Origin of the sequence: Frankia sp. AgPm24, assembly GCF_023243055.1 — a bacterium.
Taxonomy (GTDB): Bacteria; Actinomycetota; Actinomycetes; order Frankiales; family Frankiaceae; genus Frankia; species Frankia umida.
Window position 1 is genome coordinate 1 of the sequence record NZ_JALKFW010000160.1, and the last position, 52,644, is coordinate 52,644.

The window sequence follows — 52,644 nt, forward strand, 5'->3', positions numbered from 1 at the left end:
CCGGGGGGGTCCCCCCGCGGCGGGGGGGGGCCGCCACCGTGGGGTGGCGCGGGGGGGGGGGGGCCCCCCGGCCCCCCGCGCCCGGCGGGCACGGGCCGTCGGGCGGTCAGCAGGATCTGGCGGGCGCGCAACGCCCGGCCCCGGTCAAGGTCGCCCAGAAACGCCGCCTGCTCGGCGGCCACGTCCGCCAGCGCGGCGGGGGTGAGCCGGCGGGCATGCTCGGTCATCACCTCGACGTAGTCGGTCAGGTCGAGGGGCACCGCGCGCACGGTGATCTGCAGCGGGCCGTGCAACGCGTTGAGCATCCGGGCGAACGCGGTCACCTTCGCCGCGCGTTCCTGCCCGGTCGCGATCGTGATGTTCGTGGCGTCGACTTCGGCGATCACCGCGACAGCGCCGCCGAGGTCCACCACCCCGGCGCCGCCGGCCGCGGTCTCGACGGCGGTGGCCAGCGGGCGGGCGGGCACCGGCGTCGGATGGGCGCCGGGGATGGTGGGGACCCAGCCTGGCAGGGCCGGTGGCCGGTCGGCGGGCAGCGCGGTCTGCACCGCTGGGGTACGCCGGTGGGCGAGCGCCGCGGCGGCGTAGCGGTCCAACGGCAGGCCGCCGCGCTGACCGAGCGCACCCGCGACACCGACGGCGACCAGCGGCGCGCACAGCAGGATCAGCAGCGGCATCGGCAGGTAGGGCCGGGCCACCCACAACACCGAAGCGGCGAGCAGCAGCGGCGGGACGCAGACGGAGAGCTGACGGGCGGTCAACCCGGCCAGGATCTGATCCGGGCGGTCCACATCCGCTGGTATCCGCGTCCGATCACCCGCAGAAGACAACGACATACAACAACTCCCACAAGAAAGAACAGGAAAAGGGGTAAGGTGCGGCCGGGAAAGGCCCCCGGCCGGGCGGAAGAACAGGGCCGGCGGCGGTGACACGCCGGCTGGGGTATTAGAGGCCGGCGGCTTTCATGCCGGCGCGCAACGCCTTGTATCGCACGATCGTCACCACGGTGGAAGGGCCGCCGGTGCTGGCAAGCACCATCCGCGTGATCCAGGCCTCCAGGCGCAAAGCGAGCACGAACATGCCGCACGCCAACAGGATGTTGAGCAGACTGCCGCTGTTGGGCGCGAGCGCGTGGCCGGGGTCCGCGAGCAGGACCCGCAGCCCGACCAGGAGCAGCAGGGCATGGCTGACCTGCACGGCCAGGCAGCCGGCCAGCGCCCGCCACCACAACCGGGCCAACCCCGCGGTCTGCGGCAGCCCGTGCCAGATCAGCATCAGGGGCGCGGCGACCGCGAGCATCATCAGCACCAGCAGCCGTACCGCCCAGCCGACGACAAGCGCGATCGCCAGCGCCGCGACACACAGCAGAATCAGGACGATAAACGGTGCCGCTTTGTTCACCCTCAGCGTTGTCGTCAATGCCGCGCCGATACCGTCCGCGGTGATTTTCTGTCCGGCGATCGCCTGCGAGATACCGTTGGACAGGCCGATCGCGAGGCTCATCAGGGGCAGGCTCACATGCGCGACGACGAACCCGACGACCAGCCGGGGGCCGAGTTCTTTGGCGGTCGTGCGGGTCTGCAGGGTGTCGTGGGACATAGCGAGCAGGGCACCCACGGTCAGCACGAGCAGCATCAGGGCGTCGGCGATCGCGATGTTGTCCCACCACATCTGGCGGATCGCGGGGCGTGTCGTGACGTCCTCCGTGGACAGCACCGTGGCACCGAGCAGGTGCATGACCGGCGCCAACGCGCTCGTGGCCAGGCTCGCCAGCCAGCCGTTGATCGCGTCGGCGACCTTCCCGGGGATATCGGTCAGTCCCCGCAACCATCCGGGAACCAGACTGAACCCCCCGCCGCCGCCGGCCTCGGGATCCGGAGAGGGACCCGGGGAGGGCTGCGGGGTGAACGTCGGGCTTGGGGTGGCCGGCGCCGTGTAGGGGGTGGCCGCGGGGGCCTGCGGCTGCGGGCTGGCAGCCGGCGGCGCCGGCTGCGCCCCGGCCGCGGCCGGCGTCGGGCCGGTACCGGCCGTCGGGGCCTGGGGGGCGGGAGCCGCGGCCGGGGGCGCCGCGGGCGTGGCGGTGGGAGGGGCGGCGAGCGCCGGGAAGGCCACGCCGGTCAGCCCGCCGAACAGCCCGGCCATCGCACTCACCGTCACGACCCGCCGCCATAGCATTCGCCCGCGGCGGGTCCCCGGCGCTCGCGCCCGCATCAGCCGCCGACCACGGATTGCAACGCGGCCAGCAGGACCGGTGCCAGGATCGCCAGGCCATAGCCGATACCGGCAGCTTTGAACGACCCTTTCGCCCGTTCGACTTCCGCCGGATCACCGTTGGCGCCCATGTACCGCAGCCCGCCCATGGACGCGAACAGGGTCGCGGCCCCGGCCAACAACCCCATCAGCCAGTTCCGCATATTGGTGATCACCTGTTTGAGGTCGGTCACCGCCGGCACCGGCGCCGGTGGGGGTGCCGCCGGGGCCGCGTGCGCCACACCGGCGGCGAGCAGTACCGCCCCGGCTACCGCGAGCACCGTGACCACAGCAAGGGCCAGGCGCAGCCCCCGGGGCGCCGGCCCGCCGCGCTGGTCGAGCCGGCCATCGCCGCGGTCCTCACCGGTGAGGGTGACGGCCGCGAGAGCGAGGGCGCCGCCGGCCGCGAGCTGCACCAGCCCCGCCGTCCCCCACACCCGCACCGGCACGACGTGGATCACGCCGAGACGGCGGCCCCACGCCGACAGGCCGACCAGCCCACCGACCACCACCGCGGCCAGCAGCAACCCGCCGGCCCCGTGCAGCAGACGTCGCAGCCACCCCGGTGCGGCGTCGTAGCGGCCCCGCACCGCCCCGGCGACCCGCACCGCGCCCCGGCGGAGCGGCTCGAGGCCGCGGGTGACGGCCAGCATCAGGGGGGAGACCGGGCGGGTCATCGGCCCGGTCCCGGTCGGCGCGGACCCAGCTCGTCGGCGAGGACCGCGTGCAGCAGCTGGTCGTGAGCGACCGCCAGGCGCAGCGCCCACTCCTCGCCCGGCGTCACCGTCGCCGCGGACAGCACCGCCGGGGTCACACCCCGGCGGGCGGACAGCATCAGCCGTGCCTGCGGCTCGCTGAGAACCCCGATGCTGACCGCCCGGGTGAGCAGCCGGCGCAGCCCCGCGCTCCACGGTGGTGCCGGCCAGGCGGCTGCCACCGGGACACAGGTGCCTGCCGGCAGGCGGGGGACCTGCAGGAACGCGAAGGCCACGCCCGCGCGGTAGGCACCCCACACCAGCCGGTGCTCCACCCCGACACCTGAGCCGCTGGCCCGCAACGCCTCCAGGAACCCGGTGAGCACCTCACTGTCGAGATCCGCCCGCAGGTCGGGGTGGCCGTCTGCCAGCGCGGCGGAGATGTGGCGCAGCATCGGCAGCGCCATCCCGACCGCGGCGACCAGCCAGCCGTCCTCGCCCTGGCGCCGCGCGAGGGTCCGCCACACCGCCGCCCGCGCCCGCACCGAGAGCCCGCTGGCACCGAGCAGCCCCTGCAACTCGACGATTCCCACCGGCCGTTGCGGCAGCTCCTCATGGACCTCCCGGCCCTCGAGCACACACAGGCCGCGTGCGGCTACTTCCGTGAAAGCGGCGCCGGCGAGATCCAACGCCGTCGACTCTCCGCGTGCCGGATATCCGTTCACTGGTCTCCCTCGCTATACGTCCACGAACGTGCGAGACCAGAAAGTCAAAAGCGGTTGGCGAAACCACTGACAGCATTGACGAAAGCCCTGACAGTGGCCGTCGCCCTACCCGCGAAAGAAGCCGTCCAGGACTGGTGAAAAGGCGTGCGGGCCAGCGCTTTTCCCACCCGGCCGCCCGAGAACGGCCCGCGAAGAGCCGGGGGCTCTTCCTCGCCGGCGCCGTCGGTATGTCAGGCGATCCACCGGTGAACTGTCAGGCGTGGCATGCATCCCGCCGCATGCGAAGCAATCGGGGTGTCAGCGCATCCGCCAGGACTGTCAGGGAAATCATCAAAACCTCGGTGTTCCCTCGGAACTGCCTCTCACTGGAGCGCCGGTCTGAGGATGATTCCGCTGCTTTCCCGAAGGAGACATGGCTGTGCCGTCGACACCGGACACCACCGGCCCCGACCGCGAACCGGTCCCGCTCACCGTGTGGACCACCCACCACAGCAACCCCGCACCCTTTCCTGGCGACGTTCTCCGGCGTCTCCTCGACACCTTCAGCCGGCCCGGCGAGCTGGTCGCCACCACCAGCCGGATTCCCACCGGTATCGCCGAGGAGTGCATCACCGCCGGCCGCCGCCACCGCACCCTCACCGACCCGGCCCACACCCCCGCAGCCGCACTGAACCCTTCTCAGCCGGGGGCGGTACTCATCTTCGATCTCCACCATGGCGGCAGTAGAATCAACAGCGCCGCCATCTATACCCATCTCGCCGGATTCCTGCGCCCCGGCGGGATTCTCCTCACCGCCCTGCCCCCTGTTTCCCCCGAGGGCTGCGATCCGCTCGCCGACACGGTCGCCGCCGCCCACAGCAGTGGACTCGACTACCTCCAGCACCTGATTGTCGTGCGTCTTCCCCTGCCCGACGGGCTGCTCACACCCCCCACCGACTGGGATCCGGCCGACGACCCGACCGTGCCGCAGCCGATTCCGCCCCTGCGCATCCACAGCGACATCGCCGTGCTCCTGCGCCCGCAGTCCCGGAGCAGCCGTTGACCCCCCACGCCCGGCCCGCACCGTCCTACAGCATTCTTCCCGCCGGCCAGCAGCACCCCCGCCTCCAACGCGCCGGCCGGTACACCCCCGCCTCGATGCAACACCCCGCCCGGATGCTGCCCGCTCTCGCCCGCCAGCTCATCACCACCTACAGCCAGCCCGGCGACCTGATTCTCGACCCGATGTGCGGCATCGGCACCAGCCTCGTCGAAGCCACGCATCTCGGCCGGGGAAGCCTCGGCGTTGATCTGGAAGCACGCTGGGTCTCCCTCGCCCGCGCCAATTTGCATCTCGCTCGCGTCCAGGGCGCACCCCGCACCGGGCAGGTGTTCCGCGGGGACGCCCGCCGGCTCGGCGCGGTCATTCCCGCCCGGTATCACGGGCGGATTTCCCTGCTGCTCACCTCGCCGCCCTACGGGCAGGCCACCCATGGCATTATCACCGCCGCCCCTGGGCGCGGTGTCCACAAAACCGATTACCGCTACTCCGCCAGCCCCGAAAACCTGGCGAACACCGATCTCGACGGCCTCCTCGACGGCATGTCGGCGCTGTTCACCGCCGCCCACACCCTGCTGCGACCCGGCGGGCTGCTCGCCCTCGCGGTGCGCCCCTACCGGCACGCCGGCATTCTGGTCGATCTTCCTGGCGCCCTCATCGACCTCGCGGCGGACACCGGCCTGCACCTACACGCCCGCGCCGCCGCCCTGCTCGCGGCCCTGCACCCCGACGGCGCGCTCACCCCCCGGGCGACGTTCTTCGCCCTGCACAACATCCGCACCGCCCGCGCCGCCGGCCACCCCCTCCATCTCATCGCCCACGAGGACATCCTCCTTCTGCGCACCCCACAGCACCCCCCTGACAGGACCCCTAACCTGCCACAACATCCCAGCTGACAGCGGCGACCCGCGGGCCGGTCAGGACTGACAGTTCGATGGCGAAACGCCTGACAGTCCCATGGTGAAAGCCCTGACACCCCTGCCGTCGGGCCGGAGCCCGGTCCGGTGGCAGGGGCCTCCCACACGGGCCGGCGCCCTCTGGCAGCCCACTCGCTCGCCTGCGAGCCGCAGGCGTCACGAGAGCCGCCCTGGCCCCGCCCGTGCGGTGCGCCTTCTCCTCTCACCTCTTTCCCTCCTGTGCGAGGTCTCTGTTGAAGAAGTGGACCGAGGCGGACATCCTCCGGCTGCCTGCCGTCATCGATATCGTCACCGCCGGAGAAATCCTCGGGATTGGCCGGACCCAAAGCTATCGCCTCGCGAAGACCGGTGACTTTCCCGTGAAGACCATCCGGGTCGGCAATCGCTACAAGGTTCCCACCGCTCTTATCCGTCGGCATTTGCACCTCGACGAGTTTTCCATCGAAGGCGCTTGACGTGCAATTCGCGCGGAGCGTGAATTGTTATGGGTATTCGTGGCGCTCGATAATAACTTTTCAAGCCACCGGTGAATTCCGCGTTCTTCTGTCTGGTCTCGCGGGATCCTGCTCGAGGGCGATGGGGGACGGCATTCGATCCTTGGCCGGTGCTTGGAATATCTGGCTACGAGCCCTTTCTGGTGGTGCGAGAAGCGACCCACCGTCGAAAGAAAGGCTTTCCAGGCGTGCAGATCCAAACGGCAAAGCGGTGTGGCTGCCGCGGCCCGGACGGCAAACAGCTCGGTAAACGTTGCCCAAAACTCAAGGAAAGAAATCACGGTAAGTGGTCGTACCGGATAGAAGTGCCCACGGACCTGCGCGATCTGGTCGGACGAGGAGAGATCCGGGAGTCCGGATATCACAGCGAAAAAGAAGCCAGGGAAAATGCGGAGAAGGACGTCGTCGGGATTCGGGCCGGCAGGAAACATGTTGGTCAGCTGACGGTCGGAGAATACCTGGACACCTGGCTTACGGGAAAAAGACGACTGCGCCCGACAACCCGCAACGGCTACGAGTCCAACATCCTCCTGTACCTAATCCCCATGCTCGGGAACCTTCCCCTCAGGGGCCTTGGAAAAAGCCACATCGACACCATGATTAACCGCCTCGAGGCTGAAGGATCCGCCCTGGTCACCGCAGGCAAAGGTTCGACCCGGAAACCCCGGCCGCTTGCTCCGAAAACGATTCACGAGATCTTCGCGACGCTGCGAGTCGCGCTCAACGACGCCGTGACCCAGCGGAAGATCGACTGGAATCCGGCCCTCGGCGTGGAGCTACCCGAACAGGACGCCGTGGAAGTGGAACCATGGGAAGCAGAGGAAGTCGGCCGCTTCCTGGACGAAGCATCCGGGGACCGGCTCTCCGCCATGTACGAGCTGATCGCCCTACATGGCCTGCGCCGCGGCGAGGCCTGCGGAGCGACCCGGCAAGGCCTTGACGGGCAACGGTCCGTGCTGACCATCACCCAACAGATCACCGAATCGCACGGCCAGATGGGTGTGTGGTCACCCAAAACGAAATCCGGCCGCCGCAAGGTCGACCTCGACCAGATGACCCTGGGTTCGCTTCTGGCACATGTACTCGAGCAGGACGCCGAGAAGGAAGCGGTCGGCCCGGCCTGGGACAACGGTACCCTGCCGAACCAGCGCGGCGAACCCGTCCACCTCACCGAGTTGATCTTCACTCAGCTTGACGGCAGGCATCTGTCCCCGGCCTACGTCTCGGCGCACATGCAGGTCATCGCCAAACGCGTAGGGCTGTGCAGCCACCTCGTCCGGCCCGCCTCCCGCGGAACAACAGCCCTCATAGTCGGCAAGCGATACCGTGCACCGGAAGGAACCTGGACGCTCTACCGTGAGCGCAAGCCGATCGGCGCGGTGACCGTGATCGGCTGCACCCGGCGCCGCGGCGCCGGTGCGGTCCTGCACCTCGCCGAGCCATTGCCGTTCGACCTCGAGTCTGGTGACGAACTCGGCGAGAACCTACTGTCCCGGCAGCGGCTGCATGGCCTGCGGCACAGCAACGCGAGCATCCAGCTCGCCGAGGGCATCGACATCACCCTCGTCTCCAAGCGCCTGGGCCACTCCTCGCCCGCGATCACCGGCCGGCTGTACGCGCACCTGCTGCGGTCCACGGGGCAGCTCGCAGCGGAGAAGGTCGCGAACGCGGTGCCGCGGCGCGTCGTACGGCGACACCCCTACGGCCACATCACGGCCACAACGATCAACAGCCCCGAACCGGGTAGGTAGGACATGCCAACCGTGCAGGTCATGGGCCTGTGCAGCGGTGGGCCGTCAGGGACTCGAACCCTGAACCCGCCGGTTAAAAGCCGGCTGCTCTGCCAGTTGAGCTAACGGCCCCGCACGGCGATGGTACCTGGGGGAAATGGTCTTGGACGACGGCCCGGACCGCGAGGCCGCCAGGTCGCTCGCACCGTACCGGCCGTGATGCGCGGGTGCGGCCGGTGGCGGCGTGCGCATCCGGGTATGGCGGCAGACTCGCCGTCACTGTGCGTAGTTGTATCCGGGTGGCTCGGCGGATCTACTTCGGCTAAGTGGCGGTCATGTGGGGTGACGTGGATCGCGGCGCCGCTGGTCAGACGTTCCCCTGGAAGGAGACATACGTGCGTAGAAGGTTTTCCGCGGTGAGTTCGGCCGCCGTGACGGCGGCGCTGGCGGCCGGGCTGGTCGCCGCGGTACCCGGGCTCGTGGGGGCGGCGAGCGCGGCCCCGCTGGTCGGCGACGGGGCTACGCCGGTGATCCAACCGGCTCTGTTCGACGACTACACGGCCTACGGTCTGACGACGACGGGCCGGCTGGTGCGTTTCGACGTGGACTCGCCGGCGAGCCTCATCCCGATCGGCCGGATCACCGGGCTCGTCGGCGGTGACACGCACCTGGTCGGGATCGACTTCCGGGTGCAGAACAACCGGCTGTACGGCGTCGGTGACCTCGGCGGAATCTATGTGATCAACACGGCGAACGCGGTCGCCACGCTCGTCTCGCACCTGACGATCCCGCTGGTCGGCACCGCCTTCGGGGTCGACTTCAACCCGGCGGCGAACCGGCTGCGAGTGATCAGCAACGCGGGTGAGAACCTGCGGCACAACCTTGACGACCCGACGGGCACCCCGCCGCCCGGCACCACCGTGGCCGACACGCCGCTGACCTACCCGCCGCTGCTGGGTATCGCGACCGGCCTGACCGGCGCGGCCTACACGAACAACGACCTTGACCCCGCGACCGGCACGACCCTGTTCGACATCAACACCGGCCTCGCGCAGGTGGCCGTCCAGTCGCCGGCGAACGCCGGGACGCTGGTCAACACCGGCACGCTGCCCGTACCCGTCGGACCGCTGGCCGGCTACGACATCTTCACCGAGCGGTCGGGCGGTCGGGCGGTGGCCAACACCGGCTTCGCCGCGCTGCTCGTCGGCTCGAGGTTCCGGCTCTACGAGGTCAGCCCGTTGACCGCGCAGGCCACGTTGCGCGGCTTCTTCCCGGCGAACTACCCGGTCTTCGACGTCGCGCTGCCGATCAACCAGTAACGATCAACCAGTAACACGGACGGCCCGGGCGGGCAGCCGCTGGCGGCCGTCAGGGGACGACGCGTGGACGGGCCGGGCCAGCCAGTGAAGGCCAGCCCGGCCGGTCCGCGCCATCGCCTGGCCGCGGGTGTCTACCTAGCCGCGGCGGCGACCGCTGCTGGCACCTGAACCGCGACCGGAGCCGGCGTCATGGCCGTCGAGGGTCACCTGGTCACCGGTGACCAGTCCGGCCCGGCGCAGCGCGTCGGCGATCGCCCCGTCGGGCGCACCCCGACGGCCCCCACCGGAGCCACCGCGGTTGCCACCGCCACCGCCACCGCCACCACGGTAACCACCTGCGCCGCCGGAACCGCCGGAACCGGTCCGACCGCCACCACGGCTGCCGTCCTGCCCGCCGGGACCACGGCCGCGACCACCAGGACCGCCACCCTGGCCAGCGCGACGATCACCGCCGCCACCGGCCCCGCGGCCGGCGCCACCGGAACCGGAACCCGCCCCGGAGCCACCAGCGCCACCAGCGCTACCGGAGCCACTGGAGCTGGAACCTGCCCCGGCGCCACGCCGTCCGCCCTCGCCGCCATCCCGGGCGGCACCGTCGCGTACGGCGGCCTCACGGCCAGCACCGCGCCGGCCGCCACCGCCGCCGCCTGAGGTGGCGGCACCGGGCTCGTCGTCCAGACGCAGGGTCAGCGAGATGCGCTTGCGGGGAATGTCGACGTCCAGGACCTTCACCGTGACGATGTCGCCGGACTTGACGACCTCCCGCGGATCGCTGACGAAGTTCTTCGACATGGCCGAGACGTGCACCAGGCCGTCCTGGTGCACACCGATGTCCACGAACGCGCCGAACGCGGCCACGTTCGTCACCGAGCCCTCGAGGGTCATGCCGGGGGTGAGGTCGGCCAGGGTCTCGACACCCTCGGAGAACGCCGCCGTGCGGAAGGCGGGCCGCGGGTCGCGACCGGGCTTGTCCAGCTCGGCGAGGATGTCGGTGACGGTGGGCAGGCCGACGGTGTCATCGACGAAGTCGGACGGCTTCAGCGACCGCAGCACCTTGCCGTTGCCGATGAGCGAGGTGAGCTCCTGGCCGGTGGTGGCGAGGATGCGCCGGACCACAGGGTAGGACTCGGGGTGCACGCTGGAGCCGTCCAGCGGGTCGTCGCCGCCGAGGACGCGCAGGAAGCCGGCGCACTGCTCGAACGCCTTCGGTCCCAGCCGGGGTACCGCCCGCAGTGCCTCCCGGCTCCGGAACGGGCCGTTCTCGTCGCGGTGGCGCACCAGGTTCTCGGCGAGCCCCGCGCCGATCCCCGAGACGCGGGTGAGCAGCGGCGCGGAGGCGGTGTTGACGTCCACGCCGACGGCGTTCACACAGTCCTCGACCACCGCGTCCAGGGAGGTCGCCAGGCGCGTCTCGGACAGGTCGTGCTGGTACTGGCCGACACCGATCGACCGTGGCTCGATCTTGACGAGTTCGGCGAGCGGGTCCTGCAGCCGGCGCGCGATCGACACCGCGCCGCGCAGCGTCACGTCCAGCTCGGGCAGTTCGCCGGCGGCGTAGGCCGACGCCGAGTACACCGACGCCCCGGCCTCCGACACGGTCACCCGGGTCAGGGACAGCTCCGGGTGCTTGCGGATCAGGTCCTCGGCGAGCTTGTCGGTCTCCCGGGACGCCGTCCCGTTGCCGATCGAGACGAGATCGACGGAGTGCGCGGCGGCGAGCCGGGCCAGGGTGGCGATCGACTCGTCCCACCGGCGGGCCGGCACATGCGGGTAGATGGTGTCGGTGGCGACGACCTTGCCGGTCGTGTCGACGACGGCGACCTTCACCCCGGTGCGGTAGCCCGGGTCCAGGCCCATCGTCGACCGACTGCCGGCGGGGGCGGCGAGCAGCAGGTCACGCAGGTTCGCGGCGAACACCTTCACCGCGGTCTCCTCGGCCGCCGTCCACAGTCGCATCCGCAGGTCCACCCCGAGGTGGACGAGGACGCGGGTGCGCCACGCCCAGCGGACGGTGTCGGCGAGCCAGCGGTCGGCGGGGCGGCCGGCGTCGCTGATGTCGAACGCCTCGGCGATGCGCCGCTCGTAGTCGCTCGGCCCGGGCACCGGCGGGGTGTCCGGCGCGGGCGGCTCGGCGGGTTCGAGGGTGAGGTCGAGAACCTCCTCCTTCTCACCACGGAACACCGCGAGGATGCGGTGTGAGGGCAGCGAGGTGAACGGCTCGGCGAAGTCGAAGTAGTCGGCGAACTTCGCGCCGGCCTCCTGCCTGCCCTCGCGCACCTTCGACACCAACGTGCCGCGCGACCACATCTGCTCGCGCAGCGCGCCGATCAGGTCGGCGTTCTCGGCGAAGCGCTCCACCAGGATCGCCCGGGCGCCCTCCAGCGCCGCGCCGGCGTCGGCCACACCGCGGTCGGCGTCGACGTAGCCGCTGGCGGTGCCGTGCGGGTCCAGCGACGGGTCGCCGAGCAGCGCGTCGGCGAGCGGCTCGAGGCCGGCCTCGCGGGCGATCTGCGCCTTCGTCCGCCGCTTGGGCTTGTAGGGCAGGTAGATGTCCTCGAGCCGGGCCTTCGAGTCGGCGGCGAGGATCTGCGCCTCGAGGGCGTCATCCAGCTTGCCCTGGGACCGGATGGACTCGAGCACCGCCGAGCGCCGCTCCTCCAGCTCCCGCAGGTAGCGCAGCCGCTCCTCCAGGGTGCGCAGCTGGGTGTCATCGAGGGTGCCCGTCACCTCCTTGCGGTAGCGGGCGATGAAGGGCACGGTGGCGCCCCCATCGAGCAGGTCGACCGCCGCCGCCACCTGCCCCTGGCGCACGCCGAGTTCCTCGGCGATCCGTTGATGGATGGACTGCTGGGGGACAGCTGTCGTCGTCACAAGCTCTGATCCGCCTTCTCGTCGGAGTCGATGTCGGTGTCGCGATCGGACCGCGCCGTCTGCGAGACTACGGGTGATCACCGACAGTGGGCCGGCCGGGCGGCCCCGCGTGGCGGTGAGACCCCCGACGTGTTACGTGGCAGTCCGCCGTGCCACGCACCGTGCCAGCGGGCGTGGGCCCGGATCCATCGGTGTGATCCGGTGTGATCCGTACCGTTCGATTGCGTTACTGGGCATATCTCATTGGTGCGACATGACCTATGATGTGCCCGTGCGCATGAGGTGCCAGGCCACGGGGGCGGTGCGGCCTTGTTCCCGTCATTGTGCCGAGGGTGCGGCCGGGCACGGTCGGTTCGCGTCGGCCCGCCGCTGTCCCTGTTTGCGCTCCCGGGTGGCCGGGTGAAGCCGGTGGGTGCGTTCGGCCCCGCCATCGCCGCCCGGGGAGTCGAATCCGGCGTCGGCGCCACCGGTATTCGACACGAGGCTTTTCTCTATCTCGGTGACATCGGTTTCCTCAGCGCCACCAGGGATTTCATTCTGGCCGGTCTTGCCGCCGACGAGGATGTACTGGTCATTCTGGGCGAGCCGCGCCTGACGCTGTTGCGCGGCGCTCTCGGTCGTGCCGGGAAACGCGTCGATCTCGTCGATCTGGCCGACCTGGGCCGCAATCCCGCCCGTCTCATCCCGGCCTGGCAGGAACATCTCGAGCAGGGCGACGAACGCGGCCGGACGGTCCGCGGCATCGTCGAGCCGGTGCGGTCCGACTGTTCAGGGCCGGAACTCGCCGAGTGCATGCTGCACGAGGAACTGACCAACGAGGCCTTCTCCGGGCCGCGGAGTTGGCGGCTGCGTTGCCTCTACGAGGCGGCCGCGCTCGACCCGGCGACCACCGACCTGGTGTGGCAGACCCACCCGATGGTGGTCAAGGGTGGCCTGGCCCGCCCCAGCACCCGGTTCCACCCCGCCGGAGCCCAGCCCGCTCGTGGGGCCGCCGGTGGCGCGGTGGCCGCCGGTGCGGTCGGGTCCGGGGGTGATCTGTTCGCCGAGCGGCTGCCGGATCTCGGGCCGCCCTGGTCCGAGATCTCCTTCGGCCCGACGAACCTCGGGCTCGTCCGGGCCGCGTCGGCCGCGGCCGCCCGGGCGGTGCGCCTCGGCAGCGAGCGGGTGGATGATCTGGAACTCGCCGTCCACGAGGTGGCCACCAACAGTGTGCGCCACGGTGGCGGGCGCGGCACGGTGCGGTTCTGGCCCGATCAGGGCGGTCTGGTCTGCGAGGTGACCGACGCGGGGCTGGTCGCAGACCGGCTCGTCGGGCGGCGCCGGCCCGCGCTCGACCTCGGCGGTGGGCGCGGCCTGTGGCTGGTCAACCAGCTGTGCGACCTCGTCCAGCTTCGTTCCGGTCCCACCGGCACCACCGTCCGCATGTACGTGCACTGAGACGGGGGATGTGGTGACCTCGACCGAGCGTGTTCGGGTCGGACGCGGATCGTGGCCGGCGGATGGCCGCGGCGGCACGGTGGCACCGACCGCGGCGGGGACGGACCCCGCCGGGCCGGGCCGGTGCTACGGCATCGGCGCCGGGTTGACCCCGCCGGAGGGCAGCAGCGACGGGGACGTCCTCGCCGTGCGCTCGGCGATCGTCGCGATCAGCCGTGCGCTCAACTGGCATGCCGGCCCCGGCACCCCCGTCCCGACCGACGGTCGTTTCACCGCGGCCACCGCGGCCGCCGTCACCGCGTTCCAGGAAGAACTTCAGCCAACCATCAACCGGGACATGTATCTGCCGGCCATCGAACACAGCCCGCCCGGATATGTCAGCAAGGAGACGTCCTACGCGCTGTTCATGCCGATCGCGGACAGATATGCGCTGAAGTACACGGTGCCCCGCGGCCTGCTACGCGGAATCACCACGATCGAAAGCAACTGGGACCCGGGCGCCGTCGGATACCGGACGAACTCCGACTTCGGGCTCTGCCAGTGGAACACCACACTTCCCGACGTGACCACCGCCCGCGCCCTCGACCCGTTCTGGGCCCTTGACTCGACCGCCCGGATGATGCGGGAGCGCTACGACTCGGACCGGTGGGGACACAACTGGCTCTACGTCATTGCCGCGCACAACGTCCCGACCTGGGCCGCGCAGTGGGCGCAGGGCCAACTGTCGGCGGCCAGGCCCGAGGACGTCCCCAAGCTGGACCGGATGAACGGTTACGTCAGCAACGTGCTGGCCCGCGTCTGGTAGCTGGCCGGCACGTCGCCGGTGGGCGGCCTGGTCAGGAGGCCGGCGTGGCGATCCGTTCGAGCACGGCGGTGTGCAGCCGGCGGACACCGATCGGCGCGAAGGTGCGTTCGAAGAAGCCGCCGATACCCCCGGCGCCGTCCCAGGTGGTGATCGCGGTCACGGTGCTCGCCCCGGCGCCCGGGCCGCCCGGCGCGGGCGCGACCTGGTAGGTCGTGCGCAGCGACGAGTTCTGGTCGGCTTCCAGCAGGGTGTCCGGCCGCGGGGCGGAGACGATCGCGTCCACGTCCCGCGAACGCCTGCGGGTCGCCTGTAGCCGGTAGGCGATCCGGCTGCCCGCCCCCGCGCCGCCCGCGAGCACCCGGTAGTCGTGGATGTTGTCCGGCCAGGACCGGGCCCGTATTCCCTGGTAGTCACCGAGCGCCGCGAGAACCCGCTCCGGCACGCCCGCCACCGTCTGGCGTACCTCGACCCGGATCTGTGCCACCGTCCACACCCTTTCGCCTGCGCCTGGCCGAGCCCTGGACGGCGTCCGGTCATCTGTCCGGCTGCCGGCCGCGTCCCCGCCACTGTGCGCCGGCTCACGGCCACCGCCGGCCGGTGGTGAGGTCAGGCTCGCACGTCGACGTCCGGGCGCGCACCGGACCCGGTGCGGATGCGCATCGTGATTACTCTGAGTTACCTTTCTGGGGCGCTCGAGGGGCGTCCTGCGGACCGTCGCGGGCCACCGTCCGGACCGGGGGTAGGCCGATTTCTCGCGCTCGACCTGTGTCGTCACGATCCGCGGGCGACCTGCTGATGGTCTGTGCCGGCACCCGGCCGGAGACGGCTGGTCCGTCGGACCGGCAACGTTTCGTCACAGCCGGTGCGCTCATGCTGCTGACGGCCGGGCTCGCCACCTACGCGGGCGCGACCGTCGCCGCGATGGGTCTGCACCGTTCGGCGTGGCGCACGCTGCCCTTCGGACTGTTCTACGCGGCTGTGATCTTCTTCCTCGATCGATCGGTGCTGCTGTCCCCCCGCCCCTACCGGCTGGGACGCGACGCCACCGTGCGGCTCGGCCGGGCCGGCGCCGCCACCGCCATCCGGGTGTTCGTGGCGATCTGCGCGGCCCTGCTGGTCGGTGAGGCGCTGCTGCTGACCGTGTTCGCGTCCTCGATCGCGCCACGGGTCACCGAGATCCACCAGGAGGAGATCGGTCGCGCCCTGCGCGCCTTCGACGTCAACCAGCAGGGTGAGCAGCGGGCGCTCGCCGCCGGCCTGGCCGCCCGACAACAGGATCTCACCGCCGCCCAGGGACGCGTCACCGGCGCCACCGCGGCGGCGAACTGCCAGCTCACCGGCGGTGGCAGCTGCCTGGCCGGAGCCGGACCGATCTACCGGATCACCCTGGCCGACCTGGCCGCCGCGGTCCTGGCCACCCAACGGGCCACCCAGGCGCGGGACGCGGCCGAGGCTCGACTGGCGGCCTTCGACCACGACCGGGACACCCGCCGGGCCAGCTTCCTGGCCGCCCAGACGGCCACCGCGAACGCCGCCGACGACCTGTTGACCAGAGAGAAGGCGTTCTGGCGGCTGACGACGTCCGACCCGTCGGTGTTGCTGTGGCGGATCGTGCTCACACTGCTGCTGCTCGGTGTCGATCTCGGCCCGCTCATCTTCGCCCGCACCCTCGAACAGACCGAGCCGCGCCGACGCGAACGCCTCGAACGGTGGCGCACCTGCAACGCCCAGGAACTCGAAGCCCAGCAGATCGGCTCCACCACCCGGCACCGGGCCCGGCTCGCCCGGGAACTCGCCGACGCCGGCACCGACCGGTACGGCCAGCATGTCCGCCGCCGGGACGAGATCGAGACCTCGGTGCGCCTGGCCGGTGACCTCGCCGCCGCCGAGGTCGCCCGCGCGGAGATCCGGGCCGACCGGGACAGCCGCATCCGCGAACTGCGCGCCCGTCACCGCGTGCCCGACCCGACCCCGGCCGCCGACCCGACCCTCTCCGTCGACCGGACATGACGCCGACCGGACATGACGTCGCCCGGACGCGCGGGGTCAGTCCCACGTGCGTCCGGGCGTTGTGATGTCAACTGGCTCCGGCGTCAGCACATGCCGGGGTCAGCTGGCGTTCGCGGTGGACGACGCCGCCCCGCGTCCACGCCGCCGACGACGCACCACGGCGACCACGACGGCGAACGCCGCCGTCCCGGCCGCGGCGAGTCCGGTGGCCTTCGGGTTCTCGCTGGCCTTGCGTCGGCCGGTGTTGACCGCCTCACCGGCGCTGCCGCGAGCCTGGGTGACCTTCGCGGCGACCTGCGGGTGGGCGTCGAGCTGACGCTGAACGCTGTGGGTCGCGGTGCCCGCGGCGCTGCCAGCGGTGCTCACCGCACGCTGGGCGGACGCGGCGACCTGCGGGTGGGCGTCGAGCTGCCGGCGCACGGTGGCCTTGGCCTGGTCGGCGGTGTGCCGGGCCTTCTCGGCCGCGGTCCCGGTGGTCGCGGCCACCTTCGGGCGCACCGCGTTCGTCGCCGCGCCGACCCGCTCGCGCAGGTCGTGGGCGGTCCGACCGGCCACCTGTCCGGGGCTGACCCGGGCGGACAGTTCGTCGAGGTCGCTGCCGAGCCGGGCCCGGGTCGCCTCGATGTCCGAGCGGATCTCATCCGGGCTGGTGCTGGTCGTGCTGGTCTCGTCAATGCTGGTCACTGCCTACCTGACCTTTCCTGGCGGTGAGCGGGGGACGGGGTGGACACGGATGTGGGGATCGGCGAAGCCGCGGGCGCGATGGTGGGTGGCGCCGGGGGCGGTGCCGGGCGGCTCAGTGGCGGCGGCTCTGCGCCCACTGGACGTCCTCACGCAGCGTCTCCACGGTCTGCGTCGGCGCCGGGTGGACGGTGCGCACGGTGGAACGCCCCTTCAGCGCCAGGACGGCGGTCACGGCGCCGAGGACGGCGGCGACGATGAGCGCCGCCCAACCGAGCGCCATCACCTCACCCAGCCCGAACATGACCGCGAGCAGCGCGAACAGCAGGGCGTACAGGCCGGCCCCGCCGGCGCCCGCGAACATGCCGGCGCCCTTGCCGGCCTTCTTCGCCTCCTCGCGGACCTCGGCCTTCGCCAGGGCCACCTCCTGGCGGAACAGCGTCGAGATGTCGGTGACGACGTCCGAGACCAGATGGCCGGTCGAGGTCCGCTGCCCGTCAGGTGCCCCATCGCCGGTGAGCGGCGCCGCGCCGGGACGCTGGGCGCCCGACCCGCGGGTGTCGCCCGGATACGGCATGGCGGGCGAGCCAGGGGTGGCGGGCCCGGCCGGGGTGACGGGTGTGACGGAGGCCGGGCCGGCGGTGGTCGCCGGAGTCGGGAGGCCGGTCGCATCGGTGGTCTGCCGGGTCGTGGTCGTCATGGGGTCTCCTCGCGGCTTGTCCGATGGGACGGCTGTGGTCGGGGAGCGAACCGTCCCGCCTGGGTGGGCTCCGCGTGGTGGCACCAGCGGAACAACATGTGATCTGCGGATTCCCGGCATCCAGCCGATTAATCGCGTCCGTCGGGTCGCCGATGAGGTGATGTTGTGGGGGAGGACGGCGCGGGCACCCCGCGCTCGGCCCGGGTGATGTGCGCACTGCCCGTCTGCCGCGGGTGGTCGTGGGGCTGCGGGGCCGTCGCCTTCCCGGCGTCGCGCTCACGTCCGATCTCGGCGTTGACCAGCGCGCCGACCAGGACGACCGTCACCGCGTAGTACAGCCAGAGCATCAGGATGACCACGCCACCGAGCGCACCGTAGGTCTTGTTGTACTGGCCGAAGGCGCGGACGTAGAACGAGAACGCCACCGAGGCCACGATGAGGGCGACGGTCGCACCGACCGCGCCGATCGACGCCCAACGCCAGCCCTTCGGCGGCTGGGCGGGGCCGAGCCGGTAGAGCGCGGCGACCGCCCCGAGCAGCACGAACCCCATGATGATCCACTGCGCGATGGTCAGTACCAGCCGCAGCGCGCCGTTGGACACATGGTGCGACAGCAGCGAACCGCCGGCGGTGATCCCACCGATGACCAGCACGGCCACGACCACGGCGCCCAGGCTCATCCCCACCGCGAGCAGCCGCAGCCGGACGGGGCCGCGGGTCTCCTCCTGCTCGAACGCGACCGAGACCGCCTTGATCAGGTTCTGGGTCCCGGATGACACCGCCCACATCAGGCCCACGAGGCTCAGCAGCAGGCCGACACCGAGACCGGAATGATCCGTGGTCGTGATGCCGGTCAGCCAGTCCTGCAGGACGGTGCTGGTCGACGGTGAGAGGGTGCCGGACAGATGGGCGATCTCGTCCCGCACCGTCTGCGGGCTCGCCACCAGGCCGTACACGGTGATCACAGCGATCACCGCCGGGAAGATCGACAGGATCGCCCAGAACGCCACCCCGCTGGCGAGCAGCGGCACCGACAGCACGGCGAGCTGCGACTTCACTCGCTTACCCACGGCCAGCCAGGTCCGTTCACCCGCCGACGCCGACGCCGACGCCGACCGCGCCGCCCGCTCCTCGAGCGAGGGCCGGCCCGTGCTCTTACCCGGGCCCGCGGCGGCGGACGCCCGGACCACGGTCACGCCGCCCTCCCCGCCGGCGGCGACGGCCCTGTCGGCGGTGTCACTCGTGCCGTCCGTGCTGTTCGTGCTGTTCTGGTCGTTCGTGCTGTTCTGGTCGACGGGCGGGTTGTCGCGTGGGCGGGTGCCGCGGCGGTGTCCCAGGATGGCGGACGTGTTCATGGCGAGCTCCCCTGCCGTTGGCGCATGGCGGCAGGTGTACCCGCCCGGACCTGGACAACCCCTCGTTTCGGGGTCGCTGATCCGGCGCCGGTCCGCGGCGGGCGGCCCCGCGGACTCAGTCGCTGCGCTCCTGCGGGGACGAGTGCTCCCAGTCAGCCAGGATGGTGCGGATGCCGGTGACGAGCAACAGCGGACGGTCGAGCATCACGTGATGGCCGGCCAGCGGAATCTCGATCACCGGCGCGACCCGGCCGAGCAGGTTGTACATCTGGACGCCGATGTCCGGCGTGAGCAGACCGTGTTCCGCGCGGAACAGCGCCACCCGGCAGTGCACCTTGCGCAGCATCTCCGGGGACGGGTTGCGGTTGTTGAACACGCTCGGGTCGAACTTCCAGGTCCAGCCGCCCTGCACCGATCCGATCGAGGACCGGGCGATGTGGTCGATGATGTACGGCAGGGAAGTCGGCTGGTCCGGCACCGTGCGGAAACGGGCCAGCGCGTCGGTCGCCGTCGGATAGACCCGCAGCGGGCCGAAGGCGGTGCGTTCCCGGGCCGCACGCTCCTCGGGAGTGAACTCCCCGACGGGGGAGTCCACCACCACGATGCCGGCGACCCGGTCGGGGTACTCGGCCGCCGTCATGATCGTGACCCAGCCCCCCATGCTGTGCCCGATGATGATCGGCGGTGTGGTGATGCCGGCGTGGTCGATCACCCCGATGATCTCCGCGGCCCAGCTGCCCAGGGTGTACTCGTCGCGGCGGGCGCTGTCGCCATGTCCGGACAGATCAAGGGCGACGACCCGGTACTCGCTGGGAATCAGCGGCGCGATGTGATCCCACCAGCCGGCATGCGCCGCACCCCCGTGAACCAGGACGATCGCGGCCGCTCCCCGCGGCCCCCAGCAGCGGTAGCTGATGGTGGCGCCGTCGACCTCGGCCTCGTGGCGCTCCGGACGGGTGTCAATGGCGGCCTCGAACCAGGCCGGTGCTTCGTCTTCCATCCCAGGTCTCTGCCGTTCGCGTCGTTGTCGTGGGGCGGGCCGTTGTGGTCGCGGGCCGGATGGGCCGTGGCGTCCTTCCCGATACAACACCGGCGGACCGGGTTTCCGGGCGGTCCGCAGCGAGTTGTCGGACTGGTGATGGCGCCGCCGGGCCAACCGGTGCCCCTGGTGACCGGATCGTCACCTCAGGTCGGCGCGATGGCCCCGTCCACCTGCGGTGTCGTCGTTGCGTGATCCCGGGCGCGCCGATCGGCGGGCCGGCTCGGACGCCGTCGGATCATGGCGTCAGATCATGAAGGTGGAGTTGATGACGGCGCCCCGGCGGCTGTAGTGGATGACGCAGTCCTGCAGATCGGACGGATGGGCGGGAATCGCCCCGGCGATGATGTCCGCCTCGCGCAGCCCGTGCAAAGAAAGACCGTAGCGGCAGACGTACACCGTACCTCCTTCGCGGATGAGGGTCTCGATCTGGTTGTTGATGTTGTGCTGGCCGGGAAAAGCCGAATCTCCGGTATGCGGAAATCCGCGGGTGGCCATCGCGTTCATCGCCCCCGGTCCATGGAGATAGACCACCGTCTCGAATCCCTTGCGCAGGGCCCGGGTCGCCTGCAGGAGCGCGACGAAACTCACCGACGACTCGTGCGCGACGCCGTGGATGAGGGTCAGGTACACCTCGCCGTCCTCGGCCTGGAAATCTGGAAAGATCTTGGTTGAGCCATAGAGGTTGGTGCCCGGCGAGAGCGCCGGATGGGGGATCTCGGCGAGGCTGCGTCGCCCCTGCTCGACCAGCCGCCGAGCCGACCGCGCCGCCTCCTGCGCGGTCCCTTCCGGTGTCGTCGCCCGCGAGGCCCCCGGCCGCTGTGGCTGCTGTGGCTGCTGTGGCGACGCTGGCTGTGGCTGTGGCTGTGGCTGTGGCGGCGCTGGCGCCGGGCTGGCCTCGGTCACGCCGCGGCCGGCGGCACGGCGCTGGGCTGGCGGGCGCGCGCGAACCGAGGCAAAGGCGACCTGGTCGGTCGACGGGGTTTCCAGATTGGCACGACATCGGAGTCAAGCATCCCGCCGACAGTCATGGGTGCCAAACGGGCCGTTCCGAGTGTGTCCGCCGACTCCTTTTGGACATCCGGGCGTCCCATCGTGACCGGATCGGTCTGATCTGGATTGTTCGGTTATCAGCTCACATTTGCCATCTTCGAGCCCACGTGTGGCGGCCGACGGTCATCGGCGCCGGACGGCGGGGATGCTGGCCTTATGCGTTATGCGTTGTTCGCGGATCTGCACGGTCGACCGAAGGCGCTGGAGCGGATCATGGTCGCGGCCGAGCGGGCCGGTGCCGACGAGCTGGTCTGCCTGGGCGACTACCTCGAGGCACGCGTGCCTCGCCGGCTGCACGATCCCGGTCGGGACTGGTCGTTGCCGGCCGTGGTCGACCGGGACCCACCGCTGTGGCGACTGCTGGCCACGGTGCGCCGGATTCGCGGAAACCAGGAGGAGCGCATCCGTGAGCTGCTGCGCCCGGAGCGGACGCCGCCGGAGCTCGCGGCCCTGCTGGACGCGCCGGCCTGGGCGCGGCTGCACGGCCTGCTGGCGCTGCACGGGCATCAGATCCGCTGGGATCTGGTCACCGGGACCCCACCGGCGCGGCTGTCCGCCGAGCCGCGACCGCCCGCGGCTCCGAGCCTGACCCCGCGGGTCGATCCGACACCGGAGGTCGACCTCCTGGTGCCGAGGGCGGTCGACGTGCCGCGCTGGCCGGTGGTCGTCGTCGGGCACACCCACCAGAACGCGGTGTTCGAGATCGACTGGCCGGTTGAGTCGGCGCGCCCCGCCGAACCACCCGTGCGGATGATCTCCGTCGGGCCCGGCGAGGCGCTGCGGGTCCCACCCGCTCCGGTGTCCCCCGAATCGGTGTCATCCGTGGGCGGGTCCGCCGTACCGGTGTCCCCCGCGACCGGCCTGCCGACCGGGGGGCTTTCGGGCGCTGGTGGCAGAACGCTGGTGGTGAACGTGGGTCCGGCGCGCGGGCGAACGCAGAACTGGCTGCTCTATGACACGGATCGTGGTGAGATTTGCTTTCGCACCATCGCGCGGCCGCGTAAGGAATCCGAGCGCGCACGTTCCGAGTAGATGTGGCCAGGGTCCAAGGTCATGGACCTAGGTCCTGTCGCTCTGGACGGATGGGGGACGTAAACTGACCACAGTCTCGATGGAGCCAGCGCCTGCGTTCCCCCCGTACGTCAGGCATCTCGGCTTCATCGGGACTTTTTCTTTGCCCGGGCCTCCCCGAGCGGGAAAGCCCGCGGGGATCCGGGCGGGCGCGGGTACGACGGTTCCGGGAGTGGCCAGGTCGCTGCCCGCCGCCGCCGAGCGACGTGGCCCCGGGTCGACGGGCACCGCGGTCACTCCCGCGGGGTGAAACGCGCCCGCCGCGGGGGGCGTTCGAGCCCGCCAGCCGACCCCGCCAGGCGTACGACCGGCCTGGTCGGCAGGTCGCCCGTCGCCGTGGCACGGTGGCGCGATCACGCCTGTGGCGGCGGGGCGGGCGCCGGACCTGGCGGCCCGGGCCTCGACGGCGCCAGGGGCGTCCGCGCGGGCTGGCCCGAGGCCGCCGACGGGTCACCCCTGGATTCGTAGATCGACGGTGCGGGGGTGACCCTCTTACCAGGGCCCGGCAAAGACGCGACGATGCAGACCCCCGGCCCTGACCGTGACCGGGACATCACCATCACTGTCCGTCCTGGCGCGGACGTCATCGGGGTGACGGAAGAATCGTTCCTCGGGTCGACGTCGCTTTCCCGACAAGGTCCGCTACTTTCGGATAGATGTGAGATGTTTCGTAGGTAACCGTAGTGGGCCCTCGTCGCACCTCCGATCGGGATCGCTAGCCTGTTTTGGGCATGTGCTGACAAAACCGGTCGTCACATCCGGAGGGGTTGTAGGGCTGGCACCTCGTGGCGCCGAGGGCGCCCGGGGCGTTGCCGGTCCAGAGCGGTGCCCACTCGTGCGGATGACTCGGAAGGCAGGGGTGAACAGGTGCATGTCCCCGCGGCACGGATCGTCTTCTCAGCCGACGATCGTGCGGAGATCGCGTCGGCCACGACTGAGATCCTTTCCACCGGCGCGCTGACACTGGGCGCACACACGAGGGATTTCGAGGCCGCATTCGCGGCGGCGCACGAAGCGCCGTTCGCCGTGGCGGTGAGCAGTGGTACCGCCGCACTGGAGATCATTCTTCGCAGTCTGGACGTTCGGGACACGGACGTCATCGTTCCGACCAACACATTCGCGGCGACCGCCTTTGCTGTTCTGCGGGCCGGCGCCAATCCGGTCTTCGCCGATGTGAGTCCCGACACCTTCGCGTTGTCGGCCGACACCGTCGCCGCGGCCCTTACCCCGAACACCCGCGCGGTCGTCCTCGTGCACATCGGTGGTCTGGTGTCACCGGATGTGGAGGACCTCGCCCGCCTGTGCGCCGAGCGCGACATCCTCCTCGTCGAGGACGCGGCGCACGCCCATGGCTGCCAGCACAACGGCACCTTCGCCGGGTCGTTCGGCGTGGCCGGGTCGTTCTCGTTCTACCCCACCAAACTGATCACCAGCGGTGAGGGCGGCATGATCGTCACCGCCGACCCGGCGATCCACGAGGCGGCGCTGATCTACCGCGACCAGGGCAAGGCCGGTTTCCTCGGGAACACCCACATCCGCGAGGGCTACGCCTGGCGGCTCAGCGAGCTGCACGCGGTCACCGGCAAGGTGCACCTGCGCCACCTCGACGAGTTCCTCGCCACCCGCACCCGGATCGCCGCCCGCTACGACGCGGCGATCGACGGCCTGGCCCGACCGGGAGCCCCGGCGCCCGCCAGCCGGCTGCGGCTGCCCCCGGGCGACGTCAACAACTACTACAAGTACATCGTCATGCCCCGCCCCGGTGTCGACCGGGCCCGGTTGAAGAAGGAACTGAAGGAGCGGCACGGCGTCTCCCTGTCCGGTGAGGTCTACGAGGTGCCCCTGCACCAGCAGCCCGTCTTCACCGACTACGCCGGCGGCGCGCTGCCGGTCGCCGAGGACCTCTGCTCCCGGCACGTCTGCCTACCACTGCATTCCGACATGACCGACGCGGAGGCCGAGCACGTGCTGACCTCCTTCGCCGCCGCGCTGGCGAGCCTGGACCTGGACGGGGCAGCATGAGAATCGCGGTTACCGGAGGCTCCGGTTTCATCGGCAGTCACGTCGTCGACCGGCTGCTCGACGCCGGGCACGACGTCCTCTCCCTGGACGTCGACGCCCGCCCGAGCGACCCGCGGGCGACCAGCCTGCAGGTCGACGTCCTTGACCTGCCCGGACTCACCGAGGCACTGCGCGGCGCCGACGCGGTGTTCCACATCGCCGGCATGTCCAACGTCGACTTCGCCTACGCCGATCCTGCCCGCACCGTGCGCCTCAACGTCGAGGGCACCGGCAACGTCTGCGAGGCGGCCCGTCAGGCCAAGGTCGGCCGGGTGCTGTTCGCCAGCACCGTCTGGGTGTACGGCGCGGTCGGGGAGCGGGCCGACTCGTCCCCGCTGACCGAGGACGCCGAGATCACCCTCGGTCGCGCCGGGCATGTGTACACCTCGACGAAGCTCGCCGCCGAACTCCTGCTGCACAGCTACCAGCAGACCTACGGACTGCCGTTCACGATCCTGCGTTACGGCATCCCGTACGGCCCCGGCATGCGCGACGAGCTGGTGCTCGCCCGGTTCGTCCACAAGGCCCTCGGCGGCGAGTCACTCACCGTCGCCGGGGACGGCCAGCAGTTCCGCAACTACGTGTTCGTCCGCGACCTCGCCGACGCGCACGTGCTGGCGCTGCGGCCCGAGGCGGAGAACGCCACGCTCGCGCTCGAGGGCGACGAGTCGGTCAGCGTGCTCGAGATGGCGCAGGCCGTCTGCCGGCACTTCCCCGGCACGACCATCGAGCACGTCCCGGCCCGGCCCGGCGACTTCCGCGGCCGGGAGGTGTCCGCCCGCCGAGCCCTCGACCTGCTCGGCTGGCGGCCCACCACGCCCTTCTCCGACGGCGTCCGGCAGTACGTCGAGTGGTATCTGGCGAATCGGCGCCCACCGGTCCAGGCCGTCTCGCATGTCGACGACCTCGATGTGACCGCCGCCTCGTCGGAATGATCGGCACGATGACCAGCCCATGACGCAGACCGCATGACGCAGATCGGTGGTGTGACGGTGACCGGACCCTCACAGGACGGCGACCTGACGGCTCGGACGCCGGCGCGGCGCGGGTCCGCGCTGCTGTTGTCCGGGTCGCTCGGGATGGGGCACGACGTGATGGCCGAGGCCTGCGGCGCCTCGCTGACCCGGCGCGGGTGGACCGCCCGTACCGGCGACAGCCTGCGCATGCTCGGCGGTCGCAACGGGGCCCGCGGAGAGAAGGTCTTCCGCGGGATGCTCGCCGTGCCCGGCCTGTACGACGCGGTGCACTTCTCGCAGATGCGCACCGGCGGAAAACTCGCCGGGCTCATCGAGCGGACGTCGAGCCGCTACGTCGTCCCCGCCCTGCGCGAGGAACTGAGCACCACACCCACCGATCTCGTCGTCTCCATCTTCGCCACCGGAGCCGCGGCGACCAGCCGGGTCAAGGACGAGTTTCCCGGCCTGGTCACCGCGGTCTTCTCCACCGACTGCTGCGTGCACCGACTGTGGGTGCACGACAACACCGATCTCTATCTGGTGACCTCCCAGACCGCCGCCCGCTATGTGCGGCGGTTCGCGCCGAACGCGCTGGTCTCGGTCGTGCCGACCCCGGTGCGTACCCCCTTCTACGACCCGCCGTCCCAGGAGGAGGCCCGCGCGGAACTCGGCATTCCCGGGGACGCCCCGTGCGTGCTGCTCATGTCCGGCTCGTGGGGCCTTGGCCCGCTGGTGGAAAGCGCCGCGGCGCTCTCCGGCGCCGGGATCTACGTGCTGGCCGTCGCCGGGCGCAACGAGCGGCTCGCCGCGAGACTCACGGCGCTGGCCGAACGCCAGCACAAGGTCATCCCGTTCGGTTTCACCGACCGTATTCCCGCGCTGATGGCCGCCAGCGACCTGGTCGTGACCTCCTCCGGTGACACCTGCAGCGAGGCCCGGGTGATCGGACGGGATCTGCTGCTGCTCGACGTCGTGCCCGGCCACGGCCGGGACAACCTGCAGAAGGAGCTCGAGCGTGGCCATGCCGAGGTCACCAACACCGACCCGGTCTCGCTGACCCGCTCGGCCCTGGCCTGCCTCGACCGGGTCAAGCCCCCCTCGCATCGGGTGGCCATCGGTCCGCAGGCCTGGGAGCAGGCCTTCGACGCCGCACTGGCCCAGATCGGTTTCGGCGCCCACTGGTGAGCCACACCCTTGTTCGGTGTCGCCCCGCCTGGCCCGGAATGCCGCGGCTCGCCGTCGGTGTTGACTGGGACGGGTGGTGGGTGTGAAGCAGACGGGGGTAGGCCGCGTACCGATGGTGTCTTCGAGCGGGCCGGTCCCGCGTGCGGCCGCGGCGGCCGGCAGATGAGCACGGCGCTGCTGGTCGGGCTGCCGACGGCGGCCGTCTCGGCGGGCCTGTACGGCATCGCTCCGCTGGTGCAGGCGCGCGCGGCCCGCGAGGAGGAGACGAGCTCCGGCGGGTTGGGCCTGGGCCTGCTCGCCCATCTGGTGCTGCGTCCGCTGTGGCTGCTGGGGCTCGCGGTCGAGGCCGGGTCGTTCCTGCTCGAGGTCGCCGCGCTGTCGGTGGCCCCGGTCGCGCTCGTCGCCCCGGTGATGGCCCTCGACATGATCGTGTTCACGCTGCTGGCGCAGCGGGTGCTCGGTGAGCGGATCAGCCGTAACGGCTGGCTCGGGGTCGCCTCGATGGTGGCCGGCATCGGCCTGCTCGCCTACGCGTTCGCCCGCCGGGCCGAGGTCGGCAGCTCGGCCAGCACCGATGTCCTGCTCGCGTTCCTCGTGCTCGGCCTCATGTTCGCGCTGTTCTGCGCGTTCCTGGCCAACGTGGCCGCCCGCCGGGGCGGTATCGCCGCCACCGCGCTCGGCTTCGGCGCCGCCGCCGGGGTCTGCTACGCGATCGCGACGCTGGCCACCCGCCAGATCGGGCTGGCGGTGCACGAGCGCCGCGAGGGGCAGTCCACCCTCGTCGACCTGCTCACCACCCCGACCCCGTACCTGCTGGTGCTGTTCTCCGTGCTGGCGCTTGGCCTGCAGCAACGTGGTCTGCAGGGGCGCGCCGCGGTCATCGCCTTCCCGGTCACCAGCGGGGTGTCCGCGTTCCTGCCGGTCACCCTCGGCGTCACCCTCTTCGACGAGCCGGCGCCGGACGGCCCCCAGCGTGTCGCCTTCATCATCGCCCTGACCATGGTCGCCGCCGGCATCGTCGCCCTCGGCCGCGACCGGATGGCCGCCAACCGCTCCGTCGACGAGGCCGAGGACGTCACCACCGAGGGTGCCGTGTCCGAGGGCGCCGTGTCCGAGGAGGGCACCGCGGTGGACCCGGGCACCTCCGCGACCGCGGCCCTGCCTGCCTCGGCGGCTCCTCCGCGCGGCCCCGCGGCGTTCCCCAGACCCAACGATCTGCACGCGACCAACCGCGGAAAGTAGCGAAGGCTGCCCCCGAAGGGCGCGCCACCCTGGCGAAGTGTGATTATCTCGGACTCCTCGGGCCTTGCTGGCGCGGTCTTCGGGTGGGCGCAATTACGGCGGACGTGGCGAGGGTGGACAGCTGGTGACTCTCACGCCACACTAGTCCACGAACAGTGAGCCTGCGTGCGCTTTCGGTGAGAAGGTTGCCGTGGCCGGCCGCCCGGGTTCACCCCCCGATCGCCCGGGCGCCCGGCCGTCTCCGCCTCGAAGCCTCGCCACCGCGAGCCATCCGGGCTATCTGGAACCGTTCTGGCGCGCGGCGCCGTCGCCTGGTGACCGTTCCCGGGCGGGCCGCAGCATCGCGGGGTGCAGCAGACCTGCCTCCCCACGGCGGTAGAGCTCCGCGGGGCGGCCACCGTCGCGGGTGGTGAGGCGTCCGGTCGGGACGAGGAATCCCGCGGTGCCGGTCACCTTGCGATGGAAGTTGCGGGGGTCCAGGCGGCATCCCCAGACCAGCTCGTAGATCCGCCGCAGGGCCGCGACCGTGAACTCCGGCTCGCAGAACGCCGTCGCGACGGCACTGTACTCGATCTTGGAGCGGGCCCGTTCCAGCCCGTCGGCCACGATCGTGGCGTGGTCGAAGGCGAGGTCGGCCGTCGAGGTGTCGCCGAGCGCGGCCCAGCGGCTGTCGGCGGCGTCCGTGCCGGCGACGGGAGCCCGTGACTGCGGGGCCAGGGCCAGGAACGCGACGGTGACCACGTGGCCGCGCGGATCACGGCCGGGGGTGCCGTAGGTCGCGAGCTGCTCGAGATGCGCCGGCGGATGCCGCAGGCCGGTCTCCTCGGCGAGTTCGCGTACGGCGGCGTCGGCGAGGTCCTCCCCGGGGCGGACGAACCCGCCGGGCAGCGCCCACCTGCCGCGATACGGGTCGATCCCGCGGCGCACCAGCAGCACGGCCAACTGGTCGTCGCGGACGGTCAGCAGGACGAGATCGACGCTCAGGGGCACCGGGACGACGCCATCGGGAAGCGAGGGTGGCATGGACCGCACCATATATCGTCACCTTGACGAAAAAGGCCGTCGACGGTTATCGTCACTTCGACGATAAAAGTGACGGTCGGTGCGGGCGCCGACCATTGGGAGGCAGTCATGGCGGACATCAGCCGCGTACCGTTCCTGTGTCACCTGCGGGGGCGTCCGACCTCGTACATCCGGCACCTGCGCGGCACCGAGGTCGCCCACGAGGGCGTCGGCCAGGTCTTCTGGTACCGCCCGCGGACGGCGGTGATCAGCGAGGTGCCGGTGGACGACCGGGAGCTCGCGGTGCTGTTCCACGCCCGCACCTCCGACTTCCAGGACGTCGCGGTGCAGGCCACCGTCACCTACCGGATCGCGGACCCGGCGCTGGCCGCCGCCCGGATCGACTTCGGTATCGACCCGGAGCTCGGCGGCTGGCGGGAGAAGCCGCTCGACCAGCTGGCCGGCCTGATCACCGAGACGGCCCAGCAGTACGCCTCGGACCTGCTCGCCCGCGCACCGCTGACGGCCGCGCTCGCCGAGGGCGTCCCGGAGATCCGGGCCCGGGTGACCGACGGGCTGCGCACGGACACCCGGCTGGTCCAGACCGGTATCGCCGTCGCCGGGGTGCGGGTGGTCGCGGTGCGCCCGGCGCCGGAGGTGGAGAAGGCACTGACCACCCCGACCCGGGAGCAGATCCAGTCCGAGGCCGACCGGGCCACCTACGGGCGGCGGGCACTGGCCGTCGAGCAGGAACGGCGGATCGCCGAGAACGAACTGCAGAGCAAGATCGAACTCGCGGTGCGGGCCGAGCGGCTGGTCACCCAGGAAGGCGCCAACGAACAGCGCCGGATGACCGAACAGGCCGCCGCCGCGGGCATCGCCGCCGAGGCCGAGGCGCGGCGCGCCCGGACCGCCGCCAGCGCGCAGGCCGAACGGGTCCGCATCGAGGCCGCCGCCCGCGCCGAGGCGGTACGCCTGGTCGGGCAGGCCGAGGCGGACGCGGAGGCGGCCCGGGTCGCCTCCGTCACCGGGCTCGACACCTCGGCGATGGTCGCCCTGGCCGTGCGCGACCTCGCCGACCACCTGCCCTCGATCGGCGCGCTCACGATCACCCCGGACATGCTCACCGAACTGCTCAGCCGCCTCGCCCACACCGGGCAGCAGCAGCCATGAGTCTCGCCCCGCGGGCGGTCCTGGTGCACCGGCGCACCGAGTACACCGAGCTGATCGCCCGGCACGGCACCCGTGGCCAGGCCGAGTTCTTCCTGCGGACCCGCGGCCGGGAGCTCGCGCCGGTGCAGGCCGCCGACGAGGCCACGCGGGCGGCCCGCCAGGCGGTGACCGCGGCGATCCCCGCGCACTGGCGGCGCGGCGAGGTGGAGCGGGCCGATCTGGACCGGTTCCTGTTCGCTCCCGACGACGTGGTGATCTGCGTCGGCCAGGACGGTCTGGTCGCGAACGTGGCGAAGTACCTCGACGGCCAGCCCGTCCTGGGCATCAACGCCGACGTCGGACGCAACCCCGGAGTGCTCGTCCGGCACCCGCCCGCCGCGGCGGCCGGCATGCTGCGGGCCCTGACGGGTGAGGACGCGGCCCGGCCAGGCGGGTCGGCCCGCGACCTCACGATGGTGGAGGCCCACTCCGATGACGGGCAGCGGATCCTCGCGCTCAACGAGGTCTACGTCGGCGACCCCGGACATCAGACCGCCCGGTACGTCCTGCGGGTCCCGGCAGCCGCGGTCACCGAAGCCGCGGTCACCGAAGCCGCTGCCGGGCTGGTGGCGGAGCGTCAGGCGTCGTCCGGTCTGCTGGTGGGCACCGGGACGGGAGCGACGGGCTGGTGCCGTTCGGTCTGGGCGCAGCGTGGCGGCGAGATCGACCTGCCGGCGCCGACGGCGGGCGCGCTGGCCTGGTTCGTCCGGGAGGCGTGGCCCTCGCCCGAGACGGGCACCGCCCGCACACAGGGCGGGCTGACCGGGGCGGCCCGCCTGGAGGTCCTGGTCGAATCGGATCGGATGGTCGTGTTCGGCGACGGCATCGAATCGGACGCGATCGAGCTCTCCTGGGGGCAGCGGCTCACCGTCGGTGTGGCGCAGCGCCGCCTGCACCTGCTGTGACCAGATCAGCCGCGGCGGCGTACCCGGCGGGTCGGACGGGTGCCTACCTGGCGACCGGGGCGTCGGATGGCGCCTGCCGCGGACGGGCCGGCGGGGGGCCGGCGCCGTCCGCGGGGCATCGAGTGACTGGTCACACGAGGAAGCGTTCGATGGCCTTGCGAACCCGCAGGTTCGCCTGTGCGAAACTGATCTTTCCGTCCACGTAGGCCGACAGCGCCGCGCGGCGGACCCGATCCACTCGTTGGTCTTCGTTCGGGGTGTTGAGCAGGTTGGTCGTGGCAGTGGCCACGGCGATCACCTCCCGGTGGCAGGGGAACTCCGACGGTGCTGTTCGTACGGGGTCGCCGACCAGGACCCGCGTCCGCCGTGGGAGAGCGGACCCCGGTCGTGGCCCTGGGTGCCAAAGTGTGACAAGAGGGCGCTGACGCTGGCGGCGGGATCCGTCGGGCCGGCAGCCACCGAGACCCAGGCCCTCCGTGTGGGACGGGTGAGTTCTGGGCCGGTGGCCGGTGGGCCGTGCCGGCGAGGAAGGTCAACTCCACCAGCACGGACCGTGGCGTGAGGGCGGGTCGGCGCCTGCGGCTAGGAGGGCGTCAGCAGGGCCGCGCCGGTTACCCGACCAGCCCGATGCTCGCCGGCCGGCACCCGGCGCCAGGCGGGTACGTCACGCTGGCCGGGGCAACAGAGCGAGTGTGGTGCGCGGGGACGACAGCGACCGCCGGACCGCGCCGACGCGGCCACCTGGGCCGGGGCAGCGGATATCGGCGTATGGGTAGCCGAACCGTCAACACTGGTCACGACGACTGCCCTCCTCCGCGTAGGAGCGGGCCACCGGGCCCGCATTGCCCGTCCAGAGGACGAGGGATGACAAAGGCACCGTGTCGTGCGCCCGCCCTGCCCGGACCGACTGTTGCGCCGCGCATCCCGCACGATGCGCGGCGTGAGCGTCGTACCCGGACCTGCCGCGACCACAACGACACGATCACGATAACAACGACACGATCACAACAACAAAGCTCTACTGAACATCTACAAGAGTGCGCGTCCGGGAGCCGTTGCGCAAGAGCCAACCGGCACGTAACGCGACCGAGGGTGTGAGGGCCGACGTCGGGACGTTCGTCCCGCCCGGTCCGGCCCCGTTGGGACAGGCTGCCGGACCGGATCGGACGGACGTCACCGCACCGGGGCGGGGGTCACCCCACGTGTACCCGCGCGCGATCGAACTCCCCGTCACGGGCGCCGGCGAGGAAGGCGTCCCACTCGCCGGCGGTGAAGGCGAGGACCGGGCCGAACGGGTCCTTCGAGTCGCGGACGGCGACCCCCTCGCCCAGCGGCGCGATCTCCACACACATTCCGCCCGCACCGTTGCTGTAGCTGCTCCGGCGCCAGGTCAGCTCGGTGTGGTCCTGCGGATCGGGCTTCGCAAACATGGTCATGTGAGTTCCTTTGCCACCGAAAGTATCATCTGGACGGATTCCTCGGGCCGCAGCGCGGCGGCCAGGAGATGATCCATCTTCAATTTATATCGGCGGACTTCCGCAACGCGCTCGATATAGAGGCTACCGGCCGCCTCTTCTATATAGACTACTTCGTGGTCTTCTGAGTCCGGGAAGCCGAGTATCGAGAAGGCGCTGCCCAGACCGGCATGTGCGCCCACGTCGAAGGGAATCACCTGAATGGTCACGTTCGGGAGTTCGGACCTTTTGGCAATGAACTCGAGCTGTTCGCGCATAACCGCCCGACCACCGATCTCGCGGCGCAGGACGGCCTCGTCAAGGATTACCCACAGTCGCGGGTGGTTCGGCGCGGTGAGGCGGTGCTGCCGGTCCATCCGGAGTGCGATCTTGCGATCGATCTCCTCCGCAGCGACCTCCGGGTCGTCGGCGCGGATGACCTGACGGGCGTAGTCACCGGTCTGCAACAGGCCGTGTACCAGCTGTGACTCGTAGACCTGGATGGACGTCGCGTCCCCTTCCAGGCCGATGTAGATCTCGAACCAGGTGGGGACGACGTCGTGGTACGAGTGCCACCAGCCGTGTCGGCGCGACTCCCGGGCCAGCGCCATCAGCGCGTCGTGCTGCTCGCCCTTGGCGACGCCATAGAGGCCGAGCAGGTCGGAGACGTCGCGGGTGCGCACCGGCACTCGGCCGTTCTCCATGCGGCTGACCTTGGAGATGGAGCAGCGCAGGAGCTGGCAGACCTCGTCCACGGAGACTCCGGCGCTCTCTCGCAGCCGCCGCAGTTCGGCTCCCAGCCGCCTGCGTCGCACGGTCGGACCGCCACTCGTGGCCATCGTTCGTCCTTCGGTCGGTTCGGAGTGATGGATGCATCCTGCCACCGGATCGCCACTCCTTATCCACAGTGTGCGCCTCTGAGTAGCGAAACTCTTACAGGAGCTGTTGCAGAAGCCGTGCGCGGGGGTGTCGGGCGACATGATGAGCTACCTTGAGTGGCGGAGTAATTCCTCTAAGTGAGATGGTGGAAGTGGCTCCTGATATACAGGGAGTAACCGGCCGGCCCGCACCCAGGTCCAGGGGGGTGCCCAAGCGCCGGCTCCGGGCGGCTGGACGCCGAGCCCCGCCCGGAGCCGGCCGCCACGCACCGTCACGCTCTCTGCCGCACCGCCACGCACCGCCACGCACCGCCACGCACCGCCACGCGTCGTCGCATCACCACGCGCCGCCGAACCCTGGTTTCCCGCCGACGCGCCTCGGCGCCGCTCGCCGTCACCGTTGCCCACGAACCAGCGCCGCCCGGCGATCCCGAATCGCCCGGACGATACTCGAAAGGCGCGAACGATGCAGACTCGCCGCTTTCAGGTGTACGACGGAGACGGTGAACTCGTCGCCACATTCCCGGAATGGGAAACGGCGCACACCTGGGCACACCACCGGGCCGCGGAACCCGCGGCCCGCCCACCCGTACAGATAGAGGACCGTGTGGACCGGCGTACCTGGACGGTCGATGGTGGGCGTTGTCGGTTGACGGTGTGGCGACGCCGGGTGGAATACGGCTACTGCGAAGGCGCGGAAACACCACGGTCGGTGCGTGCGCCGTCGGCCGAGCCCGTGTGCGCGCCGGCGTCCGTCCCGCGCCGGCGCGGGTCGACGGCCGACCCGTTGACCGTCGAGGGGGTGGTGCTGGCCGGCGGCGGACCGCCACAGCCGCGGACCTGACCATCACTGGTACCGTCTGTGGCTTGGAACTGTCGCGACCCGCTGGTCCCGCGCACCCCGCTGACCCCCGGCTGCCCGCCGTCGTGCGTCAACTGCGCGCCGCGGGCTGCGTCTTCGCCGAGGACGAGGCGCTTCTGCTCGTCGATGCCGTCGATGCCGTCGAGGGCGGGGCAGGTGGGGTCGAGCCCATCCCTGGTGATCTTGATGCTCTGGTGGCGCGTCGGGTGGCCGGTGAGCCTCTGGAGTACATCCTCGGCTGGGTTGAGTTCCACGGTCGACGGGTTCTGGTGGAGCCGGGTGTGTTCGTGCCGCGCCGGCGGACCGAACTGCTCGTCGATCTGGCGCTGCGGCGCATCCGCGACCCGTCGCGGGTGATCGTCGTGGATCTGTGCTGCGGGTCTGGTGCGGTGGCCTCGGCGATCCTGGCGCGGCTGCCGACCGCGCGGGTGCACGCCGCCGACCTCCAACCCGAGGCGGTGCGGTGCGCGCGGCGCAACCTGACCGGGCTGGGCGGCCGGGTGCACGCCGGAGACCTCTACACCGCGTTGCCCACGGACCTGCGCGGCCGGGTCGACGTCCTGATCGCGAACGCGCCGTACGTGCCAAGCGACGCCCTCGGCCTGATGCCGCCCGAGGCACGGGAACACGAACCACGCATCGCCCTGGACGGCGGGACGGACGGCCTCGACGTGCTGCGCCGGGTGATCGCCGACGCGCCGGACTGGCTCGCCCCCCAGGCCATCCTGATCATGGAGGCTGCTGACCGGCAGACAGCGGCGCTGCTCGAGGCGGCCGCCAGGGTCGGTCTGACCGCCCGGGTCGCGCGATCCGAACCGCTCGACGCCGTCGCGGTCGTCGCGAGTCGCTAGTACGCGGTCCACGAACACGCGGGGACAGCACCGTCGTCACGGGTCGCCGCTGGCGGCCCGGCGGGACGGATCGATCCTGCTACCGGGACCAGAGGGGGAGGTGGGGGTGGCGGCTCAGGTGGGGGTGGCGGCGCCGGCGGAACGGGTGGCGCGGGGCGGCATCGGCAGGGCGGGCGCGAGCGGGCTGGAGGTGAGCCGGCTGCCAAGCCAGCCGGCGGCAGCCGCGGCCGGCCACAGCCGGCTGGCCGCGTTGCGCGCCCGGATGCCCGCCCAGGTCGCCGGCACCAGCAGATGGGAGGCCTGTTCCACGCCACGTTGGCGTGGATCGGCGAGCCGGCGGTGGCGCGCCTCGTAGCGGCGCAGCGCGGCCCGGTGGTCGTTGGGGGTGGCGGCGAGTTCCTCGGCGAGCGCGAACGCACCTGCCATGGCCAGCGAGGGCGCGTCGCCGAACAGGGACACGCAGGAGGCGGCGTCGCCGACGAGCGTGATCCGCCCGGTGGACCAGGTCGGCATGTGCACCCGGCTGACCGCGTCGAAGTAGAGGTCCTCGGTGGCCTGGGCCCGGGCGAGCAGTTCGGGGGTGCGCCAGGTACCGCGGCCGAACGCGGCGGCGAGCAGAAGGCGATGCTGCTCGATGTCGCGGTGGTTGAAGTCCGGGATCTGCGCGTGTCGGAACGCGAAGAAGGCGATCGGCCCGTCGGCCGAGGGCTGCAACGCGACCACCCGACCGGGCGTGTTGTGCATCACGACCTCGCGGCCGTAGTCGGCTGGCCCGTCAAAAGGCACGGTCGCGCTGTACAGCCCGAGATGGCGGACGTAAGCGGACTCCGGACCGAACGCCAGACGGCGTACCGTCGAGTGCAACCCGTCGGCCCCGACGACGAGGTCGAACCGGCGGGTCCTCCCATGGTCGAAGGTGACGTCCACCCCGTGCTCGTCCTGCGCCAGGGCGGCGATGGAGTCACCGAAGACGAACTCGGCGTGCGGGGCGCTGGCCTGCTCCAGGATCGCGGCGAGCGTGCCGCGCGGAACCTCGATGTCATGCCCGCCGGTCGAGCGTGCGAGGGCACGCAGGTTGACCCGCCCGGTGCCCCGCCCGTAGCCATCGACGAACCGCATGCCCGCGACACCCGTGGCGGCCGCCCGCAGCAGCCCGAGCGTGCCCATCCGCCGGGCCACCTGGAGGGCCTGACCGCGGACGTCCACCGGGCTGCCGCTGGTGCGCTGCCACAGCCCGCGCTCGACCACCGTGGGGCGGAACCCATGCCACGCCAACCAGTACGCGAGCGTCGTCCCGGCGATGCCGGCGCCGGAGACGAGCACCGTCCGGTTGCCCATGGATCCTCCGTGGGTGGGTGGGGCGAGCGCACAGCGGGTGGGGGCGGCGATCGGTGGTGGGCACGGTTCGGTGGCGGTGGTCAGGGCGGGGCGGTGGTCAGGGCGGGAAAGTCAGCGTACGACCCGCTTGGGAAATCGATCTAGGTTCGAATGCGCGGTGTGACGAACATCGGCCAACCCCGCGTTCGGGCGTGGCGCGTTGTACTGCTTTGCGGCTCTTCGGCGTATCGCTGCTACGCCGCTCCAGAAGGTTCAACGCGGACGGACGCGGCAAAGTGCCCGTCGATGCGACCCCTGTTCGTCCGCCGGCATCACGGGGACCGCAAGGTGACTGGGCGATTTAACATGGTTTGTGCACCAAGCGGCCCGCACGGCTTGTTGATGGGACGCGGTGCCGCGCCGCCCCTCGACCATGGTCGCGTTCTGTGACGTTTTCGCGGGCGGTTCTGGTTATGAGGAGCGGGTGGGGGTGGCGGCGAGACGGTCGAGGGCCGTGCGCAGATGGTGGCCCAGGGCGGCACTGCCGGTGTGGCCGGAGTCGGTCACGCCGATGAGTTCGACGTCGGGCCAGGCGCGGGCGAGGTCCCAGGCCACCTGGTAGGGGCTGCCCAGGTCGTGCCGTCCATGGATCAGCACCCCGGGGATGCCGGCGAGGCGGCCGGCGTCGCGCAGCAGGATGCCTTCGTCCAGCCAGGCGCCGTGGCTGAAGTAGTGGGAGCAGATCCGGGCGAGGGCCAGCCGGGCGCGCGGGGGACGGCTTCCGTAGGCGCCGGGGCGACCGTTCGATTCCAGCGAGATGACCGCGTCCTCCCAGGCGCACCAGGCATCGGCGGCCGCCGCGCGCACGGCGGGGTCGGGATCGTCCAACCGGCGCGCGTAACGGGCGACGAGACCACCGGCGGGCTGCCAGGTACCGAGCGCGGTGTCGAGGGCGGCGTCGGGGGCGCTCGTGCGGGACGTGTCGGGGACGGGCGCGGGTAGCGCGCGGCGGAAGGTCTCCCATTCGGCGGGGAAGAAACGGGCGACGCCGCGGTAGAGCCAGTCGATGTCGGCGCGACGGGTGAGCGTCACGCTGACCAGGACGATGGCCGTCAACGTGGCTGGATGGCGCTGCGCGTGGGCGAGCGCCAGGGTCGATCCCCAGGACGAGCCGTGGAGCAGCCACGATTCGACGCCGAGGTGCTGGCGCAGCCGCTCGATGTCGGCGAGCAGATGCTCGGTGGTGTTGTGCGTGAGGTCGGTGTCGTGGTCGCCGGCGTGGGGGGTGCTGCGGCCACAGCCGCGCTGGTCGAACAGGATGATCCGGTACCGGTCGGGGTCGAACCAGCGGCGGGCACCGACGCTCGCACCGGAACCCGGCCCGCCATGGACGACCAGGGCCGGGCGGCCGGCGGGATTTCCGCAGGTCTCCCAGTAGACGTGCTGGCCGTCGCCGACGTCGAGCAGGCCGTGGTCGTACGGTTCGATCGGCGGATACTGCGCGGTCACCCCCACATCTTGGCGCGGCGCGTGCGGATGCGGGCGGTCTTACAGGTTCTGGCCGCCGGACAGCTCGATGCGGGTGCCGTTCGCCCAGCTGAAGCCGTCGGCGAGGATCAGGGGGACGGCGGCGCCGATGTCGTCGGCCTCGCCGGCGCGGCCCAGCGCGATGGCGGCGGCGACGGCTCGGTTGGTCTGTTCGTTGTCCCGCACGACTCCGCCGCCGAAGTCGGTGGCGATGGCGCCGGGGACCAGCACGTTCACCCGGATGCCTCGTTCGCCCAGCTCCTTGGCCTGATAGCGGGTGAGCACCTCGATGGCACCCTTCGCCGAGGCGTAGGCGGCGAAACCGGGACCGGTGAAGCGGGCCAGACCGGAGGAGACGTTGAGGATGCGTCCGCCGTCGGCGAGCAGGGGCAACAGCAACTGGGTGAGGAAGAACGGGGCCTTGACGTGGACGTGGAACAGTTCGTCGAACTGCTCCGCGGTGGTCTCCGTGTACGGCGCGTGCACACCGATGCCCGCGTTGTTGACCAGGTAGGCCAGCCGCTCGACGCCGAACCCGTCAAGGGTGGCCCGGATCTGGGTGGTGAAGTCGTCGAAGCTCTCGCTGTCGGCGACATCGAGACGCAGTGCCGCCGCCGGGACGTCGAGCGCGGTCAGCTCGGCGACCAGTTTGCCCGCTTCCTCGGAGTTGCTGTGATAGGTGCCGATCACGCCGATGCCCGCCTGGGCGAGGTGTGTGGCCATGCTCCGACCAAGCCCGCGGCTCGCACCTGTGACCAGCGCGATCCGTGCCCCGTCGACTGCGGGTGTGGTGGGCGGGAGCAGGTCGGACGGATACGGGTCGGACATGAGTCCTCCGAACGGGTGCGCCTGCCTCCTGGACACCTCCATTCTTCCCACCGAAGCCCGAGGGGTCACGAACACGGCCCGAACAATTCTCGGGGAGCGGGGCGCAGGCCGTCGAGCATGACGCCGAGCAGATGGTCGCGCCGCTGCGCGAGGGGGCCTCGTTCGGTCAGAGCGGCCACGGCGGTGGTGAGCACGAACACGTCGGTTCCGGTGACGTCGGGGCGGATCTCGCCGTCGGCCTGGGCTCGCTCCAGCAGCCGTGTCCCGGCCGACCGCAGGGCCGCGCAGGAGACCGCCAGCGCCGAGTCGGGATCGTCCATGATCGCGGCCAGGGACGCCGGCAGCCCCTGGTAGGTGCCCGCGCCGGCGGCGAGCTCCCGTAGCCACTCGGTGAGTGCCGCGGCGGGTGGACGGGTGGCCGCGAGGGTGTCGGAGAGCTCGACGAGCCGGTCGAACCCCTGCCGCAGGAGCGCCTCGAGCAGGGCCTCGCGGGTCGGGAAGTGCCGATAGAGGGTGCCAAGTCCGACCTCGGCCCGACGGGCGACGTCGCGCAGGGACGCCTGCACGCCCTGCTCGGCGAGCACGACCCGGGCGGTGGCCAGGATGTGCTCGTAGTTGCGACGGGCGTCGGCGCGGCGGTCCCGAGGCGTGGACGCGGGCCCGGGCCCGGGGACTGGCCGCGGCTCGGGCGGCTCGGGCGGCTCGGGCGGCTCGGCGATCATGATGTGGGTATTCGCTGCATCGGCACCACACTGTATCGGCGCTGCCCCGGCCCGTGCCCGTCCGGCGAGTCCCTGCCGACGTCGGCGGTTCGACGCTCATTCGGAGCACTGCTCCGTCTATCATGTGGAGCGATGCTCCACTTGCCGGTCTGCGGTGAGCTGGCGCGTCGTACCCCGGCTGCTCCGCTCGATGGCGGAGACCGCCGTAGACGACCAGAAAGGACATCCGACCTGTGCAGTCGATCCGCGTCCATCGCACCGGGCCACCGAGCGAACTACGGCTGGAGGAGGTGGAGCGTCCGACGCCGGCCGCGGGCGAGGTGCTCGTCCAGGTGCACGCGGCCGGGATCAACCCGCCCGATCTGTATGCGCGCGCGGGCTTTCCGACCATTCCCGAACAGGTGCGCCCGTCCGTTCCACTGCCGTTGACTCCGGGCACGGATGTGTCCGGGGTCGTGGTGGGGGTCGGTCCCGGCGTCACCGCCTGGGCGGAGGGCGATGAGGTCCTCGGCCTGCTCCGTTTCCCGTCCGGGGGCGTCGACGGTGGGCGGGGCTACGCGCAGTACGCGACGGCCCCGGTCGGCGACCTGGCCCGTAAACCGTCGGAACTCAGCCATGTGGGCGCGGCTGCGATCCCGATGGCCGGTCTCACCGCCTGGCAGTACGCCACCGAGTACGCTCCCGTCACGTCCGGGCACACTGTGCTGGTCAACGGGGCGGCTGGCGGCGTCGGGCACTTTCTGGTGCAGCTTGCCCGTCGGGCCGGGGCACGCGTCGTCGCCGTCGCGTCCACCCGGCACGCGGAGTTTCTGCGTGGTCTCGCGGTCGACGAGTACATCGACTACACGACAACCCGGGTCGCGCGGGCCGCGAAGGACATCGACCACCTGTTTGACACCGTCGGAGGTCCGCGGGGTCATCTGCTCACCCCGGCGATCCGGGACGGGGGTGTGCTCAGCCCGGTCTTCTTCGGTGACTATCACGAGGACGAGCTCGCGCGGCGGGGCATCGTCGTGCGCGGCGGGCAGGTGCGCTCCGACGGTTCCCAGCTCGCCGAACTGGTCGGGCTGGTCGCCGTGGGCGTCCTACGGGTCGCTGTCGACGAGGTCTATCCGCTCGCCGAGGCGGCCCGGGCGCACGAGCGGGCCGAACAGGGCCATATCCAGGGAAAACTGGTGCTTCGGGTGGACCACTGAGTTCTTCCTGGTGGTCAGCTGGTGGGCCGGCCCGTGTGCGCCATCGCGGTGAATCCGGAGCCGGCCCGCCAGATCGTGTCATTGACCAGCTCGGTGATTTTCCAGCCCTGCGGGGTGAGTTGCAGCCGCACGGTGATCACACTGCCGGCCACGAAGTAGTCCTCGGCCGATCCGGCGCTTTTTCGGGCGCCGTCCCACAGGTGCATGGCGACCAGGTTCGCCCGGAGGGTGGCGTTGTCACCGGCCACGATCACGTCGTGCCCGGTCAGCAGATGCTGGGTGCTCTCGAAGCGTGCGAGGCTTTCCCGATGGCCGTCGCCGATCGCCGCCGGGCCAGTGAGCTGCGTGCCGTTGGGCCGGATAACACCCGCTCCGGCGGTGAATATACGCCCAAGGTGGGAAGCGTCGAAAACGCGCTCGTCCAGAGCCCGGAAATAGCGGTTGACCACCTGTGTGATCTCGGCTGTGTCGATCCAGTGGTTCAGACTCGCGGTGCGATCACTGATCCTCTCCGACATATCCGTGATGCTAACGGCGGTGGGGGAACTCCGCGCGTCACCGGGAGATCGGGGTCAGTCCCCGCTGGGTACCCAGGGACCGACGCCGGTGACGCGTTCCACGGTGTACCGGACGATGAAGCCGGCGGACCTGGGCGCCGGGAACTCGGCGTCGGGCGCGATGTAGACCTTCGCCAGGCGGTTGAGCAGATCCCAGGTGGCGTCGCTCGGCTCGATCGTGGCCCGGGTGTGCAGGACCGCGTACGGGTTGAGGAACACCCCGGCCTCGCGGGGTGCCGCCAGGGACAGCACGACCCGGGGGTCTCGCTCGATGTTGCGCAGCTTCGCGTACCAGTTGAGGTGACCGCTCACCACATCATCGCCGTCCAGCCCGATCCAGATGACGGACACCTGCGGGCTGCCGTCGGCGTTGCTGGTGCTCAGGTGGGCCAACGGACCTGTCTCGACGAGCTCGGTGAGTTCACGGGGCAGCGCAACCACGGCCGGTTCTCCCTGCGTGAGATGTGAGCCCGCCGCAGCCGTGCGCCGGACGTCCTGCCGCCCACGGTAGTCACCGGGTGCCAGATGCGCCGGAGTGGGTCAGTCGCGGGTGAAGGTGACGTGGGTGACGCCGTGCGGGCTGGTCACCGATTCGACGGCGAAACGCTTCTCGAGGCCTTCCAGGTCGTCCCACAGCCGCACCCCGCGGCCGAGGACGATCGGGGTGAGGACGACGTGCAGGTGGTCGATCAGGTCGGCGGCGAGGAACGCGCGCACCGTGGTCGGGCCGCCGCCGATCCGGACGTCCCGGCCGCCGGCTGCCGCGCGGGCCTGGCGCAGGGCCTGCGCGGGGTCGGCGTCGAGGAAGTGGAAGGTGGTGCCGCCCTCGAGCTCCAGGGCCGGCCGCACATGATGCGTCAGCACGAACACCGGGGTGTGGAAGGGCGGGTTGTCGCCCCACCAGCCCTTCCAGTCGTGGTCGGCCCAGGGGCCGGTCTGCGGGCCGAACTTGCCGCGCCCCATGATCTCGGCGCCGATCTCCGGCTCCCAGGCGCGGGCCACCGCGTCGTCGACCCCGGTCTCACCGCCGGGCTCGCCGTGCATCGACCGGAAGGCGCGGGTCCGGAAGAACCACTGGTGCAACCGGTCCTCGGCATGGCCGAAGGGCTGCTCGAAACTCTGGCCGTCGCCGGTGGCGAAGCCGTCGAGGGACAGGGAGAAGTTGTGCACCCGCACGCGCGACATACGACTCGGCCTTCCGCTTGGCACCGGACGTCCCGGCGGCCGACCACGGACCGCCGCACCGACCAGCATCGGTGGTGGCGCCGACCCTACGCCGGCATCCGTCCCGGTTGACGGGCCCTGGTCCTGGCACCGGGGCCAGGACCAGGCAACCGACGATGTGGTGCGGCCTGGCGGTGTGGGTCAGTTCGCCGGCAGGTCGACCGAGCCGTCGATGACCTCGCCGGTGGCGCGGTCGACCGCGTGCACGCTCATGGTCTGGTCGATGCCCTGGTCGGGTGCCTTGCCCAGTGCGCGCAGCCCGGTGGCGGTCGCCGTGACGTCCACATGGTCGAGGAACACGATGTCGTTGTCGGCGAACGTCACCGTCCAGACGTGACCGGCCGGCGTGGCGATCTCGAACTCCTCGCCCGCGACCAGCCCGGGGCCGTCGTCGTCGTGCTGCGACTTCAGCGTCCAGGTGCTGCCGAGCGAGCCGACGCCGTCCGTGCTCACCGCCGGCCCGAGGCGACGGCCGCCGCCCCCGCCGCCCCCGCCGCCGTCTCCACCGCCGTGACCGCTGCCGGGGCCGCCCGAGGCGAGCGCCGCCGGCGCCGACAACAGACTCACACCCATCGCCACCGATGCGGCGAGCACGGTGATCGAGGCCTTCTTCGTCCGCAGTGCCCTGGTTCGCCTGACTGTGCCGCGCATGGTCCAGCTCCGTTCTGCTCCGAGCCCGGGACCGCCATGACGACCATGACGGCCAACGGGATTTCGACAGCAGATAGCGGTGCCGGTTACGGACATCCGGGTCGATGGCCGACGGGTGTGTAACCGGGGCGCCTATCCACAAGAATGTGTCAGGTCGCGGGTCGGTACGGCCGGCGGCGGTGCTGTCGCTGCTGAGCGGCCTGTTCCTCGCGGGCACTTTCCGGGCTCGCCGGTGCCGGCGGAAATCATTTTCTGTCGTTTTCCGGACAGAATCAGGGTCGAATGTCGTCCCGTCGTAATCCCTGGGGTGCGGGCCGGCGTGGCGCGGGCGATGCCCTGACCTCCTGCGATTGTCTGACCTGTGTGACGGAAAAATCGGAAGTGGTGACCTGTGCGTTGACACGGCGTCGGACCATGCGTGGTGCGGGGCTGGCCGCGGCCGCGGCACTGCTCGTCGCGGGTACGGCGACGAGCGCGTACGCGGTGGCGGACGGCATCACGGCGCAACCCGGTCAGTACGGCTACGCCGCCCGGCTGACCATGACGGACATTCCGAACCCGGACGGCAGCCACCACGACAGTGCCTGCAGCGCGGCGCTGATCGCCCCGAGCTGGCTCATCACCGCCGGCCACTGCTTCCACGACGTCGACCACCAGCCGGTCAGCGGGCCGGTGCTCTATCCGACGGCAGCGACGATCGGACGGGTCGACGCCGACGGCCCCGGCCCGGGTGGCCACGATGTCGCCGTGGTGGCGGCGGTGCAGTCACCGGGCCACGACATCGCGCTGGCGCACCTGGCCGAGCCGGTCGACGACATCACGCCGCTCGCGCTCGACCCGGCCGCGCCGCACCTCGGTGACGTGCTGCGGATCCTGGGGTGGGGGGCGCTGCGCGGTGACCATCCGGTTCCGTTGAGCCGGCTGCAGAGCGGTCAGGTGCAGATCAGCGGCATCGCCGACAGCACCGTCGCCGTCCGGGGTCGGGCGCCACGGTGGACCACCGGTGCCTGCCCGTTCGACTCCGGCGCGCCCTATGTGCGTGAGTCCGACACCGGTGGACCTGTTCTGGTCGCGGTGGAAAGCGGCGGTCCGAGCTGCCCGCATCCCTTCGACGAGACGGCCTCCCGGATCGACGTCGTCCACTCATGGATCCAGTCGACCATCGCGGCACCGGAGTAGAGGGCCGCCCCGGCCGCCTCGGTCGTGCTCGGTCGTGCTCGGTCAGCTCGAGGAGTCCGGCCAGCCGGTGCGGCCCTGACGAAACCCGACCGTGACCTCGGTCTTTGCGTACTGTGGGTGGTATTCCACCGATCCTGGCCAGGAGGCAGTGCGTGAACCGCGCGGAACTGACCGAGCTGATCGTCGCGAACCGACGGCGCAGGAAACTGACCTGGGCCGAGATCGCCACGGCGGTCGGGCGCAGCAAGGAGTCGGTCACCGCGGGGTGTCTGGGCCAGATGTCGTTCGACGAGGCCGAGGCCGCCGTCCTGGTGGGGCTGCTCGATCTGCCGGCGGACGCGGCCAGCCTGCTCACCGACCCGCCCTACCGTGGTTCGCTGCCCACAGACGTCCCCAGCGACCCGCTGATCTACCGGTTCTACGAGCTGATCTCCGTGTACGGAACGACGTTCAAGGAGCTCATCCAGGAGGAGTTCGGCGACGGCATCATGAGCGCCATCGACTTCTCGATGAACCTCGAACGCGAACCCCATCCGGCCGGTGACCGGGTGCACATCACGATGAGCGGCAAGTTCCTGCCCTACCGCCGTTACTGACACGCCCTCGTCCGGCTCAGCCCTCGAGGTAGGTCAGGACGGCGCGGACCCGGCGGTTGTCGTCCTCGGACGGGGCCAGGTCGAGCTTCGTGAAGATGCTGTTGGTGTGTTTTCCGATGGCCTTCTCGGTCACGACCATGGCGGTCGCGATCGCCGCGTTCGACCGGCCCTGGGCCATGTGCGCCAGGACCTCGCGTTCGCGTGGGGTGAGCCGGTCGAGCGGCCGGCGGCGGCTGTCGAGAAGTCTCGCGACGACGGTCGGGTCGAGCGCGGTCCCGCCGGCGGCGACCCGGCGAACCGCCTCGATGAACTGCCGGACGTCCGACACCCGGTCCTTGAGCAGGTAGCCGATCGCGCCGTGACCGTCGGCGAGCAGCTCCCGGGCGTAGAGCTGCTCGACGTACTGCGACAGCACCAGCACCGGCAACCCGGGTATCCGCTCGCGGGCGGTGAGCGCCGCCCGCAGCCCCTCGTCGGTGTGGGTCGGTGGCAGACGGACGTCCACGACGGCGATGTCCGGACGCCGGGCCAGCAGTTCCCGCACCAGCATCGGGCCGTTGTCGACCGCGGCGACGACCTCGAAGTCGTAGGCCTCGAACAGCCGGATCAGGCCGTCCCGCAGCAGGGTCAGATCCTCGGCGAGCACCACGGTAGGCCGGCTCACGGTGGCTGGTCATCCCCTCTGCGGGTCGGTGGGCAGCGTGATCGTCATGAGGGTGGGACCTCCTGGCGGGCTTGAGATGTCCAGGCGGGCATCCACCGTCGCCAGGCGTCCGATGATGCCCGGCAGGCCCGATCCGCGGGTGGGATCGGCGCCGCCCGTCCCGTCGTCAGCTACGACGATGCGCGGGTCAGGCTGGAAGGTGACCTCGATGGCGCTGGCCCCGGCGTGTCGGACGGCGTTGGTCAGGCACTCGGCGACCGCGAAGTACAGCGCGGACTCCACCGGCGCCGCCAGATCCGGCGGGAACTCACCGGTGACGGTCACCGGCAGCGCCAGGTCCAGGGCGAGGGCCCGCACCGCGCCGACCAGCCCACGGTCGCTGAGTACCGCCGGATGGATGCTGTGCATCACCGAACGCAGGTCGTCGAGCGCGCCGACCGCCGTGGTACGGGCCTCACCGAGCAGCCGCGCGGCCGCCCGCGGATCGTGGGCGAGGAGATCCTCGGCCAGGCCCAGGGTGAGGGCGAGGGAGACCATCCGGGCCTGCGCCCCGTCGTGCAGGTCGCGTTCCACCCGTTTGAGCTCGGCGGCCTGGCCGTCCAGGGCGACCTGCCGGGTGTGGGCGAGGGTCGCGACCCGTTCGGTGAGCTGCTTCTCCCGTCCGGACGCCCGCCGCCGCAGGACCACGGTGAGCACGCCGAGCACGATCAGCCAACCGGTGAGGCTGTACGCGGGCCAGAAGATCCCGCCGCCGGACAGCAGCCAGGCGGCCACCTCGATCGCCGCGACCAGGACGACCGTCGCGCGGGTCAGCGCCAGCCACCGTCGCGGCCCGCCCGGCACGGCGAGCACCCGTAGCCCCAGGTACTCGGCGCTCAGCACGGCCGCGAGACCGAACCACACCCAGCGCGGCCAGAACGCGCCGCCGCCGCCGAGCGCCCAGGCCACCGTGGTGATCACGCCGATCAGCACCGCGAGGGCGGCCTGGCCGGCGACCACGTCCCGATTCCAGCGGTGACCCCACCGGCCGGTCTGACCGGGCGCTGGCGCCTGAACCCACCGGCCCAGCCGGGCCAGCCGGTTCGTCCAGTCGGACGGACTCATCGGGCCACGCTCGGGACCGCCGGTGCGTCGAGGGTGGCCGGCGGACGGTGGTAGGCGCGCCGCAGCAGCGTCTCGGCCGGGCCTCGCCTGCCGCGGGCGTCCATCCGGCGGGCGGCCAGGACGGACACCGTCCAGGTGACGAGCGCGCACGACAACGCGACGTAGGTGGAACCGCCCAGGTCAAGCGCCCAGCGGGAGAACAGCATGAGCCAGACGCAGGACTGGAACAGATAACCCGACAGCGATCGACGCCCCAGCGCCGCCACCGCACCGATCACGCTGTCACCGACGCCGACGCCGACGCCGACGCCGCTGGTGCTGGTGCTGGTGCTGGTGCTGGTGCCGCGGATGGTGCCGGCGGCCGCGGCGGCGTTTCCGGGCTGGGATGGGCGGTGGTTCGGGGTCGCGGTGAGACGGGCGACGAGCAGGCCGAACAGGGCGGCGTAGGCCACGCCCCCGTATTCGCCGGTGATCGCGTGCACCCACGACATGGCGTCCACGGTAGCGGTGTTGACGTGCAGGGCGCCGGCGGAGACCAATGCGTAGGGCAGCCCGCCGAGCAGCGAGACGGCCAGCCCGCTGAAGGCGACCCGACGTAGCAGGGTGCGGTGCGCGGCCGGCTCCTCGAGCAGCCGGCGCCGGGCCGCCCAGATTCCCAGCCAGACGATGATGATGAACGGCAGGACCGTGGCGGTGTGCACGGGCCATTCCTGTAGCCGGTCGAGCAGAGACCGACCATAGGAGTGCGCGGCCAGCGACGGGTCGGTTCTGTTCGTGATGGTGCCGACGGTGGTGGAGTCGTCGCCCGCCCACAGCCAGAGCATTCGGACCGAGAAGATCAGTGCGTCAACGGTCTGCAGCAGCCAGAGCCACAGCACGATCCGGTGGAACCGGTCGCCGCGGGGCAGGATCACCAGGGTCGCGATGATCCCGACAATGCCGTACGCGCCGAGGAAGTCGCCGAAGTAGAGCAGCGTTCCGTGGGCGAATCCAAGCACTACCAGCGCCGTGTTGCGTTGCAGCAGTATGCGTCGGCGCGCCGATGTGAGCCCCCCACCTGCCACCGCCGTGAATCCACCGGCACTGGTGGTCGGATATCCGGTGGACGCCGACCGGCTACGGGCCAGCTGCACCAGCCCGTAGCCGAACATCAGCCCGAACACCGGGTAGGCCCGGTTGTTCACCAGCATTGTCAGCAGGAAGTTCAGGACGCGCCCCGGTCCATGTGGCCGCGGATCGAGGCCGGGCTCACCGGCGAAGGCGCAGTTCCCTGCATTCGCCAGGGCGATGAACAGCAGCATCGCGCCACGGGTCAGATCAGGAGCCAGCGCCCGTTCGGCGCGCGCCACCCTCGGTGCGGTCGGGGACGGGTCGGGGGTACGTGTCTGTGGCATGTACCCCACGGTCGCCGTCCCCGGGCGTCGCCACGAGGGGCCTGGACCGCCTCTTACCCGGTAGGCCTGGCCCTACCCCCGGCTGGCCGGGGTGAACGAGGTGGTGCAGGTAGCGCGCTGGGAACCGCTGCTCACCGTGATCGTGATCAGGACCCGGTATCCCGGTGTGGCATGGCTGATGCGCCAACGAAGGACCGCGCGGCCGAGGGTGTCGGCCGTTCCGGATTTCCGGGTGGTGGTCGTCCGGTAGTGCGCGAGACCGGTCACTCGGGCCGACGACGCGGTTTCGATGAGAACGGGCTCGGTCTGGTTCATGGTCGGATTCGGGACCAGGGCGAGGGCCCGACAGGAAAGTGTCGTGGCGGCGTTCGCGGTGCCCGCGGGCACCAGCAAGGTGCCGGCCAGGACGGCAAAAGCGACAAAAAAGCTGCTGAAAAGAGCTTTGATTCTCATGTGCATCCCCCGAGCTGGTTCATCTCCGTCGCGCGCCGGAGCGCTTTTCGTACCCTGCTGATCTATCACGGTGTTCGGCCGGCGCGGGGATTCGCCGCGGACAGTTTTGTCGCACGTCAGCGGGTCGTGTGGTGATTGTCCAGGCGTTGCAGGAGGCGGACGAGATCGAGGCGTTCCGCCGGGCTGAGCGGGGCGAGCAGTTCGTCCTGGGCCTCGTCGACCAGGCGGTCCAGCAGGTCCAGTCGGGATCGGCCGGTCGGGGTCAGGGTGACGATGTTGCGCCGTCGGTCGGCGGGGTCGGGGAGGCGCCGCACCTGCCCGGCCTGGGCCAGCGTGCCGAGGACGGCGACCATGTCGCTGCGGTGAATCCCGGTGCGGTCGCTGAGAGCCGCCTGGCTGGCCGGTCCGGTGTCGCGCAACGTCACCAGCACGGAGTACTGCCACCGGGTCGCCCCGGCGGTGTCCAGGCGGGCGTTCGAGATCCGATCGGCGTGCAGTGCGCCGCGGCCGAGGAGTCGGCTGGCCAGGGAACGCAGGCGGGCCGGCACGGCCGCCGGGTCGACGGTCCGCGGGTGACGGTCGCGCTCCGGCATGCCCCGCAGTCTAGGCCGACGGGAGGCTTGCGTTGGTGGCCCCAACGTTTTACCGTTTGCCCTACTAACGTTAGGGAGGCAAACGAATGACCATCGAACCGTTCCGGATCGCCGTGCCGCAGGCTGACCTCGACGACCTGCGGGCCCGGCTCGACCGCACCCGCTGGCCGCACGAACTCCCCGGCGGCGGCGACGCGTTCGGCCTGCCACAGGCCCGCGTGCGGCCCCTCGCCGAGTACTGGCGCCACCACTACGACTGGCGGACGGCCGAGGCCGAACTGAACGGCCATCCCCAGTTCGTCACCGAGATCGACGGCCAGCGCATCCACTTCCTGCACGTGCGCAGCCCACGACCGGACGCGCTGCCGCTGCTGCTCACCCATGGCTGGCCGGGGTCGATCGTGGAGTTCCTCGACGTGATCGAGCCGCTGTCCACAGACTTCCACCTGGTCATCCCATCCCTGCCGGGCTGGGGCTTCTCCGGCGCCACCCGTGAGCGTGGCTGGAACGTCGACCGGGTGGCCCACGCCTTCGCCGAACTGATGCGCCGACTGCGCTATGACCGCTATGGCGCGCACGGCGGAGACTGGGGGGCGGCGGTGTCCCGGGCCCTGTCGCAGCACGACGCCGAACATGTCGTCGCGATCCACCTGACCTATCTGCCGACCCCACCACTGCCCGGCGACCCCGAGCCCAGCACGCTGTCGGCGGGCGACCAGGAGCGCCTCGCCCAGCTCACGTCCTACCAGCGCCAGCAGCCGGCCGTCCGGTCGTTCAACGCCACCCGGCCGCAGACCCCCGCCTACGCGCTCGCCGACTCGCCGGTCGGCCTGCTCGCCTGGCTGCTCGACCCGATGACGATGTGGGCCGCCGCCGACTTCCCGATCAGCCCCGACCGGGTCCTCACCAACGTCATGCTGTACTGGCTGACCGGCACCGCCGGGACCGCCGCCCGCCTGCACCGGGAGTCCGGCGGCCCGGCGTCGTGGCGTACGGTCCAGCCGGTCGGCGTGTTCGTGCTACCCGAGGACATCACCCGTCCCGTTCGGGCCTACGCCGAACGACGGCTGCCGATCGCCGGCTGGACGGAGGCCGACCGCGGCGGTCACTTTCCCGGCCTCGAGGTCCCCGACCTGCTCGTCGCCGACATCCGAGCCTTCTTCTCGCTCGACACCTGACGCCCGGCTCCGCTCGTTCGGATCACGCCCGATGGCGACTCACCGCCACGACGGAGACGATGACGGCGATGACGAGGAGCGCGGCGAGCACCGCGAGGGCGATTTTCACCCGGCTCCAGGGCCGTTCACCGTGCACCTCACCGGTGCGACCGTTGACCATCACCTGCCAGGTCCGTCCGGCATGCAGGTAGGTGGCGATCCACACCGGGAGCAGCATCAGTTTGAAGGTGACGTCGTGGTGGCGGGTGTCGACCGAGGTGACCTGCTGTTCGTCACCGCCGATGTCCCGGCGGCAGTCCTCGGTGATCACGGGTTTCATCCGGTCGCGCGCCTCGGTGAATCCGGCTTCCGGCTCGACGTCGTAACGCAGCGCGAAATGCCCGGCCAGGAACTCCGGCTGATAGGGCACGGATTCGGGTAGCGGCCACGGCGCGAGATCGTCGAGCTGCTTGCCGGGCAGGACGGTGCTACCGGGGACGAGTACGTCGTCGAAGTCGCGGGCGACCGCTCCGTGGGCGGGCGTCCAGCGGGTGCGCTGTACCTGCCGGGTCTGTCGGTTGCCGTCGCCGTCGGTGTAGGTCTCGGTGACGTAGTAATGCACACCGCGCTGGCCGGTGTACTGCGACCGCGTCCGCGCGTCGTACGTCCAGTGCGGCAGATAGGTGCTCTTCATCGACTCGGCCTCGGTGACCTTCTTCAGCGCCGAGGGCGCGAACCACCGCGACGACGTCCAACCGCGCACCGCGGTGCGCACGGCGGCCCGGTCGAGGGCGAACGGCAGCACGCCCTCGGGCACGATCTGCCCGGAGGCCGCCGGGTCGATCACCAGTGGCGCGCCGCAGAACTGGCAGACGCTCGCCGTCTCGTTCGTCTCGGTGCGGGCCGCGCAACGCTGGCAGACGAACACGTAGGCGCCGATGCTGCCGACCGGCTTGCGGGGCAGTGTCGCCAGGTCGGTGTACGCGATCTCGCGGATCTGCCGGGTCGGCGCGGCGATCTCCTGCCGAAAGCCGCAGTACGGGCAGCGCAGGCTGGACTCACCCGGCGCGAACTCGAGGCGCGCACCACAGCCTCCGCACGGATAGGTCGTCGCCGCGACCGGGATCATCGCGGTCAGCTCCGTGGGGGCAGCGGCGGTGGGACGTTGGCCAGCAGCGGCGCTACCTCGGCGACTTGGCCCGCCGGTGCCCACTGCGCCATGCCGGCCTTCCACACCAGGGTGTCGGGCCGGACCTCGCCGTCGGCGACCCGGGCAGCGAGCTGGGCGCGGTCGAACGGGCCGAGCTGCTGGCCGTTCACACCGACGAACCACTGCTCGGCGGTCGGCAGCGGTGGTGGCCCGGGCGGCCCGGCAGGGGGAGCGGGTGGCTGCCCCTGCGGCTGGGGTGCGGCCGGTGGCTGCCCGCCGACGGGACCGGCACCGCCGGTCGCCCCCGCGGCGCGCTGGCCCAGTGCCATCCCGAGGCCGATGCCGAGGCCCTCGCCGGCCCCGCCCTGGTTGCGGGCGGCGGCCTCGATGGCCTGCGCGGTCTGGAACTGGGTGTACTGGTCGAGGTTGCCGACGATGCCCATCTGGCTGCGCCGGTCGATCGCCGCCTCGACCTCGGGCGGCAGCGAGATGTTCTCGATGACGAACGTCGGGATCGCCAGGCCCACCGGGGCCAGCTCCTTGGTCAGCGCCGCGGCCAGCGCGTCCCCGATCGTGCCCTGCTGGGTGGCGAGGTCGAGCATCGGCACGCCCGCTGTCGCCAGCGCCGTCCCGAGCCGGCCGACGATGAGCTGGCGCAGGTACTCGGCGACCTCCTCGGTGCGGAACTGCGGGTCGGTGCCGGCGAGTTCGCGCAACAGCGCGGGCGGGTCGACCACCCGCATCGCGAACGCGCCGAACGCGCGCAGCCGGACCATCCCGAACTCACGGTCCCGGACGATGACCGGGTTCTGCGTGCCCCACTTCAGCTCGGTGAACTGCCGGGTGCTGACGAAGTACACCTCGGCCTTGAACGGCGAGTCGAAGCCGTACTTCCAGCCCTTGAGGGTGGACAGGATCGGCATGTTCTGGGTCTTGAGGGTGTACATGCCGGGGGTGAAGGAGTCGGCGACCTGGCCCTCGTTGACGAACACCGCCGCCTGGGACTCCCGCACGGTGAGCTTGGCGCCCATCTTGATCTCGTTCTCGTAGCGCGGGAAGCGCCAGACGATCGTGTCGCGGCTGTCATCGGTCCACTCGATGATGTCGATGAACTCGCCGCGGATTCGGTCGAAGATCCCCACCCGTACCGTCGCCTCCCCGTCACCCCACCGGACACCCGTGATCCGTCGGCCGCATCGGCCGGCGCCGTCCAGGCCACCGTCCGTCCAGGCCACCGTCCAGCCAGGCCACCGTCCAGCCAGGCTGCCGTTTCCAACCAGGACGGAGCCTACGACGACGGTACGACCGTCGCGGGAGCGCCTCGATCGGGTCGAGGGTGGCCCGCCGGGCCCGACGGCGGCCGGGCTCGGTCAGTCACGGCCCGGGACCGGGTCCTGCGCTGCCACGGCGCGGGCCGGTGACCGGGAAACGTAGCGCGCGGGCCCCGTCCTTCAGTGCGGGGTCAGCGCGTCAACTCGGCTGCCAGAATGACCGGGGAATCGTGTATTCTGTCAGGTGTGGGAAGTCGGGTGG

At 71.3% G+C, this 52,644-nt stretch carries 51 protein-coding genes and 1 tRNA gene; 21 read left to right on the forward strand and 31 right to left on the reverse strand.

The annotated features are described in order from the left end of the window. The 4 genes from MXD61_RS08445 to MXD61_RS08460 form a co-directional block, all read right to left on the reverse strand. The coding region (locus tag MXD61_RS08445) for a PrgI family protein (RefSeq protein ID WP_248812281.1) at nucleotides 1-791 on the reverse strand (791 nt) is incomplete at its 3' end. Nucleotides 792-945: 154 nt separating this feature from the next. Further along, nucleotides 946-2,142, reverse strand: coding sequence for a hypothetical protein (locus tag MXD61_RS08450; protein WP_248812282.1), 1,197 nt, complete (start codon nucleotides 2,140-2,142; stop codon nucleotides 946-948). A gap of 68 nt (nucleotides 2,143-2,210) precedes the next feature. After that, nucleotides 2,211-2,927 (reverse strand): pilin, encoded by a 717-nt coding sequence (locus MXD61_RS08455; RefSeq protein ID WP_248812283.1) that lies wholly within the window; start codon nucleotides 2,925-2,927, stop codon nucleotides 2,211-2,213. After that, nucleotides 2,924-3,670, reverse strand: a complete 747-nt coding sequence (locus tag MXD61_RS08460; RefSeq protein ID WP_248812284.1) for a hypothetical protein — start codon at nucleotides 3,668-3,670, stop codon at nucleotides 2,924-2,926. The genes MXD61_RS08455 and MXD61_RS08460 overlap by 4 nt, the downstream gene beginning before the upstream one ends. Before the next feature lie 418 nt (nucleotides 3,671-4,088). Between MXD61_RS08460 and MXD61_RS08465 the strand changes: the two genes are divergently transcribed. The 4 genes from MXD61_RS08465 to MXD61_RS08480 all read left to right on the forward strand — a co-directional run bounded on the left by MXD61_RS08465 (nucleotide 4,089) and on the right by MXD61_RS08480 (nucleotide 7,871). Then, entirely contained in the window at nucleotides 4,089-4,712 is a 624-nt protein-coding gene (locus MXD61_RS08465; RefSeq protein ID WP_248812285.1) for a hypothetical protein, read from the forward strand. Next, a complete protein-coding gene (locus MXD61_RS08470) occupies nucleotides 4,709-5,605 on the forward strand; it encodes a TRM11 family methyltransferase (protein WP_248812286.1) in 897 nt (298 codons plus the stop codon). Before MXD61_RS08465 ends, MXD61_RS08470 begins: the two co-directional genes overlap by 4 nt. 254 nt (nucleotides 5,606-5,859) lie before the next feature. After that, nucleotides 5,860-6,081 carry an AlpA family transcriptional regulator gene (locus MXD61_RS08475; protein WP_248812287.1) on the forward strand — a complete coding sequence of 74 codons (222 nt, stop codon included), beginning with the start codon at nucleotides 5,860-5,862 and terminating at the stop codon, nucleotides 6,079-6,081. 227 nt (nucleotides 6,082-6,308) lie between these two features. Further along, nucleotides 6,309-7,871 (forward strand): site-specific integrase, encoded by a 1,563-nt coding sequence (locus MXD61_RS08480; RefSeq protein WP_248812288.1) that lies wholly within the window; start codon nucleotides 6,309-6,311, stop codon nucleotides 7,869-7,871. Nucleotides 7,872-7,909: 38 nt separating this feature from the next. Here MXD61_RS08480 and MXD61_RS08485 read toward each other — a convergent pair. After that, nucleotides 7,910-7,982, reverse strand: a tRNA-Lys gene (locus MXD61_RS08485). Between the two features lie 284 nt (nucleotides 7,983-8,266). On the opposite strand from MXD61_RS08485, the gene MXD61_RS08490 reads away from it, so the two are divergent. Next, nucleotides 8,267-9,169 carry a DUF4394 domain-containing protein gene (locus MXD61_RS08490; RefSeq protein WP_248812289.1) on the forward strand — a complete coding sequence of 301 codons (903 nt, stop codon included), beginning with the start codon at nucleotides 8,267-8,269 and terminating at the stop codon, nucleotides 9,167-9,169. 135 nt (nucleotides 9,170-9,304) lie between these two features. On the opposite strand, the gene MXD61_RS08495 is transcribed toward MXD61_RS08490, so the two are convergent. Further along, on the reverse strand, nucleotides 9,305-12,040 hold the full coding sequence (locus MXD61_RS08495) for a Tex family protein (RefSeq protein WP_248812290.1): 2,736 nt from the start codon (nucleotides 12,038-12,040) through the stop codon (nucleotides 9,305-9,307). 399 nt (nucleotides 12,041-12,439) lie between these two features. Here MXD61_RS08495 and MXD61_RS08500 point away from each other — a divergent pair, with 399 nt between their 5' ends. Together MXD61_RS08500 and MXD61_RS28415 are read left to right on the forward strand one after the other, a co-directional pair. Continuing rightward, nucleotides 12,440-13,477 (forward strand): anti-sigma factor RsbA family regulatory protein, encoded by a 1,038-nt coding sequence (locus MXD61_RS08500; RefSeq protein WP_248812291.1) that lies wholly within the window; start codon nucleotides 12,440-12,442, stop codon nucleotides 13,475-13,477. Nucleotides 13,478-13,490: 13 nt separating this feature from the next. Continuing rightward, a complete protein-coding gene (locus MXD61_RS28415) occupies nucleotides 13,491-14,282 on the forward strand; it encodes a transglycosylase SLT domain-containing protein (RefSeq protein WP_248812292.1) in 792 nt (263 codons plus the stop codon). 31 nt (nucleotides 14,283-14,313) lie between these two features. On the opposite strand, the gene MXD61_RS08510 is transcribed toward MXD61_RS28415, so the two are convergent. After that, nucleotides 14,314-14,766 (reverse strand): SRPBCC family protein, encoded by a 453-nt coding sequence (locus tag MXD61_RS08510; protein ID WP_248812293.1) that lies wholly within the window; start codon nucleotides 14,764-14,766, stop codon nucleotides 14,314-14,316. Between the two features lie 281 nt (nucleotides 14,767-15,047). Here MXD61_RS08510 and MXD61_RS08515 point away from each other — a divergent pair, with 281 nt between their 5' ends. Further along, nucleotides 15,048-16,292 carry a DUF4407 domain-containing protein gene (locus MXD61_RS08515; RefSeq protein ID WP_248812294.1) on the forward strand — a complete coding sequence of 415 codons (1,245 nt, stop codon included), beginning with the start codon at nucleotides 15,048-15,050 and terminating at the stop codon, nucleotides 16,290-16,292. A 99-nt stretch (nucleotides 16,293-16,391) separates the two neighbouring features. On the opposite strand, the gene MXD61_RS08520 is transcribed toward MXD61_RS08515, so the two are convergent. The 5 genes from MXD61_RS08520 to MXD61_RS08540 all read right to left on the reverse strand — a co-directional run bounded on the left by MXD61_RS08520 (nucleotide 16,392) and on the right by MXD61_RS08540 (nucleotide 20,817). After that, a complete protein-coding gene (locus tag MXD61_RS08520) occupies nucleotides 16,392-16,976 on the reverse strand; it encodes a DUF3618 domain-containing protein (RefSeq protein WP_248812295.1) in 585 nt (194 codons plus the stop codon). A 112-nt stretch (nucleotides 16,977-17,088) separates the two neighbouring features. Then, the gene (locus MXD61_RS08525; RefSeq protein ID WP_248812296.1) at nucleotides 17,089-17,673 is read right to left on the reverse strand and encodes a phage holin family protein; all 585 of its coding nucleotides are present in this window, start codon (nucleotides 17,671-17,673) and stop codon (nucleotides 17,089-17,091) included. Nucleotides 17,674-17,801: 128 nt separating this feature from the next. Further along, entirely contained in the window at nucleotides 17,802-19,028 is a 1,227-nt protein-coding gene (locus tag MXD61_RS08530) for a YihY/virulence factor BrkB family protein (RefSeq protein WP_248812297.1), read from the reverse strand. Nucleotides 19,029-19,143: 115 nt separating this feature from the next. Next, complete coding sequence (locus tag MXD61_RS08535) at nucleotides 19,144-20,028, reverse strand: alpha/beta fold hydrolase (RefSeq protein ID WP_248812298.1); 885 nt, start codon at nucleotides 20,026-20,028, stop codon at nucleotides 19,144-19,146. 285 nt (nucleotides 20,029-20,313) lie between these two features. Beyond that, a complete protein-coding gene (locus MXD61_RS08540; RefSeq protein ID WP_251079639.1) occupies nucleotides 20,314-20,817 on the reverse strand; it encodes an MSMEG_0572/Sll0783 family nitrogen starvation response protein in 504 nt (167 codons plus the stop codon). Nucleotides 20,818-21,276: 459 nt separating this feature from the next. Between MXD61_RS08540 and MXD61_RS08545 the strand changes: the two genes are divergently transcribed. From MXD61_RS08545 to MXD61_RS08565, 5 genes are all read left to right on the forward strand, one after another. Beyond that, entirely contained in the window at nucleotides 21,277-22,152 is an 876-nt protein-coding gene (locus MXD61_RS08545) for a metallophosphoesterase (protein ID WP_248812300.1), read from the forward strand. Nucleotides 22,153-23,058: 906 nt separating this feature from the next. Next, nucleotides 23,059-24,213 carry a DegT/DnrJ/EryC1/StrS aminotransferase family protein gene (locus MXD61_RS08550; RefSeq protein WP_248812301.1) on the forward strand — a complete coding sequence of 385 codons (1,155 nt, stop codon included), beginning with the start codon at nucleotides 23,059-23,061 and terminating at the stop codon, nucleotides 24,211-24,213. Continuing rightward, nucleotides 24,210-25,187: an NAD(P)-dependent oxidoreductase gene (locus MXD61_RS08555; RefSeq protein ID WP_248812302.1), complete on the forward strand. Its 978-nt coding sequence runs from the start codon at nucleotides 24,210-24,212 to the stop codon at nucleotides 25,185-25,187. The genes MXD61_RS08550 and MXD61_RS08555 overlap by 4 nt, the downstream gene beginning before the upstream one ends. A 33-nt stretch (nucleotides 25,188-25,220) precedes the next feature. Further along, nucleotides 25,221-26,393, forward strand: coding sequence for a glycosyl hydrolase (locus MXD61_RS08560; protein ID WP_248812303.1), 1,173 nt, complete (start codon nucleotides 25,221-25,223; stop codon nucleotides 26,391-26,393). 162 nt (nucleotides 26,394-26,555) lie between these two features. After that, nucleotides 26,556-27,635 carry a DMT family transporter gene (locus tag MXD61_RS08565; RefSeq protein WP_248812304.1) on the forward strand — a complete coding sequence of 360 codons (1,080 nt, stop codon included), beginning with the start codon at nucleotides 26,556-26,558 and terminating at the stop codon, nucleotides 27,633-27,635. Between the two features lie 276 nt (nucleotides 27,636-27,911). On the opposite strand, the gene MXD61_RS08570 is transcribed toward MXD61_RS08565, so the two are convergent. Continuing rightward, nucleotides 27,912-28,658 carry an NUDIX domain-containing protein gene (locus MXD61_RS08570; RefSeq protein WP_225438498.1) on the reverse strand — a complete coding sequence of 249 codons (747 nt, stop codon included), beginning with the start codon at nucleotides 28,656-28,658 and terminating at the stop codon, nucleotides 27,912-27,914. Nucleotides 28,659-28,766: 108 nt separating this feature from the next. Here MXD61_RS08570 and MXD61_RS08575 point away from each other — a divergent pair, with 108 nt between their 5' ends. Together MXD61_RS08575 and MXD61_RS08580 are read left to right on the forward strand one after the other, a co-directional pair. Beyond that, the gene (locus MXD61_RS08575; protein ID WP_248812305.1) at nucleotides 28,767-29,810 is read left to right on the forward strand and encodes an SPFH domain-containing protein; all 1,044 of its coding nucleotides are present in this window, start codon (nucleotides 28,767-28,769) and stop codon (nucleotides 29,808-29,810) included. Next, the gene (locus MXD61_RS08580; protein ID WP_248812306.1) at nucleotides 29,807-30,754 is read left to right on the forward strand and encodes a hypothetical protein; all 948 of its coding nucleotides are present in this window, start codon (nucleotides 29,807-29,809) and stop codon (nucleotides 30,752-30,754) included. The genes MXD61_RS08575 and MXD61_RS08580 overlap by 4 nt, the downstream gene beginning before the upstream one ends. A gap of 130 nt (nucleotides 30,755-30,884) precedes the next feature. On the opposite strand, the gene MXD61_RS08585 is transcribed toward MXD61_RS08580, so the two are convergent. The 3 genes from MXD61_RS08585 to MXD61_RS08595 all read right to left on the reverse strand — a co-directional run bounded on the left by MXD61_RS08585 (nucleotide 30,885) and on the right by MXD61_RS08595 (nucleotide 33,047). Next, nucleotides 30,885-31,043, reverse strand: coding sequence for a hypothetical protein (locus MXD61_RS08585; protein WP_175084866.1), 159 nt, complete (start codon nucleotides 31,041-31,043; stop codon nucleotides 30,885-30,887). A 904-nt stretch (nucleotides 31,044-31,947) separates the two neighbouring features. Next, the gene (locus MXD61_RS08590) at nucleotides 31,948-32,190 is read right to left on the reverse strand and encodes a DUF397 domain-containing protein (protein ID WP_248812307.1); all 243 of its coding nucleotides are present in this window, start codon (nucleotides 32,188-32,190) and stop codon (nucleotides 31,948-31,950) included. Further along, complete coding sequence (locus tag MXD61_RS08595; RefSeq protein WP_248812308.1) at nucleotides 32,187-33,047, reverse strand: helix-turn-helix transcriptional regulator; 861 nt, start codon at nucleotides 33,045-33,047, stop codon at nucleotides 32,187-32,189. The genes MXD61_RS08590 and MXD61_RS08595 overlap by 4 nt, the downstream gene beginning before the upstream one ends. Nucleotides 33,048-33,552: 505 nt before the next feature. Between MXD61_RS08595 and MXD61_RS08600 the strand changes: the two genes are divergently transcribed. Then, nucleotides 33,553-33,930: a hypothetical protein gene (locus tag MXD61_RS08600; protein ID WP_248812309.1), complete on the forward strand. Its 378-nt coding sequence runs from the start codon at nucleotides 33,553-33,555 to the stop codon at nucleotides 33,928-33,930. Nucleotides 33,931-33,953: 23 nt separating this feature from the next. Continuing rightward, on the forward strand, nucleotides 33,954-34,799 hold the full coding sequence (locus MXD61_RS08605; RefSeq protein ID WP_248812310.1) for a putative protein N(5)-glutamine methyltransferase: 846 nt from the start codon (nucleotides 33,954-33,956) through the stop codon (nucleotides 34,797-34,799). 114 nt (nucleotides 34,800-34,913) lie between these two features. Here the strand turns inward: MXD61_RS08605 and MXD61_RS08610 are convergent, their stop codons facing one another. The 4 genes from MXD61_RS08610 to MXD61_RS08625 all read right to left on the reverse strand — a co-directional run bounded on the left by MXD61_RS08610 (nucleotide 34,914) and on the right by MXD61_RS08625 (nucleotide 39,193). Next, on the reverse strand, nucleotides 34,914-36,137 hold the full coding sequence (locus tag MXD61_RS08610) for an FAD-dependent monooxygenase (protein WP_248812311.1): 1,224 nt from the start codon (nucleotides 36,135-36,137) through the stop codon (nucleotides 34,914-34,916). Nucleotides 36,138-36,587: 450 nt separating this feature from the next. Next, the gene (gene pip / locus MXD61_RS08615; RefSeq protein ID WP_248812312.1) at nucleotides 36,588-37,625 is read right to left on the reverse strand and encodes a prolyl aminopeptidase; all 1,038 of its coding nucleotides are present in this window, start codon (nucleotides 37,623-37,625) and stop codon (nucleotides 36,588-36,590) included. Nucleotides 37,626-37,664: 39 nt separating this feature from the next. Further along, entirely contained in the window at nucleotides 37,665-38,471 is an 807-nt protein-coding gene (locus MXD61_RS08620) for an SDR family oxidoreductase (protein ID WP_251079641.1), read from the reverse strand. A 65-nt stretch (nucleotides 38,472-38,536) separates the two neighbouring features. After that, nucleotides 38,537-39,193, reverse strand: a complete 657-nt coding sequence (locus tag MXD61_RS08625) for a TetR/AcrR family transcriptional regulator (protein ID WP_248812314.1) — start codon at nucleotides 39,191-39,193, stop codon at nucleotides 38,537-38,539. Nucleotides 39,194-39,426: 233 nt separating this feature from the next. Between MXD61_RS08625 and MXD61_RS08630 the strand changes: the two genes are divergently transcribed. After that, nucleotides 39,427-40,389, forward strand: coding sequence for an NADP-dependent oxidoreductase (locus MXD61_RS08630; RefSeq protein WP_248812315.1), 963 nt, complete (start codon nucleotides 39,427-39,429; stop codon nucleotides 40,387-40,389). Between the two features lie 14 nt (nucleotides 40,390-40,403). On the opposite strand, the gene MXD61_RS08635 is transcribed toward MXD61_RS08630, so the two are convergent. The 4 genes from MXD61_RS08635 to MXD61_RS08650 form a co-directional block, all read right to left on the reverse strand. Beyond that, the gene (locus MXD61_RS08635; protein WP_248812316.1) at nucleotides 40,404-40,907 is read right to left on the reverse strand and encodes a nuclear transport factor 2 family protein; all 504 of its coding nucleotides are present in this window, start codon (nucleotides 40,905-40,907) and stop codon (nucleotides 40,404-40,406) included. A 54-nt stretch (nucleotides 40,908-40,961) separates the two neighbouring features. Then, on the reverse strand, nucleotides 40,962-41,387 hold the full coding sequence (locus MXD61_RS08640) for a PPOX class F420-dependent oxidoreductase (RefSeq protein WP_248812317.1): 426 nt from the start codon (nucleotides 41,385-41,387) through the stop codon (nucleotides 40,962-40,964). Between the two features lie 99 nt (nucleotides 41,388-41,486). Beyond that, nucleotides 41,487-42,131: a dihydrofolate reductase family protein gene (locus MXD61_RS08645; RefSeq protein ID WP_248812318.1), complete on the reverse strand. Its 645-nt coding sequence runs from the start codon at nucleotides 42,129-42,131 to the stop codon at nucleotides 41,487-41,489. 180 nt (nucleotides 42,132-42,311) lie between these two features. Next, nucleotides 42,312-42,821 (reverse strand): hypothetical protein, encoded by a 510-nt coding sequence (locus tag MXD61_RS08650; protein ID WP_248812319.1) that lies wholly within the window; start codon nucleotides 42,819-42,821, stop codon nucleotides 42,312-42,314. Between the two features lie 414 nt (nucleotides 42,822-43,235). Here MXD61_RS08650 and MXD61_RS08655 point away from each other — a divergent pair, with 414 nt between their 5' ends. Both MXD61_RS08655 and cynS read left to right on the forward strand, forming a co-directional pair. Beyond that, a complete protein-coding gene (locus MXD61_RS08655) occupies nucleotides 43,236-44,000 on the forward strand; it encodes a trypsin-like serine protease (RefSeq protein ID WP_248812320.1) in 765 nt (254 codons plus the stop codon). A gap of 152 nt (nucleotides 44,001-44,152) precedes the next feature. Continuing rightward, complete coding sequence (cynS, locus tag MXD61_RS08660) at nucleotides 44,153-44,596, forward strand: cyanase (RefSeq protein WP_248812321.1); 444 nt, start codon at nucleotides 44,153-44,155, stop codon at nucleotides 44,594-44,596. A 16-nt stretch (nucleotides 44,597-44,612) separates the two neighbouring features. Here the strand turns inward: cynS and MXD61_RS08665 are convergent, their stop codons facing one another. The 5 genes from MXD61_RS08665 to MXD61_RS08685 form a co-directional block, all read right to left on the reverse strand. Continuing rightward, on the reverse strand, nucleotides 44,613-45,260 hold the full coding sequence (locus MXD61_RS08665; protein ID WP_248812322.1) for a response regulator transcription factor: 648 nt from the start codon (nucleotides 45,258-45,260) through the stop codon (nucleotides 44,613-44,615). Between the two features lie 9 nt (nucleotides 45,261-45,269). Continuing rightward, nucleotides 45,270-46,364, reverse strand: coding sequence for a sensor histidine kinase (locus tag MXD61_RS08670; RefSeq protein ID WP_248812323.1), 1,095 nt, complete (start codon nucleotides 46,362-46,364; stop codon nucleotides 45,270-45,272). Further along, the gene (locus MXD61_RS08675; RefSeq protein ID WP_248812324.1) at nucleotides 46,361-47,758 is read right to left on the reverse strand and encodes a DUF418 domain-containing protein; all 1,398 of its coding nucleotides are present in this window, start codon (nucleotides 47,756-47,758) and stop codon (nucleotides 46,361-46,363) included. Before MXD61_RS08675 ends, MXD61_RS08670 begins: the two co-directional genes overlap by 4 nt. Nucleotides 47,759-47,830: 72 nt before the next feature. Beyond that, on the reverse strand, nucleotides 47,831-48,211 hold the full coding sequence (locus tag MXD61_RS08680; RefSeq protein WP_248812325.1) for a hypothetical protein: 381 nt from the start codon (nucleotides 48,209-48,211) through the stop codon (nucleotides 47,831-47,833). A 116-nt stretch (nucleotides 48,212-48,327) separates the two neighbouring features. Then, nucleotides 48,328-48,804: a MarR family winged helix-turn-helix transcriptional regulator gene (locus MXD61_RS08685; RefSeq protein ID WP_248812326.1), complete on the reverse strand. Its 477-nt coding sequence runs from the start codon at nucleotides 48,802-48,804 to the stop codon at nucleotides 48,328-48,330. 86 nt (nucleotides 48,805-48,890) lie between these two features. On the opposite strand from MXD61_RS08685, the gene MXD61_RS08690 reads away from it, so the two are divergent. Beyond that, complete coding sequence (locus tag MXD61_RS08690) at nucleotides 48,891-49,982, forward strand: epoxide hydrolase family protein (RefSeq protein WP_248812327.1); 1,092 nt, start codon at nucleotides 48,891-48,893, stop codon at nucleotides 49,980-49,982. 22 nt (nucleotides 49,983-50,004) lie between these two features. Here MXD61_RS08690 and MXD61_RS08695 read toward each other — a convergent pair whose 3' ends face one another. Next, a complete protein-coding gene (locus MXD61_RS08695) occupies nucleotides 50,005-51,090 on the reverse strand; it encodes a hypothetical protein (RefSeq protein WP_248812328.1) in 1,086 nt (361 codons plus the stop codon). Between the two features lie 5 nt (nucleotides 51,091-51,095). Next, nucleotides 51,096-52,253 carry an SPFH domain-containing protein gene (locus tag MXD61_RS08700; protein ID WP_248812329.1) on the reverse strand — a complete coding sequence of 386 codons (1,158 nt, stop codon included), beginning with the start codon at nucleotides 52,251-52,253 and terminating at the stop codon, nucleotides 51,096-51,098. Nucleotides 52,254-52,644 lie beyond the last annotated feature (391 nt).

Excerpts from the sequence above, each read along its gene's own strand:
- MXD61_RS08450 (WP_248812282.1), bottom strand. The coding sequence starts at position 2,142 with ATGGCCGGGCTGTTCGGCGGGCTGACCGGCGTGGCCTTCCCGGCGCTC.
- MXD61_RS08455 (WP_248812283.1), bottom strand. The coding sequence starts at position 2,927 with ATGACCCGCCCGGTCTCCCCCCTGATGCTGGCCGTCACCCGCGGCCTC.
- MXD61_RS08525 (WP_248812296.1), bottom strand. The coding sequence starts at position 17,673 with ATGACGACCACGACCCGGCAGACCACCGATGCGACCGGCCTCCCGACT.
- MXD61_RS08530 (WP_248812297.1), bottom strand. The coding sequence starts at position 19,028 with ATGAACACGTCCGCCATCCTGGGACACCGCCGCGGCACCCGCCCACGC.
- MXD61_RS08535 (WP_248812298.1), bottom strand. The coding sequence starts at position 20,028 with ATGGAAGACGAAGCACCGGCCTGGTTCGAGGCCGCCATTGACACCCGT.
- MXD61_RS08545 (WP_248812300.1), top strand. The coding sequence starts at position 21,277 with ATGCGTTATGCGTTGTTCGCGGATCTGCACGGTCGACCGAAGGCGCTG.
- MXD61_RS08555 (WP_248812302.1), top strand. The coding sequence starts at position 24,210 with ATGAGAATCGCGGTTACCGGAGGCTCCGGTTTCATCGGCAGTCACGTC.
- MXD61_RS08560 (WP_248812303.1), top strand. The coding sequence starts at position 25,221 with ATGACGCAGATCGGTGGTGTGACGGTGACCGGACCCTCACAGGACGGC.
- MXD61_RS08565 (WP_248812304.1), top strand. The coding sequence starts at position 26,556 with ATGAGCACGGCGCTGCTGGTCGGGCTGCCGACGGCGGCCGTCTCGGCG.
- MXD61_RS08570 (WP_225438498.1), bottom strand. The coding sequence starts at position 28,658 with ATGCCACCCTCGCTTCCCGATGGCGTCGTCCCGGTGCCCCTGAGCGTC.
- MXD61_RS08575 (WP_248812305.1), top strand. The coding sequence starts at position 28,767 with ATGGCGGACATCAGCCGCGTACCGTTCCTGTGTCACCTGCGGGGGCGT.
- MXD61_RS08580 (WP_248812306.1), top strand. The coding sequence starts at position 29,807 with ATGAGTCTCGCCCCGCGGGCGGTCCTGGTGCACCGGCGCACCGAGTAC.
- MXD61_RS08590 (WP_248812307.1), bottom strand. The coding sequence starts at position 32,190 with ATGACCATGTTTGCGAAGCCCGATCCGCAGGACCACACCGAGCTGACC.
- MXD61_RS08595 (WP_248812308.1), bottom strand. The coding sequence starts at position 33,047 with ATGGCCACGAGTGGCGGTCCGACCGTGCGACGCAGGCGGCTGGGAGCC.
- MXD61_RS08600 (WP_248812309.1), top strand. The coding sequence starts at position 33,553 with ATGCAGACTCGCCGCTTTCAGGTGTACGACGGAGACGGTGAACTCGTC.
- MXD61_RS08610 (WP_248812311.1), bottom strand. The coding sequence starts at position 36,137 with ATGGGCAACCGGACGGTGCTCGTCTCCGGCGCCGGCATCGCCGGGACG.
- MXD61_RS08620 (WP_251079641.1), bottom strand. The coding sequence starts at position 38,471 with ATGTCCGACCCGTATCCGTCCGACCTGCTCCCGCCCACCACACCCGCA.
- MXD61_RS08625 (WP_248812314.1), bottom strand. The coding sequence starts at position 39,193 with ATGATCGCCGAGCCGCCCGAGCCGCCCGAGCCGCCCGAGCCGCGGCCA.
- MXD61_RS08635 (WP_248812316.1), bottom strand. The coding sequence starts at position 40,907 with ATGTCGGAGAGGATCAGTGATCGCACCGCGAGTCTGAACCACTGGATC.
- MXD61_RS08645 (WP_248812318.1), bottom strand. The coding sequence starts at position 42,131 with ATGTCGCGCGTGCGGGTGCACAACTTCTCCCTGTCCCTCGACGGCTTC.
- MXD61_RS08650 (WP_248812319.1), bottom strand. The coding sequence starts at position 42,821 with ATGCGCGGCACAGTCAGGCGAACCAGGGCACTGCGGACGAAGAAGGCC.
- MXD61_RS08655 (WP_248812320.1), top strand. The coding sequence starts at position 43,236 with ATGCGTGGTGCGGGGCTGGCCGCGGCCGCGGCACTGCTCGTCGCGGGT.
- MXD61_RS08670 (WP_248812323.1), bottom strand. The coding sequence starts at position 46,364 with ATGAGTCCGTCCGACTGGACGAACCGGCTGGCCCGGCTGGGCCGGTGG.
- MXD61_RS08675 (WP_248812324.1), bottom strand. The coding sequence starts at position 47,758 with ATGCCACAGACACGTACCCCCGACCCGTCCCCGACCGCACCGAGGGTG.
- MXD61_RS08680 (WP_248812325.1), bottom strand. The coding sequence starts at position 48,211 with ATGAGAATCAAAGCTCTTTTCAGCAGCTTTTTTGTCGCTTTTGCCGTC.
- MXD61_RS08685 (WP_248812326.1), bottom strand. The coding sequence starts at position 48,804 with ATGCCGGAGCGCGACCGTCACCCGCGGACCGTCGACCCGGCGGCCGTG.
- MXD61_RS08690 (WP_248812327.1), top strand. The coding sequence starts at position 48,891 with ATGACCATCGAACCGTTCCGGATCGCCGTGCCGCAGGCTGACCTCGAC.
- MXD61_RS08695 (WP_248812328.1), bottom strand. The coding sequence starts at position 51,090 with ATGATCCCGGTCGCGGCGACGACCTATCCGTGCGGAGGCTGTGGTGCG.